Origin of the sequence: Allomuricauda sp. CP2A (assembly GCF_001683915.1) — a bacterium.
GTDB lineage: Bacteria > Bacteroidota > Bacteroidia > Flavobacteriales > Flavobacteriaceae > Flagellimonas.
Genome location: NZ_LXTT01000036.1, coordinates 1 through 42,731 on the forward strand (window position 1 = coordinate 1; position 42,731 = coordinate 42,731).

Genomic DNA, 42,731 nt, shown 5'->3' on the forward strand with positions numbered 1-42,731 from the left:
ATTATGCGATTTAAAAATGTATGCTTTGTAATAGCTTGTTTGTTATTCGTGGCTGTAACAGTAAGCTGCGAAAACAAGAACCACAATTTTAAAGAAATCAGCGAAGAGGAAATTGAATATGCTGACTTACCGGCGTCTGTACAGACTGCCTTTGAGAGCTCAGAATACAAGGACTGGGAAATAGAAGAAGTAGAAAAAGTGGAAACCGACATGGGAACTTTATATGAATTAGAAGTGGAAAGTCCTGACGATAAACATCTGGAAATCTACTTCGACAAACAAGGAAAGATTATAGCCTCTGAAAACTAGCAGCATCAAGCGAGTGCAAGAAGAACCCGATAGAGAAAAGATCAAAAACCAGGAGGGATTCAAATAACACGTAGCGGCAAAGAGAAGTTGATTTTTTATCTATTCTTCTGGTTCTTACCATTCTTCTATTATACTTTTTTGTTCTGAAAGGGATTATACACAAACGTTTGATTTAATGAAAAATCTAAAAAATAGTGAACTTAACATAACGAATCATATTCTTGTAAGCGAAGATACCTCTGAAGGCTTGAATTAGGAAAACCCAAAAATTGATACAAAAAAAAGTGGATTATAAAATTTCTCGAATCCGAGAATGTTTCCTCTCATTAAATCATTGAAAAAGCTTATTCTAAGGATAGTGTGTCATTTACCTAAAAAGCCAGGATAACTTTAATGTGCCAAAAATACAATGCCAAGACCAGAAATTTTTAACGATAAGGATTTAGTCATTGATATACTTTCCAGTTCCTTCAAAGAGAACAAATCCGTGAACCTGGTAGTTGGGGGTGATAATGAAAAAATCCCCGCACTAATGAGCTACAGCTACGAAATGGCCGAACTTACCGGTAAAATTTTTATTTCTGAAAATAGAAAGGCTGTTGGGCTAATACTTTTTCCACGAAAGAAAAAATTCAGTTTCAAGTCCTTTTATGAAGACTTAAAGTTGGCCATAAATGTTATTGGTCTAAGAAGGGTGCCGACTATTCTTAAACGAGAATCCTTAATCAAAAAGCATCATCCAAATGAGCCATTTATGCACTTGTGGTATATCGGAGTAAATCCTGTTGACTCCGGAAAAGGTTATGGGGGTATGCTCCTTAAAGAAATAATTGAATTTGCCGATAAGAAAGGGCAGGATATCCATCTGGAAACTTCGACCAAAAGGAATATAAACTTTTACGAAAATCACGGCTTCGAAAACTTTGCCAATATTGATACAGGTTTACCCTATCGACTGATGCTTTTCAGAAGAAGGGCTAAATCCACAATCTGATGACGGTATTTGGCTCTGAAATGCATATCGTCACGTTCTTCATCATAGCGGTTCAATTAATACTGCTTACGAATTTTGTGATTATTTCATTAAAGAAACGAGACAGTAAGTCGACCAACCGCTTCATCTGGTTCACAATCTCGTTGATATCGTATAATTTTTTTTCGGGAATTTTCCCAGACACGAATATTCCTATACCGCTTAGCATTCAATATATCGTGGCTTACGGCGTAGGTCTCTACACAGCCTTGTACTATGTATATTATGTGTATTCTGAATTTGACATTGGTCATTTAAAATTCTTTACCCTACGCCATTTAATGATAATTCTCATTTCCGCATTTATTTTCTTTTTTGTCCTTCCGCTAATCATCTGGCAAGATATTGGTATCGCTAAATATTCATTTATTTTCATTCCTGTTGCAGTCGCCATTGCATTTCTCGTTAAAATCAGCACACCGTTAATTGAGCTCTATAAGGAAAAAGGGGGTGCTACAAATAGGTTTTATAGGGATAGGATTGCCACTGGTTATCTTACTTTGTTATCCATAGTGCTTATGCCTATTATAGTTGCTCTCGGGGATTTTCAGGTAGTGGAACAATTGACTGTAAATGGTGGCTACTTTGTTCTTGCCGTGGCACTCATCCGTATTAACATATATCAAGATTTAAAAAAAGAACAATTCTTGCACAGGTTAGGATATACCGATGATGCTAGAGAAGCAAAAAATATTGCTATCTTAAAATATTTTTCAAAACTCGATTTATCCAAACGGGAAATTGAGGTAGCCAACCTCATACTCGAAGGCAAATCGTATAAACAAATAGGAAGCTATCTGTTTATTGCTGAAGGTACAGTTTCTAAACACGCTTCAAACATCTTTAAGAAGGCGGAAGTACAAAACAGACGCGAATTTGAAAGACGGTTTAAAGGAAAAAGAAAATAGGATTTTTGTTCCGGCACTTTGCGAGTAAGTTAAATCCGTAGTAGAATACGGATTAATCCGTAGTAGATTACGGCTTTTTGTCATTAGAACGCTCGTACTTTTCATTAATTTTAATGGATTTTGAATACGTTCAGTATTCAGTCGGGTCTTTTTGCATCAAGTTGCATCAAGCTACAGTTTGTTTGTTAAGGGACTTCAAAAACTATTACCAAACCACTAGAATCTTAAATTATGTTTTCAAACCTCAACTTGGTTGCTGATGAAACTCGACGTACTATCGGAAAACTTAACAACACAACTAGATGAAATAGCTTCTGAGAATAATTCAATATTGGAAAGGGCATATCTTTCCGTCGAGGTGTGCCGTAATCTTTTAAGCAATCTTAAAAAACAGGTTCTACAAGAGGGCTTTGATACGATGGCAACGGAAATCCGATTCTTCAAACATACGAAACAGGTACCGCTTATTGAGCTTATCTATTTTTCCGAGATTCATTCCTTTGAACTTCAATTCCCCAAGGCAGACAGGCATAGTCAGCTTAAGATCATCAAAAAGAAAGTGAACAAAATCAATCGATTTTTTCTGTATAATATCGATTTTGGCCGCTATATCGACGCTGGCCACACTCATTTTGATAAGGAATATTTTACAAGGGACTATCTGGATAGTTATCATATCACCACTTCAAAATTTTACTTTCAAGACCCTGAATTTTGTACTCCCCGGGATATGCTATTAGGTAAGTATAGGGCTTATCAAAAACTGTTGAAGTATTTAGATGAAAGACGTTTTCAACTAAAGAAATCACTCAATGGGAAAAGACACCCCATAAAACGATTGCACTGGCCTTTTAGCAATACAGATTATGTGGAATTAATTTATGCGCTTCACGCTAAAGGTCTCGGTTCTAAAAACAGTCTGAGTATTGTTAAAATTTCAGATTATTTAAGCCAGATTTTCGATGTTGAGCCAAAAGACATCTACAAAACCTATCAGGACATCAAAAACAGAAAAAAAAGCCGAACCCTGTTTCTTGATGAGTTGACCACTTCCCTTATTTCTGAAATGGATAAAAGCGAGAAATAATAGCTTGTAACAACCATTTATACTTCTAATTAAAAATATTAAGAAAAGACCGTAGTACGGTTGACCTACGGTGTTTTGGTTTTCAGCGAATGTCCATAAAATTCAGCTCGATTTGAGTATAAATTTCGGCATAAACTATATCAAACAGCACCAAAGCATACCAAATTTCAAGATGTTAAATTTTGACCGTAGTACGGTCGTACTGGTGAAGAAAATCCAATAATCCATATCAAATTTGTAGAACGAAAGTCAAATCGGGTTAAGGACTATCATTAAAAATTATAAACCTCTGATAGTCCTTTTCTTTTAAAATCGTTCTATTATGCCGACAAGTATCATCACCACAGACGACCTTCGGGAATTCAAAATGGAATTGCTCGATGACATCAAAAGTCTTTTAGCCAAACAGGCTTCTGGAAAAATCAAGAAGTATCTAAAATCTTCCGAAGTAATGGATTTGCTTCAAGTGAGTCCGGGAACACTTCAAAACCTTCGCATCAATGGCACCTTGCCATACACTAAGGTAGGCGGAATCATCTATTATGATGCCGAAGAAATTCAAAAGGTAATGGATGCCAACCGCGTGCACCACGGACTAAATTCCTGATGTTATGAACTATATAAAGCTACTCAACGCGGCTTTTGAAACGTTCTATTTTGATGACCGCCTAAACCCTACCCATATCAGTCTGTATATGGCGCTGTTCCAGGAATGGAACAGCTGTCGCTTTATGGACGAGTTCTATGTAAATCGAAGAGAATTGATGCGGGTGGCCAAGATTGGGTCAAAATCAACTTACCACAGGTGCATAACAGAGCTTCATTCTTGGGAATACCTATCCTACTTTCCTTCCAACAATCCATACAAGGGCAGTAAAATCAAGATGTCCATTTTAGGGACAAGTGATGAACCAGCTACGGGACAGTACAATCCCATATTGGAACAGCTTGCGGAACAGTACTATCCCAGAGGTGTACCGCTTGAGGGACACCACCATCCCAAAAATGGACAGGCGGTGTACCAACACCGTCCCATAGGTGGACAAGCATTGGTATCTAATACAAACAATATCAAACAAGAAAACTTAATAAAACAGCCAAAGGACTGTCTGGCCGTCATTGATTTTTTTGAAGAAAAGAATTTTGGTAAAGCTGAAGCTGAAAAGTTTTACCAGCACTACGCTGAACGAGATTGGCAAACTGGCGATGGCGAACCGATTAGGGATTGGCGAGCCGTAGCCATCAATTGGATGGATAGAACCGAATTATTTGAGTCAGAAAACAAGCCAAAGAAAAAACAACCGTCCCAAATCAAGGACAACTTGCGAACCACTAAATCGAAAGACTATGGACAACCCCTCTAAAATCATCGAAGGCGGCGTGGAATATTCGCTGGGCAAATTCGATGGAAAAAGCGTACTATACGACTTCCCAAAAATCTTGATTTATTTGAATGCCAAGGGCAAGCTGCTCTTCGGTAAAAAGTTCAGGATTTATGATGAGGACAAGGGCATTCTGTTGAAGCTTTGTTCATATTTTATCAAAGACAAGGACAACTGTGAGAAATTTGAAATAGACATTGAAAAGGGCATCTTGCTTTCTGGACCCGTAGGTTGCGGCAAGACGAGCTTGATGAAACTCTTGCGTCATATCGTTCCCTTACAACGCCCTTATGAAATGATTCCCTGCCGTAATGTAACCTTCAGCTTTAACCATTTGGGCTTTAAAACGGTTGAGGAATATGGTAATACCAAATTCTATTGTTTTGATGATTTAGGTGTAGAACCCGCTGGCCGCTTTTACGGAAAAGGCCTAAATGTAATGGGCGAAGTATTACTCTCTCGATACGAACTATACCTTGATACCAAACGCAAAATAAAGACCCACGCCACCACCAACCTTAATGCCGAAGAACTCGAAGAACGCTATGGCAACCGTGTCCGTAGCCGGATGCGGGAACTATTTAATTTGATTGCTTTTGATACAAAAGCTGTGGACAAAAGGAAGTAGCTCAATTTCTGAAAGACTTATATAGCAGAATCACTTCTGAGATGAATTGTAACACAATATCCTTTAAGCTCTTTGTTAACTCTAAAAATAGTTCTTTCATAATCAAGGTATTTTTAATAGTGATAAAATAGCGAGCGCAATGTGCTTAAGGTTTTCATATCCAGAAATATAATGACTCTCATCTTTATTGCTCAAAAAACCCAATTCCAATAGAACGGATGGCATAAAGTCCGTAGTTTCCCGAAGCACTTGAAAATTGGCAAACTTTACGCCTCTACTTTCAAAACCCAGCTTCTCATTCAAGTCAGCTTGTAATTGAAAGGCAAGCCAAGTCGATTCATCCAAAAACTTCGACCTTTGACTGGACACATATACTTCAACACCTCTTGCATTTGGATTATCGGAATGATTGCAATGCAAAGACAAGTATAAATCTGCATTCAAAGCTATCGCCATTCTTGCCCGATCCCTTAATGAAATTAAGGTATCACTATAACGTGTTTGATAAATTTCCACAGTCTGGTCGTGGTTTTTCTCGGCCAGTTCTGAAATCAACCTTGAAATTTGCAAGGTTATTGTCTTTTCTTCTGTCTGATTTACCCCAATTGCACCCAAATCATTTCCGCCGTGACCAGGGTCAATTACGATAATTTTTTTTGCATCAAATTCCTGACCCAGAAGGATGCAACTTTTGAGAAGCAAAATCATAAAACTGACGTTTTTGAGCCACTTTTTCATTTTCAATTTTTCTCTTATTAACAGTTCCACTTCAAAATTTCATAGAATTTGATGCTAAATAATAGCAACTAAAACCAAATACTATCAAATAATATTTTATTCACAAATATTTGATTTTCAAATATTTATATTCAAATATATGTAAATTTCACATAACGAAAATGAACCAAAATTTTAATCCAATTCGTTATGAAAAAAACACATTATTTGGCAGGCGTTTTTTCGCTCTTATCAACTTCGCTTTTTGCTCAGATTGGTGGTATTGAAGATTCGGTCAACGATGTTTCAGATACCATCAGAACCATTTTTCCCATCATTTTAGGTGTCATATTCCTCATCGGATTCCTGTTTAACGCCGGACACTTCTTTGGTGAAAATGCCGACCTTAAGAAAGGGATTACTCGGGTCTTGGTTTTTGTACTTATTGCTGGTGCAGTTGTCGGAATCTTCACTTATCTCATAGGCATCGTAGTATAGTGAAGAAGTTCGAGGTCTATAGAAATATGCGGAAACGGGCAGTCATCTTCGGCCTGCCCATTTCCCTGTTTGCCTTGATGATGGTTTCCATATTGGCATCATTACTCATCATCATCTTTTCTTTCAGCTTTGGCATCATCATCGGTTTAATGCTGTTCAATGGTGGACTCTACATCGCTCTGACTCGAATAGCCAATAACCCGCAACTCTTTCAGACAGGAAATCCCTTCCCAAGAATCATCAGTAACAAGCGTAATTCTGGATTCGACTATGAATAAGATGAATCTTTCGGCATATCAACCCATTGCAGATATTCAGGATAATATCGTCTTTGCCAACAATGGCAATGTTGTGCTATGCTTCAAAGGGAACTTACCTGAAATCTATTCGCTTTCTGAAAAGGACTTTGAGGATATACACGGTGCCTGGTTTCAGGCTTTGAAGTCTTTACCTGTTGGAACGGTCGTTCACAAGCAAGACATTTATTTAAAGAAATCCTATTCTTCAGAACATTTGCCCAACGAATCCTTTCTCGAAAAGGCAACTCACAATCACTTTAAAGGTCGCAATTACATCGAACATCAATGCTATCTGTTCTTTATCCTGACCAAAAACAAGGCATTCAACAATCCAAAATATGTCAACCCATTCCGTAAGGTTTCAAAAGGAATCGTACAGCAAATGGATTACAATATTAAAGTTTTTGTGAATGCGGTAAGCGATTCCGTGTCGTTCATCAACAATAGCCGAAAGATGCGTTTTGTTTCGCTTCAAGCGAAAGAGATACAGCAACTCACCACCAACTATTTCAACGGATTTAGTGAAGGATTCGATACCGACATACTATTGGAAAAAAAGAACGTCACCATTGGCGACAACCATTTTGATGCCCTGGCCGTCAACAGCGAACTGTGCTTTGGCGAAAGTGTGCAAAGTAGCAAGACCAATGAGAAATTCACTTCAGACGATTTTGTGTTTCATCAAGGGTTTATTGATGGCTTAGGGCTTACGCTTAACGAGAACCATATCGTCAACCAAATCGTGTATCTGGATGATAAACAGAAATGGCGAAAACTACTCGATAAGAAAATCGAAGAGCTAAACAAAAGTTCAAACTTCGGTTCACAGAACAAGGTGGTGCTTGGGAAAATCCGGCATATCCTTGACCAAATCAATGCTGATGACAATGCACGAATCATTCGTGGTCATCTCAACGTAGTGTATTGGGCAAAAGACAAAAAGAGCCTCGATTCAATCACTTCAAAAATCAAGACCGAGTTTAAGGAACTCGATATCACCCCTTACTATCCAAGAGGTGAAGAACGCAAAAATTATATTCTGAACAGTTACTGCTGTTTTTCATCCAACTTCTCAAACAATGATTTGTACGTAACGGATTTAAAGCACGCACTTTGCCTTTTCATCAACAATACCAACTACAAATCTGACGAAACCGGAATCATCTTTAATGACCGAGAGCATAACATTCCTGTTTTAAAGGATGTTTGGGACGAACGAAAGAAACGCATCAAAGCTCGGAACTTTGCCATTTTTGCGCCAACTGGCGAAGGCAAATCATTTTTGGCCAATAACATACTACGCCAATATTTTGAAAGTGGTGTCCGTCTGGTCATTATCGATTTGGGTGGTTCGTACACCAAATTCGCCAAGCTCTATCCTGAAAAGTATACCGTACTCAGATATGAGAGCGGAAAGAATTTGGGTATCAACCCTTTCTTCATAAGCGATAAAAATGACCTCACACCAGAACGGCTTGAAGATTTATCTGTTTTCTTGTTTGAACTCTTTGCTTCAGACTTAAAAGTGACCAAAGCGCAGTCCGTTTCCATTAAAAAGATATTGCGCCATTATTACGATAGCACTTCAGAAAATCATTCGCTGGAAAGCTTCTACAACTTTATAGAAAGGCATCAGGATAGTATTCTGAGCGACCTAAAAATCCATCCCGACTACTTCAACGTGACGAGCTTTCTGCACGTAATATCTGAGTATGTCGGTGATGGTCTATACAGTTTTCTATTTGAAGTCAGCGAAGACCAAACCTATAAAATCGAGGACCAACGATTGATTGTTTTTGAGCTGGACGAAGTAAAGGACAATAAGGAAATACTTTCCGTGATGCTCAAGCTCATCAAATCAGCCATCCAAAGAACCATCTGGCGCAATCGCGCCGAAAAAGGCATCATCTTGTTTGATGAGTTTGCTAAACAGCTGAAGTTTGACAATGTACTGGAAAGTGTGGAATTCTACTATCAAGCTATCCGAAAACAGAATGGTGCTATTGGTATCATTTTACAGTCCATTAATCAGTTACCTAACAATTCCACATCGGCCAGTATTCTGGAAAATACACAGGTCATTTACAGCTTAAACAATGAAAAAGGCTATGACGAACTGGTCAAAAGACTCAACCTTTCCAGCCACGACCTGAACCAACTCAAATCCATAAAGAACAACCTTTCCGGACCACGCAAGTACACCGAAATGTTTATCAAAATCGGGAAGGAAAGTAACATCTTCCGGTTGGAAGTTCCGAAAGAAGTTTACGCCGCCTATTTAACTGATGGATTAGAAAATGAGGAAATAATGAAGCTCTACAACGAGCATCAGGATATGGAAAAAGCAATAATTCAATTCACATCTAAAACATAATGCTATGAAATCGAAGATTCACGAATACCAAAACAAATATTTAGCAATGAGTAAAACAAAAATCAAATCAATTCTAATTGGGTTGGCTATGACAACAGCTCTTTTACTGCCAAGCGGTGCAACCGCTCAGGGTATGCCTGTTTATGACAACACCAACTTCATCAGCTTGGTAAAACAGCTATTGGAATCGGGTAAACAGACCGCGGAAATGATTAAGTCCGTAAAATTCTTGAAGGATGCCAAAGAGGCGATAGAGAAAGTATCGAGCGTTGTCCAACAGCTTAGGGCAGTTGAGGAAATCGCACAGAACAATCAGCGCCTTATCAATGTAATGCAGAATGACCTTCAGGACATTCTTAATTCGCCCTACATCAAACCCGAGGAAATTGACAAGGTTATGGGCTCTTTCGAAACCATTGTACAAAATTCATTAGACACGGTGGATTTTATAGACGAAGTCTTATCCAGCGATTATCTTAAAATGAGTGATGCCGAACGCGCCGAAATCCTGAAAGCCAAGGAACTGGAATCAAAACAGATGGTTTCAAACATCACTACAAAAACGAAACGCTACCGTGATATTATTTCTTTTAGAAAGATGCAGGATAAAGTTAATAACCGCGAAACAGAGTATTAAAAATGACCGCGACCATCATTTTAGGGATTGGGTTGGAATACATCGATACGGTGTTCCAGACTATACAGGCCAGCGACTTTTCGCAATATACCATTGCCGGAATGAAAACGCTTGCTGTCCTATTTTTCTTGGTCAACATCCTTAAAAAATACAACGAAGGTATTGCAGACAAAGACGGTTACACTTGGGGATTGAGTCCGGGTGAATTGGCAAAGAATTTTGCCATTGTCCTATTGGTCATATTCTCAACGCAGGTGTTAGGGTTTTTTGATGGGATTTTAGTGGCCATCGAAGGACAGTATAGAGGAACTGCACCAGCGTTACTTCCCTTGCAAATGCAGGATATACCATTAGAGGAAGATGTCAGCCTTTTTGATGCCGCAAGTTCGGCAATGACGCTTTTGTATGAGGCATTGGTAACACCATTATATGGGTTCAAGATATTGGCCTTCATCTTAAGTACCATTCTCTGGATATTGGATTTATTTATCTATCCGCTGTTTTTGGCAGAACGCTTTTTCCTCTTGGGAATAATGCAGGCGTTCTTTCCATTGGTCATTAGTTTGGCAGTTTTTGAAAAGTTCCGTTCGCTCGCCTATACCTTCTTTAAATTGTATGCTGCCGTGTATATGCTCGTGCCAGCCTTCTTTCTGGTCAATGTGTTTATCAATGCCATTTACACGGAAATAAATACCAATTTCTGGGTCAACCTGTTCGGAACCGATACAGGTCAGGGCTTTTTTGCGCCTGTAGTTCAACTGGGCTCAGTTGGGTTTATCGTTTTTCTGAAATTCAAACTGTATCGACGTGCCACCTCGTTTACCCTCAGATTGTTTACCAACTAATTCCATTCAGAATGAAAACACCTTACAAGAACATATACAAAATATTGAAACTGAATCGGTTTATCGTTTTAGCCGTAGTCATCTGTTCGTTGCTGTCCAGCAGCTTTTCGCTTTTAATGGTTTACAATATGAACAAAACAACGCTCAATAGTGTCTTTGCAATCAATACGGACGGCAGTATCATTCCGCTAAAGCTGGTTACACAAAAGGAAAATTTCAGGGTCGAAGCTTTGGCACATCTCGAACTGTTCCACACGTACTTCTATAACATTGATGCCAGCAACTACGAACGCAATTTGGAAAAAGCGCTGTGGTTGGGTAATAGTTCCGTGGACAATCTATACCGTCAGAAAAAAGCAGATGGTGTGTATAATCGCCTATTGCAATATTCTTTGGTGCAGAAGGTATTGAGCATTGATTCCAAAATTTCAGAGAACAACGGCGAGTATACTTTTACGACCACGACGATTTTTGAAATCAATAGAGGGTCAATCATTGATACTTACGAACTGGTTTCTACCGGAAACTTGATTATGGTAGACCGAAACTTTCCCAACAATCCGCACGGCTTGTTGATTACCAATTATTTCGAAAACACTTTAAGAAAAATAGATTATGAAAGTAGAAAAGAATAAAATCATTTTCGCTGGTGTCCTCGCCATCATTTTCCTCTTCCTTATCTCATATTCAGTGATGCTTATGGAAGATGAGGACAATGATGAAAACACGTTGCAACAGACGCTTGTTCCTGAACTGGAAGATGACCAAAAGGAATACGATTCCAAACTGGATGCCATAAACGACCTCAAGGAAGTGCGTGAAAGCACCGCACCGAGCATCTACGATGAAAAGCTCTTGGATTCTACGGGACTGTATAATCCCGATTTGCCCGAACAAAAAAAGCAACGCATCGTGGATAGCATTTACAAGGCTGGTAAGATAAAGTATTCCGAAAAACGCTACCAAAATTTGGGACATAAGCGAGTTGTTCAGCAAACGGTACCAAAGGTGGATTCTGCTGAAGTTAAAAGGGAACAAAAAATTGAAGCCAAAGAATTGGGCCTGGAACATCAACTGTTCTTTGCGGCCTCGCCAAAGCCCAATGAAATTTCAATTATAGGCAATACTGATGAAACGATTTATGTAGTCGTAGATGGTGACCAAATTGTTCAAGCAAATACCCGATTACGGATGCGCCTTACCAAATCGGCCACCATCAATGGTAAATTGATGCCAAAGAACACACCGGTTTTCGGCTTTATCAGTTTTCAGCCCAATCGTGCTTTAATCGAAATTGAGAATATTAAACACCACCCTACCAAACTAAAAGCCTTCGATTTGCAAGACGGTAGCGAGGGTATCTATGTCGAAAACAACTTTAGGGAAGAAGTAACCAGAGAGGTATTTGATGATGTTATTGGTGATATTAATATTCCCAGCGTACCACAAGTTGGTGGACTTACACAAGTATTTAGGCGTTCTAACCGCAGGGTAAAAGTAACCGTCCTGAACAATTACAGATTAATCCTAAAACCAAAACTATGAGACGATATAATTATATATTCATAATGGTATTTGTTTTCGCTTTCGTACCTCGACTATGCTCGGCACAGGCTACAGCGCAATCAACTATAGTACTCGATACCATTTATGCAAACGACACTAAAAATGTAGCACTATTCTTCCCAGAACCTATCCGGCAAGGTATAACTGGTTCAGATAATTTTGTCTTTACCTACAATCGTGAGAAAGAACAGTATTTTGGCCTGTTGCAAGCCAAGCCTGGAAAGGAAAGTAATTTACTGGTAGTCAACCGAAATGGCTCGATTTTTTCGTATATTGTAAGGTATAAAAAACAGCTTTCTAAGCTCAATTATTTTATTCCGATATCAAGTAGTATCGGGAATGAAAAACCGATTGTAACTGATTCAATTCTTGCTGAATCTTCTGAAGAACGGATAGACAACAGAACATATCATTACCAAAAATTCTGCTCGTATCTTCTCAATAGAAAACAGCGCATAGGTCGAATTAAAAAGCGAAATGAAGGTATTATTGTAAGTGTTGAGAATATCGTTTTTGATAAAGAAGAACTGTACTTCGTTGTTCAGATAGAGAACAATTCAACCTTGGATTACGATTTGAATTTCTTGAACCTTTCGATTGAAACACGACAAAAAGGAAAAAGGAAATCGTTACAACGTTTGTATCAAGAGCCGATTTACAAACATAATCTGCCTTCAAAAATTGTAGAAGGTGAAACGGTACGTTTTGTTTATGTGTTGCCAAAATTTTCATTATCCAATGACCGTAGGGCAATTTTAGAACTGAATGAAAAGGATGGTGAACGAAATATTGAAATGAAGCTATCGCACAGATATATCAATAACCCAAATTAAAGTCATTATGAAAAATATTGTGGTTTTATTGCTCGTACTGCTATTCCTTTCGTGTGCTGATTCCGCAACTAAAGTTTCAGGACCAAGTGCCACAGCCCAAATTGTTATCGAAAGCTTTTATGAAAAGGATGAAGAAGCCTTAAAAGCCAACTCAACGCCACAGGCGTATTCAAACTATATGAATACTATAAATATGTTTAACGCTACACCAAAAGATGATTCCAAGTTTACTGTTTTGCAGGACACGATTATGGGTGATGTGGCTTGGGTAAAATATACAACAGCTTACGATAAAACACCAGGTGTTTTTAAACTGGTTAAGCAAAACGGAAAGTGGCTGGCAGATGCCAGAGGTTCAAAAGATAAATCGCCTTTTTGAAAAGCGTATTTATTTATTTTTATCGAGATTGATTTCCCAATAGCCTCTTGTTCCGCCTACACGCTCTATATATCCAGCATCCTTTAAATTATTGAGGTGTTTTTGAATTGCAGACTCATTGATATGTAATATTTCTGCAATACCGGAACGACTTATTCGATTATCCTGAGCAATTAACTTCAGAACTTCTTTTTGTCTATGTGTTAATTCAGAAATGGCATCGATATCCTTTTCGATTTGACCACCTATTTGACCACCTTTTAGACCACCCATTACACCACCTATTTGACCACCTTTTGTACCACCATCTTCAACAGTAGTTTCTTTAGCTACAAACGTCATTCTAAGAAAGTTATCAGAAAAACTAAAACTCTCTTTGCCATAATGTTCCAAAATACGAGGGATGCCCGAACCCAATTGCTCTACCAGTTCCAAATCCTTGAAAATACGCATCAGTTCTTTATTCCGAGGTACAGAAAAACCTTCAAAAAACTCTTGCTTGCTCAAACCTTCAGGAAGTCCACCAGCTGATGTAATTTCTATCCTGTCCGCAAAGATTTCAAACTTTGGGGTAATCTCGTTGGTATAGTCGTTATGTACAAAAGCATTGATGATTGCTTCCCGTAGGGCAATGGGATTCCAAAGATTGGTCTGTTGCCGTTCCTTAGCGGTTATCTTGGTTGTGGTTCTATTCTCAACAGCAATCTTATCGATAACCTGCTTGGTCGCTTTCACCAGGCATTCGTGACCATATTCGTTACTTTCTATAAGATCGGTTCGGGTCTTGCCTGAATACTTGGCCACTTTAATAGAGGTATTGTTCTTATCGGCCAAAAGATAGCCAGCGTAATTGAATGCGCCATCCTCAGTAAGCAGTTCCAGGTTTTTTGCAAAGGCTTTCCCCAGATTATAGCCAGCTTCTTCGTAGTAGATTTTCAATTGACCAAAGCTCAGGTCTTATCGTCCGGCTTTAATTTTGCTGATGGAATTTCGAGTGCGCTTGGCAAAGAGCTCGTCTATCATCTTTTGGGACATCGGCTCTGCAGATGAACCCATACGGATGAAACAGCCCTTTTCGCTCATCCCATATTTTTTGAGATGATAGGGTTTTTCTGGACCACTTGCTATTATGATTTTAAGGATATCCTTGCCAGTACGTTCTTCACTCACAATGTCAAACAGACCCAATGCGGAAGGTCGGATGTTGTTCTTTAGCCTATCCTTAATTTTAAGTTGGTCGCCATCCGAATCTGCTAAACCGTAAACATTCTCGTTTTTGTCAATACCGATATAGAGAATACCACCCTCGCGATAGTTCAAAAAAGCAATAACTTCTTTTTCAAGCCCATCGGACAGTTCTCTTTTGTATTCTATACGGTTTGTTTCTGGCATACATTAATAGCCTAGTTAAATAATTTATTGAAAAATGCATTGTGTCTTTCTCTTGAGACTTCCAGCAACTTTCTGAACGTCATTACCTCTAAATTCAAATTTAACTTTGGTATGATTTTAAAATAAGTTCCGAATGGTGTTTTTTCCCATCCCTTATCCTCGTTAAACTGTTTTAAATTGGTTGGCAAAACATCCACAATTATGAAACCGAATTTCGGTGTGTTTTTAGTTACTATGACCTGATTGCCCTTGTAATTCTTTTTATCTTGTTGATATAAGAATTCATCAAAGTAAGGTTCAATCAAATCTGAAAATTCCCATCTATAATTGCCTTTACGTTTTTGGTGTGCCACTTCTCCAGGTCTTTTGAACTCAAAAATTACCATTGAATTTATCTCACCGCTATTTTTATCTCCAAAACCAATTGGATTCTCAAACATTTGTGGGTTGTCAATCATTACCAAATCAGCCTCTTTTCTGCTTTTCTTTTGTGAGTATGAAGTGATTGATTTGTCTGAGGCAATGAACTTATAATTTAGAAATCGTTCGTCCAGCAACCATAAATTGTGGTTTTCATAAACCACATCGTTGCTGGTCAAGCCCATAGGAAAAATGAGATTGTGAACATCTTCTTCCAATTTGTAATTTCCGTTTTCATCAGCATCTAAAAACTTTTCAAACAGCTCAATTATAGCCCTTCTTCTAGTCATATAATCAGCTAGACTATCGACGTCATAGGCTGTTTTCTCCTTTATGTCGTCCTTAATCTGATTTATCGTTTCCTCATTTACCTGCTTTTCATTGATAAACTTGTCAATATGGTTTTCGACTTTTTTTCGAGCAGTATAGGAAATCTTATAAAGGTGTTCTTCGAGCTTGTCCTCAGATAAATTCGGTGGAATTGAATTCAGTACTTCAGGCTTTTTTAAAAAGCTCCTATATCTAGGTGCCTTCTCTTTTATGTAACTTTTAATTTCCTCTTGACTTCGCTCTCGTGACTTCTTTACAAACTCATTGTACTCATCTTCTAACACTTTGGTCAGATTTTCCTCTATTTCTTGGAAAGATAATGGTGATGAATTGGCAAATAGTAAGTTTTCTTTTTCTTTTGGAATGTTGAAGCCATTCCGAGTGCTGAACGACTTTCGATTCAGATATTCGGATACCACATAAACATCAAGAAAATATAGACTGCCATTTCTTGAGATGGGATAGTTAAAAAGACTATTGAAGTTTTTAATGTTTTTTGGATTGCCTACTACCCTTGAATTTGCGCAATAATGAACGTAGTTATTCTTCCTGTTTCCCTCTTTGGGTGTCTTAGTTATATATATCTTGAACTGTTGTTTCTTGACCTCGAAATTCCGTTCTTTTTCTTTTGACACTTTGGCATAGAGGTCATTTATAGACTCTGCTCTACTGCTTTCTTCGTCATAAATCATAATCTTCGGAAGTGAATCGTTCAAGTAGTAAATTAAGCAGTGTTGCATAACACTTTCAGCAATGTCTTCGATTTTAAGTGCTGATTTCTGTCTAATCACTTCATTGAAGCAATTATCGAGTCTAACTTTGGTCTTGAACACATCTTCCTCTGATTTTTCAGAAGTTATAAGGTTGACCTCGTCCTTTGTGTTAAACTCAAATTCCCTGTATTTCCATACTTGATTCTCCAAATAGTTACTCTCTACCTTCAGACTTTCAAAAGCTGCTAAAACGGTAAATCTTCCTATTCCTTTGCAACCAAACTCCTTATTTGCCTGCGAGAAAGGGGTTTCAAATGACCTGTAATTTTTGTCGGTAAAACCTATACCATTATCCGTAATGACAAAGCTGTCGATGGTTTTAACACTGTCTAACAAATTAGTCTGTGAAGGCAAAGCCCCGCGAATTATCTTGATTTGAATTTCTTTCTCATTTGCCGGAAGAGAAGACTGTTGCAGACTTATGATGGAATTTACAACACACTCCAACATTGGAAGCAAAACATCGTCAGCTGTTAAGTCAACAGTCTCGACAATATTTTCCGCAGGTACAATCATTTAATAACATTTTTTGGTGGCGTACAATATAATCATATCAGAGTTCAGATTTTGCTGAAAAACATTTTTTCTTTTTATAAGCGAGATTTAAGAGCGTACTTTAACCGCACAAGTTCAAGCATAAAACGTTACCCAAATATCGACCTCGCATCATCATAAACCCTTTCAAAATTCGCTCTCAAATCTGAATCGGAATATCGCTTTGTGTCCTGTGGAAGCTGCCTTCGAATCTTTGGCAAACTGAATCGTACTTTCTTGTCCTTCCCATCGGCAAATGTGACGAACTCACCTTGTTTGAGCCTAAAGAAAATATCTGCTCTTCTTTTGGAAACCTCTCTTTCGCCTTTGGTAATTCGGGTATCGGTTTTAAAAATGTTGGCGGCCTTGCTCACGCTCTTAGTAGGATTTTTGATAATTTCAAAAAAACGTTCGTAATACTTTGCCGTGTCTGGGTCATTGACCTTGCCAAAGAATTGATAGGAAAGGTTGCTCAAAATAGCCTTACTTGCCTTGTCGCCATACATCATATCGTTTTGGATTTTATCCTGCATTACATAAATGGTGGCAATGTCATAGCTTCTTAGTGTGGCAGGAATGCGGTGCATATTCAGCAGCCGGATTGTCGGCGCTTCTTCCATCAACAAAAACGATGGTTTAGAATTACGCACACTCATCTGTTTGGTGATGGTGTGGATGATGGTAGCGATTACTGGCGAATAAGAGGTTTCAAATTTGGGATTGTTCACCACCGAAATCACGGCTGGATTTTCTTCATCATTTATGTTCAAAGGCACTTCATCCGCAGACAATGCCATAAAAATACGTTTAGTGCTGATGCGTTTTAACGCATTGGCCAAGGTACTTTTTACACCAGCTGTTTGACGTTCGGAATCCTTTCCGCTAATGAAAGCATCTGCCATTGCTCTCGATGTGGTATTGGTTTCAAGAAACTGGACCAGGCTATCGGTATCGAGCATTTGATAAATCGCAATTAAATGGGGCAACGTGCAGAATTGTGGATAATCAGCTTTCAATTTCCAAATCAATCCGCCAATCAAACCTTCGGCAGCATCGTTAAAGAATTTGGTTGTTCCGGTGGTTCCCGATTCTCGTTGTTCCAAAAGATTTTCAATGAGCACCCTTGATACTTCGTTGACGCTTTCCTCATTTTCCAGATACTTAGGTGCAATTGGATTTACCCGATGGATAATCCTATCAAATGAAATGACCTTCATTGGAACATTGCTATCGGCAAAAAGCGGGTATGCCATTTCGGTCAGCTCAAAATTCTTGTAATCGTGAATAATGCCACAAAAACTGTTTTCACGAAAGTGTTTTAAAAATCCATAGACCACGCTTTCGGTTTTCCCACTTCCTGCGGATCCGATAACGGATGCGCCACGTTTTATGTTGTCGATTTTAAAGCTTCCCGATTTTGTCGGGAACTTGACTTGATACTTTTTTTCGGTTTTATTCCTTGGTTCACTATCATAAAGGGCATAAGACAATATGGCCACAGACAGAATTGGCACTACAATATAAATCACTATTTCTATCAATGACCAACTCATATCCCAATAGAGCTTGATTTGACTGCAATCTCAGCACCTTTTCGTAGCCGCTTAAACACTCGAAGCGCCAATTGCGCCTTACTGGTCGGAATGTTTGGAATTAGCGGAATACCCGACTTGCCCATTATCTTAAAAGCCAAAGCCTTTTCATTGGCCGGCAATTTCATCAAAGCTGCAAAGTAAAGTTTCGGGTTCTTCATAAAATCTTTCTTCGCTTTGTAGGTTTCCGCATAGTTGCGTTGGTAACCGAAAGTTTTGTCAAAAGTCTTTTCTGCACGCTCAAAAAATTGGTCACGGTTAAAACCACGTTTTACTTTTTTACCGTGCATCTCTACTTCAGATGCTTTGTGTTTGCTTCCAGGGGAAAGGCTGAAGGAATTGGATGCATCCTTTCGGCTGACAATAATATGAATGTGACTTTGGTTTCCGTGTTTCTTCATTCCCTGGACAATACGTTTCCCATTCAACTGATGTGGTGCTTCTTTTTCCAACTTTCCTATCGTCAGTTTTAATCGGTCAATATTGCCTGTTGCTTGACCTTGTTGAATGCGCCTGACTTCTTGTTTCAATTCAAGAATCTTGGTAGCAAAAGGTTGGTTTTCTCGCACCTGAAAATCCGTACCCTTAAAAGTCCGTTGGTGTTCAATTTTAGCGAAGTACTTGATATCATCTACGGTTACTTTTCGCCCATTGATTTCCCTGTTGAAACTGGCTGCATAATCTTTCATCAGCTCACGGGTATATCGTTTTAAATCTTCGCTATTGTTCGCGAGTTTACGCAATTCGTGTTTTGATGGACTGACCGTGATGGAATAAAATTTTGGTTCTTTCTTTTTGAGCTTTGCGGTATTTCCGTCTATCTCTTTGATCACTTCTTTAGCCGAAATCTCATTGCCATATTGGTTAAAGAAATGTTCCATATCTTCCTTCGTCAAACCCCCATTTTCCTTTTCGAGATAGTCCACAAAATCTGCTGAGCTCTGACTGTAATTCGTTCCTAATTTTTGTGCGGTAATATTGATATACATAGCCTGTATTTTTAAAGTTGGTTTGAATTATTTCGCTTTTCGCGAAAGCGGACTTCCTTCTTTTCTTCAGTGAATTTCTTTTCCAAAATCAAGGGTTTCTTTTTAGGCTCTTCCATCTCAAAAAGGGATTGCAACATCGCTACCGTGGGTTTGGTTTGGGTCTTTTCGACATCACGCATAATGGCAATGACGGCATTGATACGCTTCAATAATTTGGCTTCGATGGTGCGCCCCGTTGGTCCTAAATTTTCTTTTGGTGAAATCTCATTGTAGAAGAAAAAATCGAGGATGGCTTCCATCGCTTCGGTGTGTGTCTTGAAGTGTGTTCTTGAGAATTCCTGAAAACGTTTTGCCGTTTCCTTCTTGAACCTGATGCCAATGAATGTGTCCATATTTCGCCCATTTGTCGCAAATCCTTTCCGAAAAATGGTCGTTTTGAGGGCGTTTGTCGCAAATCGCTGAAAATCAAAAAATCAAAATAATTTTAAACAACTGATTCTCAATACTTTGAAAACGAAAAGGAATCCGTAACATCGCGCAGCGTGTTACCCTCTTGCTATTCCTTTTCGTCAGCCGAAGGCTGACAAAAATCCATACAATCCAGCTCAAAAGCTGATTGCCATTTTCGAGGAAATAAAATTTCCGATACGTTAATTTTCGATGGGTACGGTTATCGGCGAAAGTCAAAAAGTGGATAACTGTACTTAAATTGTATGCTGTATTTCAGCGAAATAAAGATACGATTTTTTCGTGATTATGAATGCACTAAAAATGAAAACACCCCTGAAATTTCAGAGGCGCATTTCGTTCAAAAAACATCATTCAGATATTAAATACATAGGTATAGGAATATAAATTCCGTAACGCTTCCTCGTCAAGCATTTGGTCTAAATTGGTATGGTGCTTGGTAGCATAGTCCATCAAATCCTTGCCATATTTTTTCTTGACATCTTCCTTGGAATTGGTAAGCAAACGCTCTTGCGCTTCCTCGCTCAAATCGGTAAAATTTAGATAAATCATAGCATATCGATTTTAGTATTCGCTTGGTAACATCAGCGTATCGTTCACAAAGAACATCCGCAATTCATCCAGTGGAAAATCGGTCGCATTATAACGGTGGGTTTCCAAAATATTGTCGTTACCATCGCTGTAAATAATTTCAGCTTCGTAACCTGTATAGTCCTGTTTTTCTTCGGACATTCTTTTAAAGTCAATCGTGATAAACTTACTTCGGTTCATCAGACTTTTAGCGATTACCGAAGCATCCGTTATGAGCCAAAAACATTCGGCGACTTCGGACAGGTATTTCAGCCCATCTGTAAATCGGGTTCGTAGTAGCGGTATTTGGTAGAACATTTCAGTTCCCGTAAAATATTGCAACCGCTCTTTTATTTCGTTAACTTGTGCTTTCATTGTGATTTCTATTTAGAAATTAAGAATGAAAAGAGGGCGAAACTTTCCACAGGTGCGCCCTCTTTCTTTTAAGTCTATTCGTTACCATTCTTTGTACCCAACAATAGGATTTCGTTGGCTTCGATTTCGGTTACGTATCGTTTGATACCGTCCTTATCCTCATAGCTTCGGGATTTCAGTTTTCCGCTTACGCCTACCTCTTTTCCTTTGACTACATACTTCTCTACAATTTCAGCAGTCTTGCCCCAGGCAACTACGGTGTGCCATTCGGTGCTTTGCTCTTTCTCGCCTTTCTTGTTCTTGTAATATTCATTTGTGGCAAGTGAAAAACGGGCTACTTTGCTTCCGCTTTCAAGGTTCGTAATGGTTGGCTCTTGACCAACGTTTCCAATCAGTTGTACGTGATTTCTTAAAGTACTCATAACTAAAAATTTAAAGCCTGCCTTGTCGGCAGACAGGGTTAATAATTCCCTGTTTAATTCAATTGAGATGAAATTTTAAGGGGTGTTTGTTTGATTTCTTTCGTGCGTAGCACAATGGGTGATGTGGGTTTTGTCAAGACTTTCAGGGAATAAATCAGGTGTGTCTGCGACGTAGTAAAATGCTCGCATTTTCAAGGAAGTAGATACCTTATTTTTCGCTGAAACCTGCCACGGTCTTGACAAGTTCCATAAGGGCATTAGCAATTCTTTTAAAGCCAGTTGCGACCCGAGCGTACCGACAGTTAAGCGAGGTGAGCGATTGGGTTTAATGTAGAATTGGTTATGCACTGCCTGTTTTTCGATGCCCCGAAAAACATTCAAGGCTTCATCCATTATAAACCCCTTAAAATGTGTGGGACAGCGCCTTGGTTTTTAAGAATTTTCGAGCTAGGGCTCAAGAAGTTCTTGCCGCAAATTCTGTTAAGAAAATCGAGGTGCTGGTCTTCCGATTTGGTAAGGCGGACTTAATTCACAATTTTGGCTCGGGAATGTAGTGTTCCTTCCCAGCCCAGGCGGGAAGGGTGAGCGGAATGGAAAGCTAAAATTGGGGATTGTGTCCAAGACAGTTGCAGTGAAGCTCTTTTCCCGGAATGTAGAGAAACGGAATGTAGGGGAATGTGCTGAGCGGTCTAATTAAAAAAAAAGCCTTCCTAAAAATAAGAAGGCTTTATACGTCAGAACCACTAAAGGATTACTCCTGTTTTTGTATTACCAGTTGATACACACAAGGAATCACAATCAAATTCAAAATGGTTGCAGAAAGCAGCCCACCTAAAATGACCACAGCCATTGGGCTTTGAATTTCACTTCCCGGCTGCCCGCCTTTTAGCGCAAGCGGAATCAATGCCAATCCTGTGGTAAAGGCGGTCATCAGAATTGGGTTTAATCTATCCAAAGCACCAGCTTTAATCAGTTCTATACCTGTCTTACCTTCCTCTCGCAAATCTTCGTAACGAGAAACTAAAAGTATACCGTTTCTGGTGGCGATACCAAAGAGACTGATAAATCCTATGGTTGCCGCAATGCTTACGATTCCTGAAGTGAAGTACACAATAAGAATACCACCAATCAATGCCAAGGGCAGATTAATGAGCACTACAAAGGCCAGTTTTACATTTTTGAACTCATAATAAAGCAACAGGAATATGACACCAATTGCCAAAATAGCGGTAATCAACAATAATTGCGAGGCTTTGGATTCACTTTCAAACTGGCCGCCATATTGTACGCGGTAACCCTCGGGAAAATCGATGGTGGAATTTACGACTTCCTCAATCTCGTTCACGGCACTTCGCAAATCCCTTCCCTGAACATTGGCCGCTACCACAATCTTCCGTTGTACATCTTCACGGCTAATGGTGTTTGGGCTGCTGACCGATTGTACCATCGCAAGTTCGCCCAACACGGTCTGTCCACCATCAGGTAAGCTAATCAAGGCGTTTTTAAAGTTTTCCACGTTATCACGAAAGGGTTCTTCATAACGCACCACCAAATCAAAATACTTTTGGCCTTCATAAATCTCGCCTGCTTCTTCACCTGCAAACGCAATATCCACCTGTTCCATTAAATCACCGACGGTCATACCATAAGCTGACAAAATGGGACGCTTGGGTTTGATACGGATTTGTGGCACTTCTATTTGTTGGTCAACCGCCACATCGGCCAGTCCATTGATGGATTTGATGTTTTGCTCTACCTGTTTCCCCAACTCGAACAATCGCTGTAAATCCGAACCGAAAATCTTGATGGCAATATTGGCTCGTGTTCCAGAAAGCATATGGTCAATGCGGTGCGCGATGGGTTGGCCAAGCGTGATATTTACGCCAGGAATGACGCTCAACTTGGTTCGGACTTCCTCAAAAAATTCTTCTTTTGATTTGTCTTCCAAAGTAAACGGCACATCGATTTCGGCGGCGTTTACGCCTTGGGCGTGTTCGTCCAGTTCGGCACGTCCCGTTCTTCGGGTTACCACATCCACTTCAGGCATCTCCAGCAGTAGATTTTCTATTTGCTTGCCTGCCTTATTGCTTTCTTCCAGCGACATTCCCGGTGGCCCAACCACGGCTATCACCAGCGAACCTTCATTGAATTCGGGTAAAAAACTTCGTCCCAATTGGGTTGCCACGACCAAACTTAACAGGAATGCAACGACCGTTACCGCAATCACGGTTTTCGGTATTTTAATGACCCTATCCAAAGTGGAAGCATAGTGTTTTTGCAACCATTGTTCTACTTTAGTGCCTTCGGCTTGCTTTTTGAGAAGTTTTTCCTTGTTCAATAAATACGAGCACAATACGGGTGTTACCGTCACGGCCACGACCAATGAAGTCAATACAGAGGTTACAAAGGCAATCCCGAGAGGTTGCAACAATCGACCTTCCATTCCGCTTAAGAAGAACAAAGGAACAAAAGACACAATGATGATTAATGTCGCAATGATGATGGAACTCCGGATTTCCACCGAAGCATCACGCACGACCGTAATCATCGATTTGCGCTCTGCTTTTGGCAGACGGCTGTTTTCGCGCAAGCGCTTATAGACATTTTCCACATCGATAATGGCATCATCGACCAAAGCACCTATTGCAATTGCCATACCGCCCAGACTCATCGTGTTGATGGTATAGCCCAGCCATTGTAAAATAATTATAGAGACCAATAGGGATATGGGAATGGCCAATAATGAAATGACCGTGGTGCGCCAGTTCATCAAAAAGATAAACAAAACTATTACGACAAAGAATGCCCCTTCCATTAGTGTCCAATTCAAGTTGCTAATGGATGCATTGATGAAATCCGACGACCTGAAGATTTGACTTTTGATTTCTACAGTTTCCGGTAAGGTTTTTTCTAAGTCGGCAATGGCGATGTCCAAATCTTCGGTCAATTTTAGGGTGTTGACATCGGGCTGTTTGGAAATGGTAAGGATAACAGATTTATTACCATTTAAAGAACCATCGCCGATTTTATCGGATGCCCCGATTTGAACCGTCGCCACATCCTTGACTTTGATGGTCTGACCGTTGATTTGTTTTACTACAGCTTCCTGTAAATCTTCCAAAACGTAGGCCCTACCGCTTCCTTTAATGATGTATTGATTTCCGTATTGGTTCACAATACCACCTGGTGCGTTTACATTGGCTTCCTTTACGTGTTCTACCAATTCTTGCAAGCTCACGTTGTAGTGCTTCAATTTTTCAGGATTGGCAAATACCTGATACTGCTTGTAGTCGCCACCTATGACCACCACGTTGGCAATGCCACCAATGGCTTTGATGCGCGGGCGGATAGTCCAATCGGACAGCGTTCGCAATTCCATAGGCGACAGACTATCCGACGTTACGCCCAATAGCATAATCTCTCCCATAATAGATGAAATAGGTGCCATTGTGGGCGCACCGATACCTTCGGGCAAATTTTCACGTACCATTGGGATGCGCTCACTCACAATCTGGCGAGCTCTGTAGATGTCCGTTCCCCATTCAAATTCTACCCAAACAATGGAAATCCCTGCGGCGGATGACGAGCGGATACGCCTTACATTGGGCGACCCGTTCATAGCGGTTTCCAATTGGTAGGTCACCAATTTTTCCACTTCTTCCGATTCCATCCCGTGGGCTTCGGTCAAAATGGTTACGGTTGGTGCTGTCAAGTCTGGGAACACATCTACATTCATTGTTTTGGCGTAGTAAATTCCCAATCCGCTCAGTACCACTGCTCCCAACAAAATCATCAAACGATTGTGAAGGGAAAATTTTAATATTTTAGTTAACATAATTCTCCTTTTTAGTGGTCGTGTCCGTGTGCCGGTGTGGTACCGGACATTGATGCCATTTTTACCTGATAGGCTCCTGTAGTGACTACCACATCGCCAACTTTCAAGCCTTTTAGGACTTCCACGTTTTTACCGTTGCGCTTCCCGATGGTTATGGGTCGTCTTTCAAAACTTTCGCCCCCGAGTTGCAGAACTACCGAGTAATTCCCATAGTCTTCTAAAAGTGCCGACTCGGGTACCAGCGTGGTTTGCTCTCCATCGCCCATTGCAATCTGAACCTGGGTCAAGCTCCCATCAGGAACAGTAATAACATCGTTTACCTTGGCAAACACGGATATCAAAGGATTTTCCCTTTCTACATCTCTTGAAATCGATAATATCTCGCCTTCGGAATCTGAAATGTTTTTCCAATTATCCAGTTCGGTCTGGTACCACATCCCTTTGATGTTTTTCATCGTCAGGCCATAGGTGGGTGCCACTTGCGATTTCAAGACTTTGGATTCATCAGTAGCTACACTTATCAAGACAGCGCCTTGGTCCACATAATCGCCATTGGATACATTAACGGTTCTGATAAAACCATTAAAGGGTGCACGGATTTGCTTGCTCCCGCCCGAAACGCCCGAAGCGATGGACTGATATTGTGATTTGGCAATCGCATAGTTGCTCTCCACCTTTTCAAACTCAGATTTTGGGATGATTTTGCTCTCGTAGAGTTCCTTTTTACGGCTGTACTCTGATTGGGCCTGGTTAAATTTCGCTTTCGCGGAAGCGACCTCGGCACTTAGATTATTGTTTGCCAATCCCTGACTGCTCACGTTCAACAACAATTGGTCCTGTTTCACTTCCATCCCTTCGGTCAGGTTGGTCGTGGTAAAATTGACCGTCCCATTGGCCGTGGCGACCATCGTTTTTACAGAACCTTGAGCAGGTTGCCAAACACCCGATGAAGTGATGACATCGTAAATTTCCCCTTTTGTGACCTGCGCCGTTTGAAAGTCTATTTTCCAAGCCTGTTCCTTTAAAAAGGAAATGGGTGCCTCTCCACCAGCATTGCCTATCGCTTTTTTTGCTTCTTCAAAATTGGCATAGACCATCACATCTTCAATCACGATGTTGTCACTGTATTGCGGTGTGGAAAGGTCGAAAACCAATTGGTGTACGCCCGCTTCCTTCGGCTGAATGGTGGGTGAAAAAATTCCTGGGGAAGAAGGGGCATCTGCTGTGGTACGCAAACCTTTGTCTCCTTTTATCAAGCTGACCGTTACCGAGCCTTCGCGTACGGGCTGGTGTTTGTCCAAAACTGTAAAGTGTGCGGCAAACCTGCTGGATTGCCCGACAATCAATGCCGGGAACTCAACAAAGAGTTCGGTATTGTCTGTCCACAATGTATAATCCAATCTTGGGGTCTCCTCGCCTACGTGGCTCCCGTCAGCATTGTGGGCGTGTTCATCTTCGTGATTCTGTTTACAAGCTACTGCCATAAAGGCAAGCACAATTATTAAATACTTTTTCATCTTTTTCTTTTATTAATGTTGGTGTCCGTCATCATCGTTGGAATGTCCGTGGTCGTCATCGTGACGATGGCCGTGTTCTTCATTTTGAAGGGTGTCCTGACCTACTGTAAATTCCTCCTGTTTCAAATCTTCCTGTTCCATATGAGAGCCGTCTGGGTTATGCTCGTGACCGTGGTCATCTTGGGCCTCTTCCTTTTTTGTTTCTCGGCATCCTGTAAAGCTGATTGCTGCCATTACTATTAGTGCCATTATTGTTTTTGATAAATGTTTCATCTTTTTAATTTTTAAAATTGTTATAACTGATGTATTAATAATTGTGCTTGTAAAAGCTGTAGCTGTTTTTCCATTTGTAGCATTCTATCGGTTGCATCCCGATAGAATTGCACTTCCATATAGTATTCCAAAAACGAGTATTCTCCCAAGTTGTAAGCTTTAAAGAGCAATTCCTCACTATTTAGGGTTTCCATGGTGTCCTGATATTCGGTGTACTTGTCGAGCAACAATTGGTACTGATTGTACTCTTGTTGTAATTTGGCATACAGCATTTGTTGTACAACTTGTGTGTTGGACTGCTGGTATTCGTAATTGGCTTGTGCCGCTTTTACCTTGTTTTTACTGTTCCACAAAGGAATGGTCAATCCTCCATAAACACCCGAATAATTATTACCGTTGACCCCTTGGTAATTGTAACCCAATGAAAGGTCAGGCAGTATTTTGGTTTTTTCCAACTGCACGTTTTGTTGTGCCGCGGCTTCATAAGCTTTGAGCTCCAAAAGCTTGGGGTCTTTGGCCAATTTCTCATTCCATAAATCGGCTACAGTTTGTATCTGAAATGGAATATTCAATTGCAGATTGTCCAATCCAAGCGGTTGATTTCCATTCAAAGTCTGCAAAGCCGTTCTTTGATTTTGGATTTCCGCTTCCAGTTGTTCCACAACAAATTGCTCTTGAATCCAAGATACCTTAGCTTTGTTAAGGTCTAAAATGCCGACTTGCTCTCTGTTAAAAAGTTCTTGCATTTGTTCATACACCTCTTGGCTTTGTTTCTTTCTTTCATCTTCAATGGTTTTTCGCTTTTGAAGTATAAAGAGTTCTATTAGCCCTTTTTTTGCCTTGAGCAGTATTTCTTGGCGTTTTTCGCCATAGGCTGCCTGTGACTGTTCTGCTTTTAGGTTGTTCCATTTGTTACGGGCTGCATATACCGAAGGAAATTCAAAGGATTGTGAGATTTCAAACTCGGTATAGTCATCGGTTTGATGGTCGCCAAAAGGCAGATAGTATCCTGAAAGCTGTGGGTCGGGCAGGTTGTTGCCGCTCTTGTTTTGAAGCTTTTGGCCATCGATAAACGACTGATAAGCCTTCAGCTCTGTATTGTTCTGTTCTATTTCGTTAAGTAGCTCCCCTATATTTCTATCTTGAGAGAAACCAGTAACAAAGAACAGGCATCCGCATATCGCGAACACGATATATTTGTCCATTGTTTGAAAATTTAGGTTTAATCTTGCCTGATAAGAGACAGGCCTGAAGTTCAATAGGATTTCTACCTAATAGATAGATAATCCCAAACGATTAACCTAAAGATGGTGGCCCCCGTAAATAGAGGGATGAAAGGAAAGGATTAAAATAGTGGTTGAGCGGATGATAAAGCGGCGGTTCGTTGTTAGGCCTCTTATCAATAAAATATAGTTCTTGAAAACCAGAATTGGTTTTTACAACATTCTCATTCGTGTCGGTACGGTGTTCAACGATTTGTCTTTCGACAATAATATCGGTTGAAACCGAGGAATGGACGTGCATATCCATAAAGAACCCGAAAAAGCCATATGGTGATTCTTCGTCTTCGTGCGAACCATTATCGTGATGGTGGTGTTCGCCCGTATGGGCAACATCCGAATGGGAATACGAATCCTGGTGCTGATGATGCAGATGAGGAAATGCTTGGTGCAGCACCATAAGGCCAAACAGGCCCAATAAGAGAAATGCCGCTATTTTGTGTGCTTTTTGCATCATTTGCAAAGGTAGTAATTATTTCTGTTTGTTAAAATTACAATAAATATTTAATTGAAAAATCCAGTTTAAGGTACTGGACAAACCTTTTAAATCTATGCCAGAGCATACACTTCATCGAACAACTTTTTATCCAATCGTTCTTGCTGGCCAAAACTCTTTTTCAAGAAATTGTGCAATACAGAGTTGAAAGCATTATAGCCCAACCAAAGATTAGGTTTCTCGTCGAGCAATAGGGCTTCGTAATTGAGGATTTCAAGTACCTCTCTCGACTTTTTCGATGGGTCGCTATTCTTGTCACTACATTCATATCGGAACAGTTTTGTCCTGTCCAGAATAGCTTTCACGAACTCTTTGGTGTCAATGATTTTAAATTCCTTCATCTTATCGAATTTCTTGGTAATGGTATAGAATTCGTTGTCCAAGAATTTATCAAACAGGTTGTTCAACATTGGCATTATAAGGTCTGTATTGTTCCTGCTGTGCTTGATTGAAAACTCGATTTCAGCCTGTGAGACGTGCAATCCGTTAGAACAAACCTTTCTATAAAAACCGAAGTGGCCAGAGGTCTTTTCACTTCCATCGTAAGAATTCTTGAAACGAAGCATCGGTAGTATCAAGTCCTTGTTATTCTTAACCGTAAACTGGCTTTTGTCGTCAATGATAAAATCAGTGATGAACGACCTATCGTTCTTGTTGACGGTTCGTTTGTGGTAGTTGAGACCACCATCAATCAACATTTCTTCTGCTTTTTTGAAGAACAATTGGTTTGGGATGTGGCCGTAACTGTTCGATACCACATTGACGATTTTGCCATTCGAGATGATGGCATTTTCAAGCCCACGACGAGATTCCATCTGGGTCAGACTTTTTAAGGATTTCATTTCGGTTGAAACGAAAATCTCATCTTGTTGCAAATTTTGTAAATACATAGCTTTTGAATTTTAGGTTAAACATTTTGTGACAGTACGACGTAGTGTTCTGGATACTTTTCTCTGTAGTAAGCCAGATGACTTTCGGCACCTTCAATCTTGTAGTTTTCCTTACTGGATTGATAATGTACCTCGGCTTCTTCGACCGAAATCTTTGATTTTTTTGATACTTTTTCCATAATGCCGAAATTTTAGTTAAACAATATTTGGGCATCCCCAAACGGAAGCTAAAATCACGGCTCAAAAGGAAACGGAATAAATGAGAAGAGGGATATGCGCAACGGCTTTATGCCGTAGTCTTTTGATGGGTGTATTTTATGGGTTTACCTTTGCACTGATATTGATTGATGCTTTTCCTGTAAACCCGTATAGGATTATCATAAAAAGAAAAAGGGCCGACACGGATGCCGACCCTTCTTCAGAACAACAAAAGCTAATCGTTGAGTTCCTGGATTTTCTTTTCAAGAACCGCAATGCGCTCTTTTAAACGTGCTTCACGCTTGTCCCGTTTTTCGGCATATTCCTCTTCAATTGCTGCAATCTTCGATTTGAAGTATCCCTGAATGGCATTGTAGAATGAAATGTTCGTCAGGTTATTGACGTGGTTGCTCTCACCAAAATGCACTTGCCTCGTAAGTATGTAGCGAATCAGTCTATGGAAGATTTCCTTTTTGAAATGATTCTTAAAATGTTCAACAACTTCCAAATTGGTCATCTTTGAAGTCCCTGCCAAGAATTTGGAAAAGTGCTTTTGCCGACCTACATAATCCACATTGTTTTCAAACAACGAAATGGAAAAGGCGACCATTTCATCAACCGACAACGTTTTCTTGGTATTGATATAATCCGTTTCTCGAATCATCTGTACCACTTCTTCAAACTGCTTGTTGTTCTCGATCTGTCGCTTACGGATTTCACGCTCGTTGATTTTTATGATTTGCTCTTCGGGCGTACAATCTGCCATTTTCCTGTTGGCCAATGGTGTGGAATATTCATTAGAATCTTCCTTTGAATTCTCAATCACTTTGACGAACACATTCTTGTGTTGGTACGTTTCAGGATGGAATATGATACCATTTACAAAACCGTTCTTGTCTGCTGAATTATACGTTTTCAGTTCTTCCTCATATTGCCGGATAGCCTCGTCGAGCTCTGCTTTCAATTCATCTTCAGAATAATCATAATGTTGGTATTCAATCTTAACGCTATCCATTGTCGGCTCAATGGGTGTCTCAATGATTTCAACATCATCCAGCAAATAGACTTTCAACCCATTATTTTCCAGTTGTGAAATAACAAGCTGATTTTTTTCTTCATTCGCCCAATACTGCCGTATTTCAGGAATGAGCAGTATGTTGTCTTTCTTAGATTTATCAATCAGGTTTAAGAACGATTTTGTCTTTTTAGTCTCAAAACAGGCTGACTTTGTACAGACCATTTTGCCTTCGCCAAACAGATTGCCTTGATTCACAGCATTGAATGGACATTCTACGCAGGAACCCGCTTTAGCCACCAAAGTCTTATCTGCAACATCAAAGGGTGCTTTTTCCAAATCGTATGTTCGGTTGTTTATCATTCGGTTTATCTGATGTGCGTTAAATTCTTCGCCCATCGTTTCCCGCATCATCTGTTGTTCCTCTGGTTCAAAAAGCGCTACACCGACACCTAAAGAAATGGTCATTTCACCACTACGTACAAAATGCTTGAAGCCGTCAATCAATCCAGCCAACTTCAAACGTTGTCTTATGAAATTGTCCGTTCTTCCCAGGCGTTTAGCGATTTCAGAGGGTTGATACTTGTCGCTTAGATAAGCAATTGCGTCAGCTTCTTCGGTAGGTTCAACATCCTTTCGTTGCAGGTTTTCGATAATTTGAACTTCAAGCACTTCGCCGTTTTCATAAGTTCTTACGATACTGGGAATCGTTTTCTTGTGCGCCATTTTGCTTGCGCGAAACCGTCTTTCACCCATTACGATGATAAAATTCTTTCCAGATTTGCGAACCGTTATTGGTTGCAATACACCAAATTCCTTGATGCTATCCGCAAGCTGTTGTAGCTGTTTCTCATCAAAGGTCTTTCTTGGTTGGTTAGTGTCAGGCTTTATGTTGTCTATTGGAAGGTTTTCAATTTGAAGTGCAGGCACTTTCTTTTCGTTCACTTCTTTTTTGGCAGTAATCCTAGTGGTTCTGCGCTTTCTTGTGGTACTCGCTTTTGTTGTCATAATACTCAAATTTTAGATTAAACAATATTTGAGCAGTGAATCAAACGGAAGATAAAATCTTGGCTCAAAAGGAAACGGAATAAATAAGTAGGGGCTTAAGCGATGGCTTTATGCCGTAGTCTTTTGATGGAAGTATTTTACGAGTTTAACTTTCGGGAATATTGTATGATAATAAACTCCCAATCGAAGAACAAGAGTCGAGAAAACCTAAATTCTATGAATTTATTTTGATTGACATAGTAGTTAATATCAAATGGAAGTATATGACACTAAATCAAAGTTTATCTTGAAAATAGGTCAAATGTTGTACCTATGTTGTACCCGTGTCTTTTTTCAGTGTGTTTTTGAAATAAAAAAGCCGAAGATTTCTCTTCGGCTTTTAGTGCGGGTGAAGGGACTCGAACCCCCACACCTTGCGGCATCAGATCCTAAGTCTGACGTGTCTACCAATTCCACCACACCCGCATAAAGTGCAAATTAACACTTTTTATTTGGATAAATCCTAAGTCTAGCGTGTCTACCAGTTCCACCACACCCGCATAAAAAATAATAATAAAAGAACTTCCAACGGATGAAGGAACGTTGTACGCTAGACTTCCTAGCGTGCCTGCCTGTCGGCAGACAGGTCTACCAGTTCCACCACACCCGCAAAGGGAGTGCAAATATAAATCAATTTTCCGATTTGCAAACCGGCCTACTTTAAAAACTTGTTTTTTGTACATTTAGCCTACTTTTTAATTCATACATGGAACAAATCAACAACTACATCAACACCCACAAAGACCGATTTTTAAACGAATTGATCGATCTTTTAAAAATTCCCTCTATCAGTGCTGACCCTGCATTTTCCCAAGATGTAATGGAGGCGGCCAAAGCCGTGGAAAAATCACTCGCTGATGCTGGCTGCGAGAATACGGAAATTTGCGAGACCACTGGGTATCCCGTGGTGTATGGCGAAAAAATAATCGACCCCGATCTGCCCACCGTCCTGGTGTATGGCCACTACGATGTGCAGCCCCCTGATCCGATAAATTTGTGGGATTCCCCTCCGTTTGAACCCGTGATCAAAAAAACCGAACTACATCCCGATGGAGCTATCTTCGCCCGTGGGGCCTGCGACGACAAAGGGCAGTTCTTCATGCACGTCAAGGCGGTTGAGTTCATGATAAAAAACAACTCCCTGCCCTGCAATGTAAAGTTCATGATTGAAGGTGAAGAAGAAGTAGGAAGCGATAGTTTGGAGGACTTCCTAAAAGAAAATAGCGAAAAGCTAAAAAACGACATCATCCTTATTTCAGACACCGGGATGATTTCCAATGACACCCCTTCCATAACCACTGGCCTTCGCGGACTGAGCTATGTGGAAGTGGAAGTGACCGGGGCAAACAGGGACCTTCATTCGGGAATTTATGGTGGTGCAGCACCAAACCCCATCAACGTGCTTGCCAAAATGATTGCTTCATTGCACGATGAAAACAACCATATTACCATCCCTGGGTTCTATGACAAAGTACAAGTCATTCCAGATGAGGAACGTGCAGAAATGGCCAAGGCACCATTTAATCTGGAAGCGTATAAAAAATCGTTGGATATTGGTGATGTGCATGGTGAAAAAGGCTATACTACCCCTGAACGTTTTGGTATCCGACCTACATTGGACGTAAACGGAATCTGGGGAGGCTATACCGGTGAAGGCGCAAAGACCGTCATCGCCAGTAAAGCCTATGCCAAAATATCCATGAGACTGGTCCCCAACCAAGATTGGCACGAAATCACGAAGCTCTTCACAAAACATTTCACCTCATTGGCACCAAAAAGTGTGAAAGTAAAAGTTACCCCACACCATGGCGGACAGGCCTATGTGACCCCGATTGACGATATCGGTTACCAAGCGGCTTCCAAAGCGATGGAAAAAACGTTTGGGAAAACCCCAGTACCCCAACGTACTGGAGGAAGTATTCCAATCGTGGCGCTTTTTGAAAATGTTTTTGATAGCAAGACCATTCTGTTGGGATTTGGTCTGGACAGCGATGCCATTCACTCCCCCAACGAACATTTTGGGGTTTGGAACTTTTTGAAGGGCATTGAAACCATCCCCTATTTTTACCACTATTTTATGGAACTAAAAAATAAAACCGATGCCTGAGCGTAAGTTTTGAATAAATTATCTTCATTATGAACCACAAACTGACCAAAACCGTATGCCTTTTACTGCTCTTCAGCATGAACATTTGTTTAGGCCAAGAGGAAAACTATAAGTACGGTAAAGACTCGGAGCGTCATGATGGGGTTCCAAAAGGAACGGTGACCAAACATGTATTCCAAAGTCAAATTTTTGAGGGCACACATCGGGAATACTACGTATATGTGCCGGCACAATATAGCGCGGACCAACCGGCAGCCATTATGGTTTTTCAGGACGGACATGCTTATGTGAAGGAAGATGGTGATTTTAAGGTTCCCATTGTGTTCGACAACCTCATCCATCAAAAGGAAATGCCCGTAACCATCGGGATTTTCATCAATCCCGGGCATAATGCACCGGAACTTCCTGCTAATCCATTCAGGGCTAGCAATAGAAGCTGGGAGTATGATGAATTGAGTAATCTCTATGCCCGGTTCTTGATCGAAGAAATCATTCCCGAAGTAGGAAAGAAGTATAATTTGACAACCGACCCAAGGATGCGGGCCATCTGCGGACTTTCATCTGGCGGTATTTGCGCCTTTACAGCAGCTTGGGAGCGACCTGATTATTTTTACAGGGTCTTGAGTCATATAGGAAGTTTTACCAATATTCGGGGTGGACACGCCTACCCATCCATGATCAGAAGACATGCCAAACGGGATATCAAGGTGTATTTGCAAGACGGTTCGGGAGACTTGAACAATCTTTATGGAAATTGGTGGCTGGCCAATCAGCAAATGGCCTCCTCGCTTGAGTTTCGCGATTATGACTATACCTTTGTAAAAGGTACCGGTGGACACAACGGCAAACACGGGGGTGCCCTATTTCCGGATTCGTTGAGATGGCTTTGGAAGGAGTAAGAAATTGAAAAAGAACTATATTTTCTTCACATACTTGGTAATGATGACAATCTGTTGACCATCTACCTTGCCTTCAATATATTCGGCATTCTCGTGATCCAGTGAAATCCGTCGCACGGCAGTTCCCTGTTTTGCAACCATGCTGGAACCTTTCACTTTCAAATCTTTGATCAAGACCACACTGTCCCCATTTTCCAGAATGTTGCCGTTCACATCCCTGTGAATGATTTTTTCACCCTCTTCTTCACCTTCTCCAGTAGCCTTGGCCCATGCCAAAGTTTCTTCATCCAAGTACATCATGCCTAACAAATCTTGTGGCCATCCTTCAGATTTTAAACGATTGAGCATTCGCCACGCCACCACTTTAACGGCATCGTGTTCGCTCCACATGCTATCGTTCAAGCAGCGCCAGTGGTTGGAATCAACAGTATCAGGGTTTTCTATTTGATCAATACAGGTCGTACAGCCCAAGAGGCCTCCATCTACACCACCAGTGGACACCGGAGGAACTTCATACACTTGTAAATTTTCTGTTGCCCCACACAGTTCGCAGGTATTTCCGCTTCGTTCCTGTAATTCTTCCAGTAATCCCATTAGTTTGTCCATTATTTTGAGAATTGCAAACTTAGAATTTTTAAGAAAATACCTCTCATCATTCTAAAAAGAAAAATCCACCCATTTTACAATGCGTGGATTTGATCAGACTACCATCTCAACCACTAGGGCAATTGAGAATATCCGTGTCTTGTCTTCCAAAGGAAATATTTTTCGAACAATACTTTGGAGAAATCGTAGAATACATTGGGAATCATAATTGCAAAATTTCTGGGTTTAAACAAGTGGTCGCTAATTATGATCACTTCTTTTTTACCGGCGTCCATTACACATATACCAGGAATTTTACCCCATGCTTTCTTCTTCAATTTATCCTTGCCCTTTGTTACCCTGATGATGTTCTCGGCAACTATTTTACCGGTTTCATCGGATGGATATCCTGTTTTTGGACCAGAAAATGGCACCTTACCTGGTTTAAAGGGCAGTTTCACATCCACAGCGATTCCCGCAGACCAGATGTTGGGATACTTAAAGTGTCGGTAATCTTCCCCAACGGGCAAATAACCAGCTGCGGTAGCTCCCAACTCTGGGGAGTTGACCACAAAGTCTACACCCACAAATGGGGGCATCAACATGGTAAAATAGCTGGGCAATTCCTCACCGGAAGTCAATATAACTTTATCTTTGGTTACTTCCTTCACGCCTACCTCGGTGTGGTAGTGAATGTTGAACATTTTCATGAAGGATTTGAGCATGGTCTCACCTCCAGTAATTCCATCAATACCAAAGTGTCCTAAGAAGGTTTCAGGAGTAATCCAATGTAAATCTACTTGCTTTCTAATCTTTTGTTCCCGCAACCATTTTTCCACATTGAACAAAAACTCATACGCAGCACCCATACAACCCGCATTTTGCGTAGCGCCGATTACAATGGGGCCAGGGTTCTTTTTAAACTCTTCCAACGCCTTTCTTGTTTTCATGGCGCCATTGGGCGTACCAATGTAATGGGCATATTCGGCTACGCCGGGAGCCACGTCATATTTTACCTTGGGACCAGTGGCAATTACCAAGTGATCATAGGCAAAATCCCCTTTTGTGGTATAGACCATTTGTGTATTGGGATCTACCCTCAAAGCTTCAGCCTGAACGAAATCGACCCCTTTCTTTTCCAAAATGGTATCTTTTCTAAATGAAATATCCTTGATTTCCCTTCTTCCAAAAGGTACCCATATCAGAGAGGGAACAAACAAGAACAATGGTGATTTATCGATCACTAAAACCTTATGGTCGTTTTTCCCTTTTCTTTTGATTTCCAATGCGGCGGTCATTCCTGCGAAATTTCCACCAATGACTACGGTTGTTTTCATGATTGTGATATTTAATGGTATAAATGTACCATCCTATTTTCTGTTGGTCAGTAACTTAAGGCACACAGCCACCTACTTTTCCACCTGAGAAATCAGCAGGTATTCTGGAAGATTTATGGGCAAAACATGTAACAAATCCACCAAAACCACGTTCTAATACTCTATCAATCAAATCAGAACACTATAATGCTACAACGTTTTTTTATCTTCTGCTCAGGGGCTGACACCCATATTCTTGAAACTTGTTCCAACGGGGAACGCAACAAATATGCTGGCATTGGGGCCACGGTTTTCTTTACGGCCATCATGGCTTTTATCGCCAGCGGCTATGCCCTTTACACCGTTTTTGACAACATCTACACCGCTATTTTCTTTGGTTTGATTTGGGGACTGCTCATCTTCAACTTGGACCGATATATCGTTTCCACCATTAAAAAGCGCGACAATTTTAAAGGTGAATTGCTTCAGGCCGCTCCGCGGATTGTACTGGCCATCATTATTGCTGTGGTGATATCCAAACCTTTGGAAATGAAGATTTTTGAAAAAGAGATCAATCAAGTCCTCCTCGAAGAAAAAAATACCATGACCCTGAACAACAAAGAGCAATTGGCACTCCAGTACACTCCAAAAATTGAAAGCCTTAACCAAGATATTGCCAACCTGAAGAGTGAAATCACAATCAAAGAGGCCGAAACCAATGCACTCTACAATACTTACATTTCCGAAGCCGAAGGTACTGCTGGAACCGGTCTGTTGGGCAAGGGACCCGTGTACAAGGAAAAACGAGAAAAGCATGATGCTGCTCTGGCTGAACTCAACGCCTTGAAAGAGGCCAATGCCACAAAAATTGAGACTATTGAAGCTCAGATTGCAGCTTTGCAAACCGATTACGACATTGCCGTTGCCAATTCCCAACCCATTATTGATGGTTTTGATGGGCTCATGGCACGCATCAATGCCTTGGGCAAACTACCCTGGTTTCCTTCTTTCTTCATCTTTTTATTGTTCTTGGCAATCGAAACGGCTCCCATTATTGCCAAACTGTTGGCTCCCAAAGGCGAGTACGATTACAAATTTGAAGAGCAGGAAAGTGTGGTCGCTACGTGGGTAACCCAAAAAGTAGCGCAACGCAAATTGTTGTTGGCCACGGATGGCGAAATCAACCAGCAAGTCTATGCCGATATTAAAAGTGAAGAGGAGCTGTATCGCTACAAAAAGGAAAAGGCAGAGGAACTGCTCCGATTACAGGCTGACTCTTTTCACAATGTTCAAGTAAAAGGACTTTAATCCACAATCCCCATATTTTTTAGTAAGAAAGAGGCATTCATATTTTGGCAAACGCCTTCTTTGAACTTATAATCGAAGAACAGCTCCCCGTTTACGATCTGGGCATCAAAATAGCGGTTTTCCACCTCTGGAAGTTGGTCAGCGAGAGTACACAAGCTTAAATCGTGGGTGGCCACCATTCCCGTGGACCCATTCCGCACCAAACGCTCTATAAATTTTTTGGAACCTTCGGCCTTGTCCACGCTGTTGGTCCCCTTCAAGATTTCATCCAAGACCACAAAGCAGTCGCCTTTTTTAAGCTCTTCCACAATGTATTTTAAACGTTTAAGCTCTGCATAAAAATAGGAAGTCTCATCCGCCAGGGAATCCGAGGAACGCATACTGGTGAGCAAACGAACAGGATTGTATTGCACTTCCTTCCCTTTTACGGGCAATCCCATGTTCGCCATGACTATTTGCAAAGCAACGGCCCGTAAAAAAGTGCTTTTTCCAGCCATATTGGCTCCTGTGACGATACAGAAACGGCCTTTTCCTATTTCAAAATCGTTTAAAACGTTCTTTTCGGGGTCTACCAAGGGGTGTCCCACTTCTTTGGCGCTCAACACCGCATCTCCTTGAACCAAACTTGGATAGGTATGATCCGTATGGTTAAAGGCATAGGTACCCGAAGTGATGTAGGCATCAAACTGGGCAATGGCAGCAAACCACTCCCCCACATCCTTGCCATATTTAGCTATCCAAGATTCCACCCGATACGCAAAAAACAGACTCCACAGTAGCAACCCCTGACCGAATAGCAACACCAAAAAGTTGTTTTGTTGTTCAAAATTGTCCAGTCGCCGGCCAAAGTTTTTCAATATTTTGGAGGTCTGTTCTCCCTCGACCACCAATTTATTCTGGAGTTCTTGGAGCAACTCCGATGTAAAGGTCTGCCGCTCCAGTTCAGAAATCAATTGTTGGTGTTGCTGGATGGTTTCTTGGGCTTCTGATACTTGTACCGCAAACATAACGATGCTTTTGGCAAATCGACCTACAATTCCAATTCCCAAAACGTACCAGAACAAGACCAAACTTCCAGGCACCAAACCTAAACTAGCCAAAACAATCAACAAAATGGAAATCAATGCAAAAATAGGAGCCACAATACCAGCCCACTTTGGGGTAAACGATTTGTGGTTTTTCATCCAATCGGAAACCACATCAGGAGATATTTTGGGTTGGGTTTCCCCTGCCAAAGCGGAAAAACGTTGTCGCCACTCGGGCAATTGGGCCAATTCTTGAATCGCCGCTTGTTTTTTGGCGATATCCTTTGGATATCCATCCAACAAAAGATCCGAAAAAACTTCCCGTCCTTGTCGTAATGTTGTTCGGTTTGCATATTGATAGAACGAACCCCTTCCAAAAAGGTCTAAATCCTGGGCATACGGATGGTCCGGTCTTAAAAACTCCTTCCCATCCGGCAAATGGTGGAAACGACGGGCCAAGATGTCCAATTCCGTGGTATTGATGGCGATAAGCCTTTGCAAATATTCCTTATGTCGTTTTACATTGCTAAAGCGGATAACGAGATACAAAAACAACGCAATGCCCAAGGACAACAAGACAAAAATGGCCGTGCTGCCCCAAAAGAAGTAGGCCCCAAGCACCAAACCCACAAAAACGGACAATCGCAAGGTGGCCAAAAGGGCCAACCGTTTTTTTACCTGCTGAAGTTCTTGCTGATATTTCTCTTGCTGGGAAGTGTAAAAGCTTTTCAAATCCTCCATGAAATGTCAGTCTAAATTTTTGAGCTCTTGCTGAAGCTTTTTGGTCAATCCAGCTACGACCAGTTCGTAGGAATGGTCCACCAAATCTTTAATCAATTGAGGGGGGAGTTGTTCCAAAAACAAAGTGTTCCAATGGGTTTTGCTCATGTGATAGCCCGGAATGATGGCACCATCGTATTCTTCCCTCAGTTCCACGGCTCGTTCTGGGTCGCACTTTAAATTACATTGTGGGGGAAGGCGTTCCAAGGCCACCAAGGCAAACATTTTTCCCATGACCTTGAACACCAAGGTCTTTGAATCAAAAGGGAACTCCTCGGTCACCCCTTTCTGCATGAGGCAATACTCGCGAAGCTCCTCAACATTCATCATCAGATACCTTGCGAATCGTACACAATGACCTTCTCCCAAAGATCTTGGCATTCCTCTATAAAAATGAGATGGGCCTCTTCGGATTGATACGCTTCTTGTGCTTCCGCCGACTCAAAAGACAGAATGAGTGAGTAGGTAAAGGAATCATCCACTACATCCCTAACCGCATTGGGCGGCGTACCAATATATTTGGTCTTGGCGTATTCTGAGTTGTTGAGAAACTTCTTCAGTGAAGCTTCAAACTTGGCCTTATCAGCAGCATTATCTGGATTTTTGAACCAGAAATAAACCGTATGGGCAAAAGCGTGGTCAAAATTATTACTCATGTCGTTTTTGATTTGTACACAACTGGAGGCCAATACACCTACCAAAAGCAAGGTTATGATTTTTGTTTTCATGTTTATTTACTCTTCTATAAATTGTTTTTCTCTGTTTGATATTTCCAAGGCGGAATAATCCAGTGTCCACCCAATGGTCTCTACGATTTTCTCCACTACGAAAACGGCTTCCAGAGCTTCTTTTCTTGCCGTCTCCATCAACCCGCTTTCAGGTATTTTTTGTTTGATATGCTCCTTGGCTTCTTGATTGAGATTGGTCAAATCCGTGGGTGAAAAGCTGTTAAAAATACCATTTTTGATGTCATAAAACTGCAAATCGGGCTCAATGGACAATATTTCGGGCTGTGGAAAATGGCTCAGGATGATTTTTTTGTTTTCATTGTCAGCCTTCAAATCGAGCTTGTTCAGGTCGTAGCCGATGTGGGCCTTCGCCTTGATCACGATAAGGGCTTTTTTCTTGCTTCGGAACAGACTCATAAAACTGTCCTTGGTGTTCTCGTAATGGTAGATTTCGGCAAAATCACCTTCAACCGACACCAATTTGCACACGCTGCGTATCTTGTTCAAGATCACGGTGGATTGCTGCTTCGTGATTTCTTTGTTCTTCTTTTTTCGGAACAGGGAGTATACCCAATACATTAGTATTGCGCCCAATAGTACGCCAAGAACCGTGTCAACTATTTCACCCATGATTACCTATTTCCCCCAAGTGGGTAAACTTAAATCCTTTCTCATATTTTAAACCATAGCCCAACATCCTGTCCAAAGCGGAATGCGAGAACAAAATCAGGCCTATTAGTTGGCATAAAGGTATTGAAAAGTAAACACCGGCAAGGTAAATAAGCAAGGCCAACCCTTTATGATGGAAAATATTATAGCTGATGGCCCCAATCCTGTTTCCAAAAAGATAGCCGAACATTCCAATATCCGGTGCCAAGATCAGTACCAAAAACCACCACCACGCATAATCCAATAAACTGAAAAGATAGATGCCCAATGCGAACATCATCAACTCTTCAAGCTTTAATATCGTCTTCATTTTTCAAGAATTTTATACAAGACCGGCCTGCTGGGACTGGCATCGTTCTCAAATGGTGCCACTTGAAGGTCCAAAAAATAGGTGCCGTCCTCTACAGGGTTGGGTACATAAATAAATTCTGTGATGGTCGCTTTTGTGCGGGGCTTACCGTTCATGTTCCAAAAGGCCTTGTGCGCCAAAAGGTCTCCCCCGTCCCTTTCCTTGTCCACGGAAGGGAGGTCTACAAGTAGATGTTCCACTCCTTTTTTCACCAAATATTTGGCGGCTTCCTCGGTTAAATAGGTGGGATTGGTATCCGAGTATTTTTTGGAACGCTTGTCCCCCAAATTGGGAATGGTCCTGATGACCAAAGCCTGTCTTTTTTTGTTGCCCAAAGCGTATTTTATTTGCTTTTCGGATATGACGAAGTCCTCTCCCATCTGTTCGGGTGCCACGGTAATCACTTCGGCCAAAAAGAAAAACTTCTTCAACTTTTTGTTGATGGAGTTGAACTCCTCGGATATATGCCCCAAACACTCCGTGTGCGTAACATGCGAATGTGGGTTGAACCAAATATCGTTGAAATTGGTGGATGCTCCCTCGCTCACCTTCCCTATAAATCCATCTTGCTCGTGTGGGGCAATCTTTGGCGGGTCCAAATACCAGGCGTTCACATTGTTGTCGCCTCCTTTGAGCGGTATGGAAATATCCAGCGGTTTGGTCAGGTCTATTTTGTAGTTTTTGGAGTTGTGTTTTATGGTTGCGATCAAATTTGGTTGTTTTTAAAATTTCCCAACGCCTGTGGGAATCAATTCTACTTCATGGATTCCTGCTTTCGCAGGAATGACAATTTACTACTTTAAATTAAGCATAAAAAGATTGGAAGCAATTCCATTGGTCAAAAACTTGCCTTTATAAAATCTGCATATCAATTGGAAATAGGGTTTTGTGAATCTAGAAGGTGTATCTATCTATTTCATATAGCCTTTTGATTAAAATATACTAGCTTCACTTATCAGTTTTTACGTAAAAAAACAAATTCATATCCTATTGTTGCAAGCAATATGAAAAACTCACTATTGATTCTTTTTTTTATTTCATTATATATTAATGA

Annotated in this window: 43 protein-coding genes, 1 tRNA gene and 1 pseudogene; 19 read left to right on the forward strand and 26 right to left on the reverse strand. The window is 40.7% G+C overall.

Annotated elements, in window-relative coordinates:
* The 7 genes from A7D14_RS04900 to A7D14_RS04930 all read left to right on the forward strand — a co-directional run.
* A partial coding sequence (locus A7D14_RS04900; RefSeq protein ID WP_218058506.1) for a PepSY-like domain-containing protein occupies positions 1-309 on the forward strand: 309 nt, incomplete at its 5' end.
* A 409-nt stretch (positions 310-718) separates the two neighbouring features.
* Positions 719-1,303, forward strand: coding sequence for a GNAT family N-acetyltransferase (locus A7D14_RS04905; protein ID WP_067030820.1), 585 nt, complete (start codon positions 719-721; stop codon positions 1,301-1,303).
* Positions 1,303-2,250, forward strand: coding sequence for a helix-turn-helix domain-containing protein (locus A7D14_RS04910; protein ID WP_067030823.1), 948 nt, complete (start codon positions 1,303-1,305; stop codon positions 2,248-2,250). The genes A7D14_RS04905 and A7D14_RS04910 overlap by 1 nt, the downstream gene beginning before the upstream one ends.
* Before the next feature lie 259 nt (positions 2,251-2,509).
* Positions 2,510-3,337 (forward strand): RteC domain-containing protein, encoded by an 828-nt coding sequence (locus A7D14_RS04915; protein WP_067030826.1) that lies wholly within the window; start codon positions 2,510-2,512, stop codon positions 3,335-3,337.
* A 322-nt stretch (positions 3,338-3,659) separates the two neighbouring features.
* Entirely contained in the window at positions 3,660-3,944 is a 285-nt protein-coding gene (locus A7D14_RS04920; protein WP_067030829.1) for a helix-turn-helix domain-containing protein, read from the forward strand.
* Between the two features lie 4 nt (positions 3,945-3,948).
* Positions 3,949-4,701 (forward strand): hypothetical protein, encoded by a 753-nt coding sequence (locus A7D14_RS04925; RefSeq protein WP_067030832.1) that lies wholly within the window; start codon positions 3,949-3,951, stop codon positions 4,699-4,701.
* Positions 4,685-5,347: an ATPase gene (locus tag A7D14_RS04930; RefSeq protein WP_067030835.1), complete on the forward strand. Its 663-nt coding sequence runs from the start codon at positions 4,685-4,687 to the stop codon at positions 5,345-5,347. The genes A7D14_RS04925 and A7D14_RS04930 overlap by 17 nt, the downstream gene beginning before the upstream one ends.
* Before the next feature lie 102 nt (positions 5,348-5,449).
* Here A7D14_RS04930 and A7D14_RS04935 read toward each other — a convergent pair whose 3' ends face one another.
* Complete coding sequence (locus A7D14_RS04935) at positions 5,450-6,115, reverse strand: N-acetylmuramoyl-L-alanine amidase (RefSeq protein WP_313790815.1); 666 nt, start codon at positions 6,113-6,115, stop codon at positions 5,450-5,452.
* A gap of 159 nt (positions 6,116-6,274) precedes the next feature.
* Here A7D14_RS04935 and A7D14_RS04940 point away from each other — a divergent pair, with 159 nt between their 5' ends.
* The 9 genes from A7D14_RS04940 to A7D14_RS04980 are packed head-to-tail and all read left to right on the forward strand — an operon-like array spanning position 6,275 to position 13,495.
* Positions 6,275-6,562 (forward strand): hypothetical protein, encoded by a 288-nt coding sequence (locus A7D14_RS04940; protein ID WP_067030842.1) that lies wholly within the window; start codon positions 6,275-6,277, stop codon positions 6,560-6,562.
* Positions 6,562-6,840, forward strand: a complete 279-nt coding sequence (locus A7D14_RS04945; RefSeq protein ID WP_067030845.1) for a hypothetical protein — start codon at positions 6,562-6,564, stop codon at positions 6,838-6,840. The genes A7D14_RS04940 and A7D14_RS04945 overlap by 1 nt, the downstream gene beginning before the upstream one ends.
* On the forward strand, positions 6,833-9,235 hold the full coding sequence (locus A7D14_RS04950; RefSeq protein ID WP_067030848.1) for a TraG family conjugative transposon ATPase: 2,403 nt from the start codon (positions 6,833-6,835) through the stop codon (positions 9,233-9,235). The genes A7D14_RS04945 and A7D14_RS04950 overlap by 8 nt, the downstream gene beginning before the upstream one ends.
* Before the next feature lie 46 nt (positions 9,236-9,281).
* Positions 9,282-9,872, forward strand: a complete 591-nt coding sequence (locus tag A7D14_RS04955) for a conjugal transfer protein (protein WP_176712363.1) — start codon at positions 9,282-9,284, stop codon at positions 9,870-9,872.
* Between the two features lie 2 nt (positions 9,873-9,874).
* Positions 9,875-10,717 (forward strand): hypothetical protein, encoded by an 843-nt coding sequence (locus A7D14_RS04960; RefSeq protein ID WP_067030851.1) that lies wholly within the window; start codon positions 9,875-9,877, stop codon positions 10,715-10,717.
* 11 nt (positions 10,718-10,728) lie between these two features.
* Positions 10,729-11,352 carry a conjugal transfer protein TraK gene (locus tag A7D14_RS04965; protein WP_067030854.1) on the forward strand — a complete coding sequence of 208 codons (624 nt, stop codon included), beginning with the start codon at positions 10,729-10,731 and terminating at the stop codon, positions 11,350-11,352.
* Positions 11,333-12,262, forward strand: coding sequence for a conjugative transposon protein TraM (gene traM, locus A7D14_RS04970; RefSeq protein ID WP_067030856.1), 930 nt, complete (start codon positions 11,333-11,335; stop codon positions 12,260-12,262). The genes A7D14_RS04965 and traM overlap by 20 nt, the downstream gene beginning before the upstream one ends.
* The gene (locus A7D14_RS04975; RefSeq protein ID WP_067030859.1) at positions 12,259-13,116 is read left to right on the forward strand and encodes a DUF4138 domain-containing protein; all 858 of its coding nucleotides are present in this window, start codon (positions 12,259-12,261) and stop codon (positions 13,114-13,116) included. The genes traM and A7D14_RS04975 overlap by 4 nt, the downstream gene beginning before the upstream one ends.
* 7 nt (positions 13,117-13,123) lie before the next feature.
* Positions 13,124-13,495: a hypothetical protein gene (locus A7D14_RS04980; protein ID WP_067030862.1), complete on the forward strand. Its 372-nt coding sequence runs from the start codon at positions 13,124-13,126 to the stop codon at positions 13,493-13,495.
* A 9-nt stretch (positions 13,496-13,504) separates the two neighbouring features.
* On the opposite strand, the pseudogene A7D14_RS04985 reads toward A7D14_RS04980, so the two are convergent.
* The 17 genes and pseudogenes from A7D14_RS04985 to A7D14_RS05070 form a co-directional block, all read right to left on the reverse strand.
* A pseudogene (locus A7D14_RS04985) lies at positions 13,505-14,887 on the reverse strand (RNA-binding domain-containing protein).
* An 11-nt stretch (positions 14,888-14,898) separates the two neighbouring features.
* The gene (locus A7D14_RS04990) at positions 14,899-16,926 is read right to left on the reverse strand and encodes a hypothetical protein (protein WP_067030865.1); all 2,028 of its coding nucleotides are present in this window, start codon (positions 16,924-16,926) and stop codon (positions 14,899-14,901) included.
* Positions 16,927-17,054: 128 nt separating this feature from the next.
* Complete coding sequence (locus tag A7D14_RS04995; protein WP_083157988.1) at positions 17,055-18,497, reverse strand: type IV secretory system conjugative DNA transfer family protein; 1,443 nt, start codon at positions 18,495-18,497, stop codon at positions 17,055-17,057.
* On the reverse strand, positions 18,494-19,525 hold the full coding sequence (mobB, locus tag A7D14_RS05000; protein WP_067030868.1) for a MobB family relaxase: 1,032 nt from the start codon (positions 19,523-19,525) through the stop codon (positions 18,494-18,496). The genes A7D14_RS04995 and mobB overlap by 4 nt, the downstream gene beginning before the upstream one ends.
* Before the next feature lie 11 nt (positions 19,526-19,536).
* Positions 19,537-19,917 (reverse strand): BfmA/BtgA family mobilization protein, encoded by a 381-nt coding sequence (locus A7D14_RS05005; protein WP_067030871.1) that lies wholly within the window; start codon positions 19,915-19,917, stop codon positions 19,537-19,539.
* 430 nt (positions 19,918-20,347) lie between these two features.
* Positions 20,348-20,545, reverse strand: coding sequence for a hypothetical protein (locus A7D14_RS05010; RefSeq protein WP_045802041.1), 198 nt, complete (start codon positions 20,543-20,545; stop codon positions 20,348-20,350).
* Between the two features lie 12 nt (positions 20,546-20,557).
* Positions 20,558-20,938, reverse strand: a complete 381-nt coding sequence (locus A7D14_RS05015; RefSeq protein WP_067030873.1) for a DUF6876 family protein — start codon at positions 20,936-20,938, stop codon at positions 20,558-20,560.
* 74 nt (positions 20,939-21,012) lie between these two features.
* Positions 21,013-21,360 (reverse strand): single-stranded DNA-binding protein, encoded by a 348-nt coding sequence (locus tag A7D14_RS05020; RefSeq protein ID WP_067030876.1) that lies wholly within the window; start codon positions 21,358-21,360, stop codon positions 21,013-21,015.
* 751 nt (positions 21,361-22,111) lie between these two features.
* The gene (locus A7D14_RS05030; RefSeq protein WP_067030882.1) at positions 22,112-25,195 is read right to left on the reverse strand and encodes an efflux RND transporter permease subunit; all 3,084 of its coding nucleotides are present in this window, start codon (positions 25,193-25,195) and stop codon (positions 22,112-22,114) included.
* An 11-nt stretch (positions 25,196-25,206) separates the two neighbouring features.
* Positions 25,207-26,712 (reverse strand): efflux RND transporter periplasmic adaptor subunit, encoded by a 1,506-nt coding sequence (locus tag A7D14_RS05035; RefSeq protein WP_067030885.1) that lies wholly within the window; start codon positions 26,710-26,712, stop codon positions 25,207-25,209.
* 12 nt (positions 26,713-26,724) lie between these two features.
* Positions 26,725-26,961: a hypothetical protein gene (locus tag A7D14_RS05040; protein ID WP_176712364.1), complete on the reverse strand. Its 237-nt coding sequence runs from the start codon at positions 26,959-26,961 to the stop codon at positions 26,725-26,727.
* Between the two features lie 44 nt (positions 26,962-27,005).
* The gene (locus tag A7D14_RS05045; protein ID WP_067030891.1) at positions 27,006-28,190 is read right to left on the reverse strand and encodes a TolC family protein; all 1,185 of its coding nucleotides are present in this window, start codon (positions 28,188-28,190) and stop codon (positions 27,006-27,008) included.
* A 91-nt stretch (positions 28,191-28,281) separates the two neighbouring features.
* Positions 28,282-28,722 carry a hypothetical protein gene (locus A7D14_RS05050; protein ID WP_255307386.1) on the reverse strand — a complete coding sequence of 147 codons (441 nt, stop codon included), beginning with the start codon at positions 28,720-28,722 and terminating at the stop codon, positions 28,282-28,284.
* A 92-nt stretch (positions 28,723-28,814) separates the two neighbouring features.
* Complete coding sequence (locus A7D14_RS05055) at positions 28,815-29,651, reverse strand: DUF932 domain-containing protein (protein WP_067030894.1); 837 nt, start codon at positions 29,649-29,651, stop codon at positions 28,815-28,817.
* 17 nt (positions 29,652-29,668) lie between these two features.
* Positions 29,669-29,830, reverse strand: a complete 162-nt coding sequence (locus A7D14_RS19975) for a hypothetical protein (RefSeq protein ID WP_176712365.1) — start codon at positions 29,828-29,830, stop codon at positions 29,669-29,671.
* A gap of 254 nt (positions 29,831-30,084) precedes the next feature.
* On the reverse strand, positions 30,085-31,872 hold the full coding sequence (locus tag A7D14_RS05065; RefSeq protein ID WP_067030901.1) for a ParB/RepB/Spo0J family partition protein: 1,788 nt from the start codon (positions 31,870-31,872) through the stop codon (positions 30,085-30,087).
* A gap of 383 nt (positions 31,873-32,255) precedes the next feature.
* Positions 32,256-32,337, reverse strand: a tRNA-Leu gene (locus A7D14_RS05070).
* Positions 32,338-32,617: 280 nt separating this feature from the next.
* On the opposite strand from A7D14_RS05070, the gene A7D14_RS05075 reads away from it, so the two are divergent.
* Together A7D14_RS05075 and A7D14_RS05080 are read left to right on the forward strand one after the other, a co-directional pair.
* Positions 32,618-34,018, forward strand: a complete 1,401-nt coding sequence (locus A7D14_RS05075) for a dipeptidase (RefSeq protein WP_067030903.1) — start codon at positions 32,618-32,620, stop codon at positions 34,016-34,018.
* 29 nt (positions 34,019-34,047) lie between these two features.
* A complete protein-coding gene (locus A7D14_RS05080) occupies positions 34,048-34,917 on the forward strand; it encodes an alpha/beta hydrolase (RefSeq protein ID WP_067030907.1) in 870 nt (289 codons plus the stop codon).
* A 15-nt stretch (positions 34,918-34,932) separates the two neighbouring features.
* Here A7D14_RS05080 and A7D14_RS05085 read toward each other — a convergent pair whose 3' ends face one another.
* Both A7D14_RS05085 and A7D14_RS05090 read right to left on the reverse strand, forming a co-directional pair.
* The gene (locus A7D14_RS05085; RefSeq protein WP_067030940.1) at positions 34,933-35,511 is read right to left on the reverse strand and encodes a PhnA domain-containing protein; all 579 of its coding nucleotides are present in this window, start codon (positions 35,509-35,511) and stop codon (positions 34,933-34,935) included.
* A 125-nt stretch (positions 35,512-35,636) separates the two neighbouring features.
* Positions 35,637-36,839 (reverse strand): NAD(P)/FAD-dependent oxidoreductase, encoded by a 1,203-nt coding sequence (locus A7D14_RS05090; RefSeq protein ID WP_067030910.1) that lies wholly within the window; start codon positions 36,837-36,839, stop codon positions 35,637-35,639.
* 186 nt (positions 36,840-37,025) lie between these two features.
* Between A7D14_RS05090 and A7D14_RS05095 the strand changes: the two genes are divergently transcribed.
* Entirely contained in the window at positions 37,026-38,126 is a 1,101-nt protein-coding gene (locus A7D14_RS05095) for a DUF4407 domain-containing protein (RefSeq protein ID WP_067030913.1), read from the forward strand.
* Here the strand turns inward: A7D14_RS05095 and A7D14_RS05100 are convergent.
* From A7D14_RS05100 to A7D14_RS05125, 6 genes are read right to left on the reverse strand one after another with little or no spacing between them, the layout of a single operon-like run.
* Positions 38,123-39,892: a MutS-related protein gene (locus tag A7D14_RS05100; RefSeq protein ID WP_067030916.1), complete on the reverse strand. Its 1,770-nt coding sequence runs from the start codon at positions 39,890-39,892 to the stop codon at positions 38,123-38,125. The genes A7D14_RS05095 and A7D14_RS05100 overlap by 4 nt on opposite strands.
* A 6-nt stretch (positions 39,893-39,898) precedes the next feature.
* Positions 39,899-40,258 (reverse strand): MmcQ/YjbR family DNA-binding protein, encoded by a 360-nt coding sequence (locus A7D14_RS05105; RefSeq protein WP_067030943.1) that lies wholly within the window; start codon positions 40,256-40,258, stop codon positions 39,899-39,901.
* Positions 40,259-40,260: 2 nt separating this feature from the next.
* Entirely contained in the window at positions 40,261-40,659 is a 399-nt protein-coding gene (locus tag A7D14_RS05110; RefSeq protein ID WP_067030919.1) for a Dabb family protein, read from the reverse strand.
* A gap of 6 nt (positions 40,660-40,665) precedes the next feature.
* A complete protein-coding gene (locus A7D14_RS05115; protein WP_067030922.1) occupies positions 40,666-41,289 on the reverse strand; it encodes a DUF4230 domain-containing protein in 624 nt (207 codons plus the stop codon).
* Positions 41,282-41,638 (reverse strand): DUF4260 domain-containing protein, encoded by a 357-nt coding sequence (locus A7D14_RS05120; RefSeq protein ID WP_067030925.1) that lies wholly within the window; start codon positions 41,636-41,638, stop codon positions 41,282-41,284. Before A7D14_RS05120 ends, A7D14_RS05115 begins: the two co-directional genes overlap by 8 nt.
* Complete coding sequence (locus A7D14_RS05125; protein WP_067030928.1) at positions 41,635-42,387, reverse strand: cyclase family protein; 753 nt, start codon at positions 42,385-42,387, stop codon at positions 41,635-41,637. Before A7D14_RS05125 ends, A7D14_RS05120 begins: the two co-directional genes overlap by 4 nt.
* Between the last annotated feature and the right edge of the window lie 344 nt (positions 42,388-42,731).

Excerpts from the sequence above, each read along its gene's own strand:
- A7D14_RS04905 (WP_067030820.1), top strand. The coding sequence starts at position 719 with ATGCCAAGACCAGAAATTTTTAACGATAAGGATTTAGTCATTGATATA.
- A7D14_RS04910 (WP_067030823.1), top strand. The coding sequence starts at position 1,303 with ATGACGGTATTTGGCTCTGAAATGCATATCGTCACGTTCTTCATCATA.
- A7D14_RS04915 (WP_067030826.1), top strand. The coding sequence starts at position 2,510 with ATGAAACTCGACGTACTATCGGAAAACTTAACAACACAACTAGATGAA.
- A7D14_RS04920 (WP_067030829.1), top strand. The coding sequence starts at position 3,660 with ATGCCGACAAGTATCATCACCACAGACGACCTTCGGGAATTCAAAATG.
- A7D14_RS04925 (WP_067030832.1), top strand. The coding sequence starts at position 3,949 with ATGAACTATATAAAGCTACTCAACGCGGCTTTTGAAACGTTCTATTTT.
- A7D14_RS04930 (WP_067030835.1), top strand. The coding sequence starts at position 4,685 with ATGGACAACCCCTCTAAAATCATCGAAGGCGGCGTGGAATATTCGCTG.
- A7D14_RS04940 (WP_067030842.1), top strand. The coding sequence starts at position 6,275 with ATGAAAAAAACACATTATTTGGCAGGCGTTTTTTCGCTCTTATCAACT.
- A7D14_RS04950 (WP_067030848.1), top strand. The coding sequence starts at position 6,833 with ATGAATAAGATGAATCTTTCGGCATATCAACCCATTGCAGATATTCAG.
- A7D14_RS04955 (WP_176712363.1), top strand. The coding sequence starts at position 9,282 with ATGAGTAAAACAAAAATCAAATCAATTCTAATTGGGTTGGCTATGACA.
- A7D14_RS04960 (WP_067030851.1), top strand. The coding sequence starts at position 9,875 with ATGACCGCGACCATCATTTTAGGGATTGGGTTGGAATACATCGATACG.
- A7D14_RS04965 (WP_067030854.1), top strand. The coding sequence starts at position 10,729 with ATGAAAACACCTTACAAGAACATATACAAAATATTGAAACTGAATCGG.
- traM (WP_067030856.1), top strand. The coding sequence starts at position 11,333 with ATGAAAGTAGAAAAGAATAAAATCATTTTCGCTGGTGTCCTCGCCATC.
- A7D14_RS04975 (WP_067030859.1), top strand. The coding sequence starts at position 12,259 with ATGAGACGATATAATTATATATTCATAATGGTATTTGTTTTCGCTTTC.
- A7D14_RS04980 (WP_067030862.1), top strand. The coding sequence starts at position 13,124 with ATGAAAAATATTGTGGTTTTATTGCTCGTACTGCTATTCCTTTCGTGT.
- A7D14_RS04990 (WP_067030865.1), bottom strand. The coding sequence starts at position 16,926 with ATGATTGTACCTGCGGAAAATATTGTCGAGACTGTTGACTTAACAGCT.
- A7D14_RS04995 (WP_083157988.1), bottom strand. The coding sequence starts at position 18,497 with ATGAGTTGGTCATTGATAGAAATAGTGATTTATATTGTAGTGCCAATT.
- mobB (WP_067030868.1), bottom strand. The coding sequence starts at position 19,525 with ATGTATATCAATATTACCGCACAAAAATTAGGAACGAATTACAGTCAG.
- A7D14_RS05005 (WP_067030871.1), bottom strand. The coding sequence starts at position 19,917 with ATGGACACATTCATTGGCATCAGGTTCAAGAAGGAAACGGCAAAACGT.
- A7D14_RS05010 (WP_045802041.1), bottom strand. The coding sequence starts at position 20,545 with ATGATTTATCTAAATTTTACCGATTTGAGCGAGGAAGCGCAAGAGCGT.
- A7D14_RS05015 (WP_067030873.1), bottom strand. The coding sequence starts at position 20,938 with ATGAAAGCACAAGTTAACGAAATAAAAGAGCGGTTGCAATATTTTACG.
- A7D14_RS05020 (WP_067030876.1), bottom strand. The coding sequence starts at position 21,360 with ATGAGTACTTTAAGAAATCACGTACAACTGATTGGAAACGTTGGTCAA.
- A7D14_RS05030 (WP_067030882.1), bottom strand. The coding sequence starts at position 25,195 with ATGTTAACTAAAATATTAAAATTTTCCCTTCACAATCGTTTGATGATT.
- A7D14_RS05035 (WP_067030885.1), bottom strand. The coding sequence starts at position 26,712 with ATGAAAAAGTATTTAATAATTGTGCTTGCCTTTATGGCAGTAGCTTGT.
- A7D14_RS05040 (WP_176712364.1), bottom strand. The coding sequence starts at position 26,961 with ATGGCACTAATAGTAATGGCAGCAATCAGCTTTACAGGATGCCGAGAA.
- A7D14_RS05045 (WP_067030891.1), bottom strand. The coding sequence starts at position 28,190 with ATGGACAAATATATCGTGTTCGCGATATGCGGATGCCTGTTCTTTGTT.
- A7D14_RS05050 (WP_255307386.1), bottom strand. The coding sequence starts at position 28,722 with ATGATGCAAAAAGCACACAAAATAGCGGCATTTCTCTTATTGGGCCTG.
- A7D14_RS05055 (WP_067030894.1), bottom strand. The coding sequence starts at position 29,651 with ATGTATTTACAAAATTTGCAACAAGATGAGATTTTCGTTTCAACCGAA.
- A7D14_RS19975 (WP_176712365.1), bottom strand. The coding sequence starts at position 29,830 with ATGGAAAAAGTATCAAAAAAATCAAAGATTTCGGTCGAAGAAGCCGAG.
- A7D14_RS05065 (WP_067030901.1), bottom strand. The coding sequence starts at position 31,872 with ATGACAACAAAAGCGAGTACCACAAGAAAGCGCAGAACCACTAGGATT.
- A7D14_RS05075 (WP_067030903.1), top strand. The coding sequence starts at position 32,618 with ATGGAACAAATCAACAACTACATCAACACCCACAAAGACCGATTTTTA.
- A7D14_RS05080 (WP_067030907.1), top strand. The coding sequence starts at position 34,048 with ATGAACCACAAACTGACCAAAACCGTATGCCTTTTACTGCTCTTCAGC.
- A7D14_RS05085 (WP_067030940.1), bottom strand. The coding sequence starts at position 35,511 with ATGGGATTACTGGAAGAATTACAGGAACGAAGCGGAAATACCTGCGAA.
- A7D14_RS05090 (WP_067030910.1), bottom strand. The coding sequence starts at position 36,839 with ATGAAAACAACCGTAGTCATTGGTGGAAATTTCGCAGGAATGACCGCC.
- A7D14_RS05095 (WP_067030913.1), top strand. The coding sequence starts at position 37,026 with ATGCTACAACGTTTTTTTATCTTCTGCTCAGGGGCTGACACCCATATT.
- A7D14_RS05100 (WP_067030916.1), bottom strand. The coding sequence starts at position 39,892 with ATGGAGGATTTGAAAAGCTTTTACACTTCCCAGCAAGAGAAATATCAG.
- A7D14_RS05105 (WP_067030943.1), bottom strand. The coding sequence starts at position 40,258 with ATGAATGTTGAGGAGCTTCGCGAGTATTGCCTCATGCAGAAAGGGGTG.
- A7D14_RS05110 (WP_067030919.1), bottom strand. The coding sequence starts at position 40,659 with ATGAAAACAAAAATCATAACCTTGCTTTTGGTAGGTGTATTGGCCTCC.
- A7D14_RS05115 (WP_067030922.1), bottom strand. The coding sequence starts at position 41,289 with ATGGGTGAAATAGTTGACACGGTTCTTGGCGTACTATTGGGCGCAATA.
- A7D14_RS05120 (WP_067030925.1), bottom strand. The coding sequence starts at position 41,638 with ATGAAGACGATATTAAAGCTTGAAGAGTTGATGATGTTCGCATTGGGC.